Here is a 56,770-nt window from a genome sequence, read left to right on the forward strand (position 1 = left end):
GCCTGGACCGGCAGGCTCGTCAGCGCCAGCCGCCCGATCACCAGGCCCAGCAGGATGTAGCTCAGCCACTGCAGCACAGGGTAGAACCCGGTGACGAAGAGGTCCGCCGCCAGGACGGCTGGTGTGCCGAACGCTTCCCAGGTGATGTTTCCGCTGATTTCCGACGGCGCCAGGGTTTCGACCAGCCAGCCGCGCAGCAGGTAGGCAAGCACGGGGGAAAGCAGCAGCCAGCTCCCCGCCCAGACGGCCAGACGGCGCAGCGGCATACCCAGGAACGGCAGTGCCAGCAGGAACAGTACGGCGTAATGGAACAGGATGACGGCGATGTTGGTTTCCAGGCCGCCCAGCACCAGGCCCACCAGGGCAATGATGAGCGCGCGGACGGCAATTCCCCGCCGGTCCCCGCCCAGGGCCCGGGCTTCGCGGGGTTCACTGCCGCCGGTCAGCAGCGCCAGTCCAACGCCGGCGACCACCGCGAACAACGCCGAGGAGCGGCCGGAGAACACCAGTCCGGTGAGGGTGGGTTCGCCGGTTTCCTGGTGGTAGAGCGGCAGCGCATGCGTGGCGATCATGCCCAGAAGGGCAATCCCGCGGGCAGCGTCGATGCCGGTCAGGCGGCGTTGGATCATGCACAGCATCGTCTCACAGCCTGCCGGGGCCGAACCTCCCCGTCCGGGACCGCGGACGTACCCCGCCCAGCGCTCCGTTCCCCGCAGCAGGTTGTCCCATTGCCTCCCGTAACGGGTAACGTTTTACCCATGGAATCAGACAACCGCACGCTTCCCTTCGGCACCCTCGTCACCGCCATGGTGACCCCGTTCACCGAGGACGGTGAAGTGGACTTCGATGCCACTGCCTACCTCGCGAACAAGCTCGTCGAAGATGGCTGCGACGGCCTGGTGGTTTCCGGCACCACGGGTGAGACCTCCACCCTGGAGGACAGCGAGAAGGAAGACCTGTTCCGCGTAGTGGCCGAGACGGTGGGTGGCCGGGCAAAGGTGATCGCCGGAACCGGCACCAATCACACCTCCCACTCCGTGGAGATGGCCCGCCGGGCAGAGCGTGCCGGTGCCGACGCCCAGCTTGTGGTTACCCCGTATTACAACAAGCCCACGCAGGCAGGCGTGATCGCGCACTACGATGCCGTCACCGCAGCCACTGACCTGCCCGTCATGCTCTACGACATCCCCGGCCGCGCCGGCATTGCCCTGAGCACCTCCACCATCTTCCGCCTGGCCGAGAACCCCCGGATCCTGGCGCTGAAGGACGCAAAGGGAGACTTCGCTGCGATCACGCGGGTGCTCGCCAACACCACGCTGGATGTCTACGCCGGCGACGACGGACTGACCCTGCCATGGATGGCCGCGGGCGCCGTCGGCGTCGTCAGCGTCTCCGCCCACGTTGCCACCGCACAGTTCCGTGCCCTGGTCGACGCCGCCGCGGCCGGGGACTTCGCCACCGCCCGCCGCATCCACTTCGAACTGGACCCGGTGATCCGCGCCGTGATGACCCACATCCCCGGCGCCGTGTCGGCGAAGCAGATCCTGGCCATGCAGAAGGTTCTTCCCTCCGCCGCCGTCCGCCTGCCGCTGGTGGCTCCGGACGCCGTCGAGATGGAAACCATCCTGACCGACCTGGCCGAAGCCGGCATGGACTTCTCCCGGACCGAGGCCTAAGCAACCATGAGCGAAACTGCCGGAACCGGCTTGTTGACCCCTCCGCCGCTGGAAGAAGGAACGCTCCGCATCGTCGCCCTCGGCGGGCTGGGGGAAATCGGCCGCAACATGGCCGTCTTCGAGATCGACGGCAAGCTGCTGGTCGTGGACTGCGGCGTCCTCTTCCCCGAGGAGACCCAGCCGGGCGTCGACCTCATCCTGCCGGACTTCTCCTACATCGAGGACCGCCTGGACGACGTCGTCGGCGTGGTACTCACCCATGGCCACGAGGACCACATCGGTGCCGTGCCCTACCTGCTGCGGCTCAAGAACGACATCCCGCTGATCGGCTCGCAGCTGACGCTGGCACTGGTGGAGGCAAAGCTGCAGGAACACCGCATCAAGCCGTTCTCCCTGACCGTCACCGAGGGGCAGATTGAACAGCTCGGCCCGTTCGAATGCGAATTCGTGGCCGTCAACCACTCCATCCCCGACGCGCTGGCCGTGTTCATCCGGACCGCCGCCGGCACGGTGCTGCACACCGGCGACTTCAAGATGGACCAGCTGCCCCTGGACGGCCGGATCACGGACCTGCGCGCCTTCGCCCGGCTGGGCGAAGAAGGCGTTGACCTGTTTATGGCCGACTCCACCAACGCCGACGTCCCGGGCTTCACCACCGCGGAACGCGAAATCGGCCCGGTGCTGCAGGAACTGTTCGGCAAGGTGGACAAGCGCATCATCGTCGCTTCGTTCTCCTCGCACATCCACCGGGTGCAGCAGGTCCTCGACGCCGCCGCCGCGCACAACCGCTTCGTCTGCTTTGTCGGCCGGTCCATGGTGCGCAACATGGCCATCGCCGAGAAGCTCGGCTACCTGCACGTGCCCGAAGGCATCCTCGTGGACCTGAAGAACGTCGACGAGCTGCCGGACAACAAGGTGGTGCTGATGTCCACCGGATCCCAGGGCGAGCCCATGGCAGCCCTGTCCCGGATGGCCAACGGCGACCACCGCATCCGCGTCGGCAAGGGAGACACAGTCATCCTCGCCTCGTCCCTGATCCCGGGCAACGAAAACGCCGTGTTCCGCGTGATCAACGGGCTGCTGCGCCTGGGCGCCGACGTCGTCCACAAGGGCAACGCGAAAATCCACGTCTCCGGCCACGCGGCGGCCGGGGAACTGCTGTACTGCTACAACATCCTGCGGCCGAAAAACGCCATGCCGGTGCACGGCGAGACCCGGCACCTCATCGCCAACGGCCGCCTGGCGGCCGCCACCGGCGTCCCGGAGCAGAACATCATCCTGGCCGACGACGGCACGGTGGTGGACCTGCGCGACGGCAAGGCCCGCATAGTCGGGGAAGTGGAGTGCGGATTCGTCTACGTGGACGGCTCCAGCGTCGGCGCGATTACCGACACCGACCTGAAGGACCGGCGGATCCTGAGCGAAGAAGGCTTCATTTCCATCATTTCCGTGGTGAACCGCAGCACCGGCACCATTGTCTCCGGTCCCGAGATCCATGCGCGCGGCTTCGCCGAAGGGGATGCGGTGTTTGACGAGATCATCCCCAAGATCAGTGCGGCACTGGAAGAAGCGGTCCGCTCCAACTCCGACCACACCACGTACCAGCTGCAGCAGGTGGTCCGCCGGGTGGTGGGCACCTGGGTCAACCGGCGGCTGAGGCGCCGTCCCATGATCGTTCCGGTGGTGGTCGAGGCCTAGGTCCGGCCGTGGTAGGGGCCGGAAAAGTAGTCCCCGGGGCGGTCCCCGCCGCGTAAATCCGGGGGATCGGGGGACGCATCGGGTAGCGTGGCTCGTATGGCGACTCGTACTTCCCCTGCCGCACGCAGCGGTGCCTCCGGCCGGACTCCGGCCCGGAACTCCGGCGGCAGCTCCAGCAAGACATCAGGCAAGTCCGGCGCGCGCGGCGGATCCGGAGGCCGGGGAACCTCCGTGTCGCAGCAGGCGCCCCCGGACCAGCTGCCCCTGCCGCTGCGCGCGGTGGAGAGCGCCTGGATGGGTATTTCCCGCCTCGCGGGAGCCGGCGTCCGCAAGCTCGGCACCGACGTTTCCCCGGAGCGGGAAGTCCGCCGTGACGGCACCGGTTTCTTCCTGATCCTCCTCGCCCTCGCGGTTGCCACCGTGGAGTGGTGGGCCCTGCGCGGTCCCGTTGCCGACGTTATCCATGCCGGCGCGGCAGGCACCTTCGGCTGGATGGCGGTGGTCCTGCCCTTCATGCTCACCACCGGCGCCGTCCGCCTGTTCCGCTACCCGGAGCGCCACCGGGCCAACAGCAGGATCAGCATCGGCCTGGTAATCATGCTGTTTGCCGGCGCCGGGATCACCCACATTGCCGGTGGGTCACCGGCGTTGTCGGACGGCTTCGACCGGCTCTGGGCCTCCGGCGGCATTGTCGGCTTCCTGGTTGCAGGTCCGCTGTCCGCAGCACTCACCACCTGGCCGGTCCTGGCTCTCCTGTCCTTCCTGGTGTTCGTGAGTGTCCTGATCACCACCGCCACGCCGTTCCGCCACATTCCGCTGCGCCTTCGCGCGATGTACGAACACCTGATGGGCCAGGACCTCGCCCCCGACGATCCCGAAGCGCACGACCAGAGCTACCTCTACGGCGCACCGAAGCCGGAAAAGGTCCGGAAGCCGCGCAAGAGCCGCCGCGAGAAGGAAGCCGAGGCAGCCGCCGCGCAGGAGGGCTTTGCCGGCGACGAAGCCTTCGAACGCGCCCTGCTGCAGGACGAGGAAGATGAGGCAGCCGCCGCTGCCGCGGCTGCGCCGGCCGTACCTCCGGGAGTCCGGCGCCCCACGCAGTCCGAACTGGCCACGCAGAAGATCCGCCGCAACCAGGGCCTGCCGGTCGACGGCGGCACGGACTCCGCCGAGCCGCCCACCGAGGCCATCAGCACGGTCCCCGGCGCCACCGAGGTCCTGAACCTGGCCGCGGTGCCGCCGGTTGCCCCCGTGCCGTCCCGGCCGGTCCAGCCGGTACCCCCGGCCACTCCCATCCCGCAGCGCACCGAGCAGCTGCAGCTCTCCGGCGACATCACCTATACGCTGCCGCCGTCGGACTTCCTGCCCCCGGGACCGCCGGCAAAGGAGCGCTCCGAAGCCAACGACGCCGTCGTCGCCGCCCTGACGCACACGCTCGAGCAGTTCAACGTGGACGCCAAGGTCACCGGGTTCTCCCGCGGACCGACGGTCACCCGCTACGAGATCGAACTCGGCGAAGGCACCAAGGTGGAACGCGTCACGGCGCTGTCCAAGAACATTGCCTACGCCGTGGCCAGCTCCGACGTACGCATCCTGTCGCCCATCCCGGGCAAGTCCGCCATCGGCATCGAGATCCCGAACGCGGACAAGGAAGTTGTGGCCCTGGGCGACGTCCTGCGGTCCAACTCCGCACGGAAGACCGAGCACCCCATGGTGATGGGCGTCGGCAAGGACGTCGAGGGCGGCTTCGTCGTGGCCAACCTGGCCAAGATGCCCCACCTGCTGGTGGCCGGCGCCACCGGCGCGGGCAAGTCCTCCTTCGTGAACTCGATGATCACCTCCATCCTGATGCGCTCCACACCGGACGAGGTGCGCATGGTGATGGTGGACCCCAAGCGCGTGGAACTGACCGCGTATGAAGGCGTTCCGCACCTGATCACCCCAATCATCACCAACCCGAAGAAGGCCGCGGAGGCACTGCAGTGGGTGGTCCGCGAAATGGACACCCGCTACGACGACCTCGCAAACTTCGGCTTCAAGCACATCGACGACTTCAACAAGGCCGTCCGCAACGGCAAGGTGGTGCCCCCGGCCGGCTCCAAGCGGGTCATCCGGGCCTACCCGTACCTGCTCGTGATCGTGGACGAGCTCGCCGACCTGATGATGGTCGCCCCGCGGGACGTCGAAGACTCCATCGTGCGCATCACGCAGCTGGCCCGCGCCGCCGGCATCCACCTGGTGCTGGCCACCCAGCGGCCCTCCGTGGACGTGGTCACCGGCCTGATCAAGGCCAACGTTCCCTCCCGCATGGCCTTCGCCACCTCCTCGGTAACCGACTCCCGCGTGGTCCTGGACCAGCCCGGTGCCGAGAAGCTCCTGGGCCAGGGCGATGCCCTGTTCCTGCCGATGGGATCCAACAAACCCATCCGTGTGCAGGGGGCCTGGGTTACTGAGTCCGAGATCCACCGGGTCGTGGAGCATGTGAAGGGCCAGCTGCAGGCCGTCTACCGCGAAGACGTTGCGGTCACAGCACCGAAGAAGCAGATCGACGACGACATCGGAGACGACCTCGATGTCCTGCTCCAGGCAACCGAACTGGTGGTGACCACGCAGTTCGGGTCCACCTCCATGCTCCAGCGCAAGCTGCGCGTGGGCTTCGCGAAGGCCGGCCGGCTCATGGACCTGCTGGAATCCCGCGGCGTGGTGGGACCCTCCGAAGGGTCCAAGGCGCGCGACGTGCTCGTGAAGCCGGATGACCTGGCTGCCACCCTCGCTGCCATCAGCGGAGGCGACGCCCCGGCTCCGTCAGGAGGCGCCGGGGCCGCCGCGCTGGCGGACAACGCGAATGCCAACCACGGCTTCGACCCCACCGGACCGGTGGACCTGGTGGCCGCGGATCTGGACAGCCGTCCCCAGGTGGAGGATTACCACGATGACGCGGAGGATCCCGACGGATCCGAAGACGCGTGGAATCTCACGGGCCGGTGAATCTTCGCTACGCTGAAGGCGTGAGCAATTCTCCTACCGAGCGGGTTCCTACCCTCAATATCGCCAATGCCCTGACCGTGGCGCGGATCCTGATGGTTCCGCTCTTTGTCTGGTTCCTTGCGTCCGACGACGGCCGTGACGGTTTGTTCCGCTGGCTCGCCGTGGCCACATTCGCCGTCGCCATCTATACCGACAAGCTCGACGGCGATATTGCCCGCAGCCGGGGGCTGATTACCGACTTCGGCAAGATCGCCGATCCGATCGCGGACAAGCTGCTCATCGGGTCTGCCCTGGTGATGCTGTCGCTGCTGGGCGAGCTGTGGTGGTGGGTCACCATCGTGATCCTCGTCCGTGAACTCGGCATCACCCTGATGCGCTTCGTGGTGATCCGGTACGGCGTTATGGCCGCCTCGCGCGGCGGCAAGCTCAAGACCGTGGTCCAGACCTTTGCCATCTTCGTGTTCCTGCTTCCGCTGACCGCCTGGCTGGGTGCCTGGGCCTGGTGGATCGGCGCCGTCTTTATGGCCGCTGCGCTCGTGATCACCGTCGTCACCGGCGTCGACTACGTCCTGCAGGCCGTGAAGCTGCGCCGCGTCGGCAAGCGTGCATGAGCTCTGCGCCGGCTGCCGTCCTCGCTGAAGAGGTCCTTGCCGCTGCCCGCCGGGCGGGGCAGACCGTAGCCACCGCCGAGTCGCTCACCGCCGGCATGCTCTGCGCCGAACTCGGGTCCGTCCCGGGCGCGTCGTCGGTTTTGCAGGGGGGAGTGGTTGCGTACCAAAATGGAGTCAAGCTTTCCGTCCTCGGGGTCCCGGCGGAGCTCCTGGCCGAAGCCGGATCCGTCGACGGGAGGGTTGCCGAGCAGATGGCAGCCGGCGCGCGGCGTGTGCTTGGCGCCGACGTCGGGGTGTCCACAACCGGCGCCGCCGGGCCGCAGGCCCACGACGGCAAACCGGTGGGGACTGTGTTCGTGGGGATCGCTACCGCCGAAGGGACCTCCTCCCGGGAGTTCCGGTTTACGGGCGACCGCACGGCCATCCGGTCGGCGGCGTGCAGTGAAGCACTCTCCATGCTGGCGGCCGCGTTGAAAGTCCGTTAGCGCAGCAGCCGAACAGGATCGCCGCGCGGCGGGAACAAAACCTGCAGGGTGTCAGTTGTTATCATCAGGAACCGCCAAGGTTCCTTTATTACGATCTTTGGACAGTCTGCGGCACCGCCGCAGTCCGTACTCACAGGGAGCAGGACGATACACATGGTTAAGCAACCCGTATCCGTGAACGGCGTGATCCGCTGGCGGGATGTAGGGTTGGCGGAAGACGCACACCGGGAGCCTAAGGAGCGCAAGATGGTAGTTCTTCGTCACGAGATTGGTGATGTTCTCCGCGACGTGCGCCAGCGCCAGGGCCGGACCCTGCGCGAGGTGTCGCACAGCGCCCGTGTTTCTCTCGGCTACCTCAGCGAGGTTGAGCGCGGACAGAAGGAAGCCTCTTCGGAACTTCTGTCGTCAATCTGCACGGCCCTCGATGTGCCCCTGTCCCTGATGCTTCGAGAGGTCAGCGACCGGGTGGCAAACGCTGAAGGCGTTGCCATTCCAGATACCGTACCGACGGAGTTTTCCCGGGAGTTCGCCCGCGAATTCCCCGAAGACCTGGCACGGGACCTGGCCCGCACATCCTAGAACCGCACATAGCAGCGCGGTCGCGGTGCCGAACGGAATCGGCCAGTGACAGCGTTGCCCCATAGACATACCCCTGATCCTGCAATATCAGGGTGAACAGAGGAAACCCCCGCAGGCGCGGTGCCTGCGGGGGTTTGTTCTGCCCGGCTCAGTCCCGGCCGGTCGCCCTCAGTCCGGCCGGGTTTCCTCGGAACCGGGTAGCTCTTCCACTTCCCCGGCCGGCCGGACGGAGGCATTGAGTTTGTGCAGCAGCCCGACCAGTGTCTGCAGCTCTTCCGGTTCCCAGCCTGCCCAGGTCTGCCGGGAGCGTTCCTTGCGTGCGGCGGCGGTGCCCTCCAGACGGGCGGTGCCTACTGCCGTGAGATTGATCGGCTGTGCACGTCCGTCCACCGGGTCCGTGTGCTTTTCCACCAGCCCCAGTGCCTGCAGCATCCCGATCTGCCGGCTCAGCGAGGGCTTGCCCACGCCTACCGCTGCGGCGAGGTCCGTCAGGCGCATTGCACCCTGCTGATGGAGCAGAACCATCAGGCCGTATGCGGAGGGTTCCATATCGGGGTGGACCTCCCGGGCGATCCGGTGGGAGCTGGCCCGGGCCCGGCGCCACAGCACGCTGAGTTCCTGTTCCAGGTCTTCGATGGCCGTGTCCTTATCCGGGGGCGGCGCCGGTGTCGGCATCGGGGGCGCGCCGCCGGCGGGGGCGGCGCCGTCGGGGGCGGCCCCGTCAGGGGCGGCGGACGGAGCAGGGTCTGGGGAAGTGCCGCCCGCGGGGACGCCGGCGGGACCGGATGTCTCGGTCATCCTCCATTGTAGGTTCGCGGTGCTGCCCCGGCATCGGGGGACGCCGGTTTTTCGTTCCGCCGCCCGGTTCGCCGCCCGGTTGCTTGCGTGAGAGGATTATTTGGTGCGTATCAGTGATTTCTGGCGGCTTATGGATGATGAGTTCGGTGCGGCCTATTCGCGGGTCCTGGCTGCGGATCTGGTCCTTGGCCAGCTCGGCGGCGTCACCGCTTCGCAGGCCCTGGACAAGGGCGTGGAGCCAAAATCCGTCTGGCTGGCGGTGTGCGACATCCAGGATGTCCCCGCGGAACGCCGGCTGGGCCGGGACGTCAAGCCCAAGGCTGACTAGGGTCCGGCGGACCCGGACGAACGGACACGCCGGGGTTCACTGTTCGAATATTTGTTCGGATAAAGATATGCTCCTACACAGGGGCCGGTCCTAGCCGATGCGGCCCGGGGATATCCACAAGACAACTAGTTATGCGTTCCGGTCAGCCGTTTTGTCAGTGCCGCCGGATAGGGTCGTAGATAAGAAATGACGACCGGCCTACGGGCCGCCCACAACCACAACACGAGGTGAAGAATGGCTGCTCCAGCCGACCGCGCAAAAGCCCTAGAGGCAGCGCTGGCCCAGATTGACAAGCAATACGGCAAGGGCTCGATCATGCGCCTGGGTGATGAAGTACGCGCCCCCGCCGAGACCATTTCCACCAGCTCCGTCGCGTTGGATGTGGCGCTGGGCATCGGCGGCCTGCCGCGCGGACGCGTGGTGGAGATCTACGGACCGGAATCCTCCGGTAAGACCACCCTGGCGCTCCACGTCGTCGCCAATGCGCAGAAGAACGGCGGCATCGCTGCGTTCATCGACGCCGAGCACGCCCTGGATCCCATCTACGCGGCCAAGCTCGGCGTGGATACGGACTCCCTGCTGGTTTCACAGCCGGACACCGGTGAGCAGGCCCTGGAAATCATGGACATGCTGATCGGATCCGGGTCGGTCGACGTCGTCGTCATTGACTCCGTTGCCGCACTTGTTCCGCGTGCCGAAATCGAAGGCGACATGGGCGACAGCCACGTCGGCCTGCAGGCCCGCCTGATGAGCCAGGCCCTGCGAAAGATCGCCGGACGCCTGAGCCACACGAACACCACCGCCATCTTCATCAACCAGCTGCGTGAAAAGATCGGCGTCTTCTTCGGCAGCCCGGAGACCACCACCGGCGGCAAGGCACTGAAGTTCTACGCTTCGGTCCGCATCGACGTCCGCCGCATTGAGACGCTGAAGGAAGGCACCAACCCGGTTGGTAACCGCACGCGTGCCAAGATCGTCAAGAACAAGATGGCTCCGCCCTTCAAGCAGGCCGAGTTCGACATCATGTACGGCGTCGGCATTTCACGCGAGGGCGGACTGATTGACATGGGCGTGGAACACGGCCTGGTCAAGAAGTCCGGTGCCTGGTTCACCTATGACGGTGACCAGCTGGGCCAGGGCAAGGAGAACTCCCGTAACTTCCTGAAGGACAATCCCGATCTTGCGGACGAGCTGGAACGCCGTATCCGCGAAAAGCTCGGAATCGGTGTTCCTGCCGCTGAAGAGCCGGCAGCACCCAAGCTGAAGGCAGTCGGAAAGGACTCCTAGGCACTCCGCCTCCCGGGCCGCGGCTGACCGCAGCCCGGGAGGCGTTTCCGTGACAGCCCTCCCGGCACACCGGTACGGGGACAGGCACCCCGGAACACAACGCCCTGGAGCGGATACGTATGGATACCTCCCAGCAAGAGACCCTCGCCGAGCTGAAACGCCGGCTCGCCGATATCGCCGCGGGAACAGCGGACGCTGAAGCCGCCGACTCGGGGACGGATGCGCGCAGCGCCCGCAAGGAACGCGCCGCCGCGGGAGAGGCAGGGGACGGCACCGGTGCCGCCAGGCCGTCCCGCCGCAGGAGGACGGCCGCCAAGACACCCGACGCCTTCAAAGAGGACGGGTTCGGCGAGGAAGCGCCCGCCGACGAGCCGTGGGCGGAAGCGGCCGTAGGCGAGGAGACGTCCGGCCGGAAACGGGGCGGAAAAAAACCCGGCAGGCAGTGGGGCCGGCAGGGTTCGGACCGGGAAGAGCCGGATCCGCAGAGCCCGGACCAGGAGCCTGAGCCGCTGTCGCCCGAGGAAGCCTATGCGGAGGCGAAGGCTATCGTCCTGCGTCAGCTCACAGCGTCTCCCAAGAGCCGCCGACAGCTCGAAACCAAGCTTGCGGAGCGGGAGATTCCGCCCGACGCCGCGGCTGCGGTCCTTGACCGTTTCGAGGAAGTACAGCTCGTGGATGATGCCGAGTTTGCCCGGCTGTGGGTCCGCAGCCGGTCGCAGAGCAAGTCACTGGCCCGCGGAGCCCTTCGCCGGGAGCTGACGGAAAAGGGTATTGCGCCTGACCTCGCCGACGAGGCCCTGGAGCAGCTGAGCGCCGACGACGAGCTGGAAGCCGCCCGCTCCCTGGCCCGGAAAAAGCTCCAGGCATCTGCCGACCTATCCGACCGCAGCGTCCGGGACAAACAAACCCGCAGGCTGGTGGGGATGCTCGCCCGGAAGGGCTATTCGCCGTCACTGGGCTTTCGGGTGGCGGCCGAAGTGATCAGCGAAGTGCGGGACACCCGGAGCGATTCGGTCTAGCCAGCCGCCGTAACCGGCGGCATGCGCTGCCCTTTTGCCATGGTGTCAATTCGACGCGCCCTATCGTATGCTGTGCCAACTATGTTAAAGATGAGGTTGGCGGGGCCCATGATGCATCCAGCAGGTCGATTCTCTCCGCTGCGTCTCCGATCGGCTTCGCTGTCTGCTCTCGTCCTCACCGGTGTACTTGCTTCAGCCGTACTCACGGCGGCGCCGGGCTCGGCGGCCGATCCCTACCCTTCCTGGGAGGACATCCAGCAGGCCAAGTCCTCTGAAACGGCCAAGGCGGCTGAAGCAGACAAGCTGGAGGGGCTGATCTCGGATCTGCGCGAGGAAGCCGGAACCTTGGGTGACGCCGCAGTGGAGGCCGCGAACCGCTACAACGCGGCCAGCGATGCTCTTGCCGCCAGCGACAAAGAGCTTGCATCACTTGCCGCCCAGCGGGAAGAGGCTGCGGAGCACTCGACGGAGCTGAAGCGCCAGGTCGCCGGGCTCGCAGCACAGACGTATAAGTCCGGCGGTGCAGCCATGACGCTGGTGCTCCTGGATACGGAGGCCTCGGCGGATGCGCTCCACGGCGCGGACCTCATGGACAGGGTCTCGTCTCGGGCCGGCACCCTGTATGCCGAGGCCGTGGCTTCGGAAAAAGTGGCTGCGGGATTCGGTGACCAGGAACAGGAAGCCAGGGACGCGCATGCCGAACTGGCGGCTGAGGCGGAGGAGGCCCTGCAGGAGGGCAGAGCCTCAGCTGCTGCGGCAGACAAGGCTATACAGGACGAAGAGGCTCGGAAATCCGTCCTGCTCGCACAACTGGCGGATCTGCACGGCAGCACCGCCGCGGCGGAGGAAGCCCGGCTGCGTGGAATAGCCGCCGAAAAGGCGTTCAAGGACCAGCAGGCCGCAGCGGAACGGGCGGCTGCAGAAGAGCCCGTACCGGCAGGTCAGCAGCCGGCGGGTTCGCCCGCCGGAAACGCACCATCGACCGGAACCGAACCGCCGCAAGCGGCACCCCCGGCTCCGGCACCTGTTCCAGCACCGGCACCGGCACCGGCACCGGCCCCGGCCCCGGCACCCGCTCCGGCCCCCGCACCTGCTCCGGTTCCGCCGATCTCGCCGGCACCGGCCCGGCCGGTCGATGATCCCGCCGGCGCACAGAACTACGCCTCGGGACGCATGGGGGCCTACGGCTGGGATGCCAACGAGTTCCGCTGCCTGGTGGTCCTCTGGAACCACGAATCCGGCTGGCTGACCAGCGCAGACAACCCCTACAGCGACGCGTACGGCATTCCGCAGTCCCTTCCGGGAAGCAACATGTCCAGCCACGGTTCCGACTGGCAGACCAATTACCGGACCCAGATCAACTGGGGGCTGGACTACGTCAGATCCCGCTACGGGACGCCCTGTGACGCCTACGGCTTCTGGCAGCGGAACAACTGGTACTAGAACGCACGGAAATTCCGCGATCCGGACCGCGTCAGTAGAGCCGTTACCGTTTTGAGACTTTTCCCGAACTCGGATATCGTTCTGCGCTTGTGAGCTCACCTAACTTCTCCCGACGCGACCTAACCCGCATCCGACGAGCCCGGCGACGCAGCCGGCGGCTTCGCCTGGGCGCCGCAACAGCTCTCGGTTCGCTTGCCGCGGCGGGAGTATGCGGAGCGTCGCTGGGCACTGCCGGAGCCAACCTGCGTGCCACTGCCGGCATCCAGCTGGTGAACCTTGCCGATCCACTCCTTGCCGGATATGACTCCGCTGCAGACCCGGCAGTTTCATCGGCGGACGGGCCGGATATCGACGCGGCGGCGGAGCCGCTGGCAGAGCCCGGGACGGAGGAGTCCGAGGTGCAGGCAGCAGCGAAGGATACCGGGACAGCCGCCGAGGCAGCGGCGAAGGGTGCCGATGCAGCCGCCGCAGCCGCTGACGTGGCCGCTGCTGCTGCCGCCCGGAAGCAGGCTGAGGCTGAGGCTGCCGCGCAGCAGGCCGCGGAGGAAGCTGCGGCCCGGGCAGCAGTTCCCGTGGACGACCCGGCTGCGGCCAAGGCCTACGCCGCTGCGGCCCTGCCCGCCCGCGGTTGGGAAGCAGCCCAGCTCACCTGTCTGGACAAGCTCTGGACCAAGGAATCGGAATGGCTGACCAGCGCCGTCAATCCCGACAGCGGCGCGTACGGAATTGCGCAGTCGCTGCCTGCCGAGAAGATGGCGGTTGCCGGGGACGACTGGAAGGTCAGCTATTCGACGCAGATCAACTGGGGCCTGGACTACATCGCCTCCCGCTACGGCAGCCCCTGCACTGCACTCAATTTCCACTACGCCAATAACTGGTACTAAAAAGACCGCCGCGGGGCATACCGGCGGGCCCGGCGGATGGACGTACCCTAAGAGTGTGAGTTTGACTGCTTCCTCTCCTGCCCCCTCCGCCGCTGCCGCCCAGCCCCGCACCTACGAGGTCCGCACCTTCGGCTGCCAGATGAACGTGCATGATTCCGAGCGTATTTCCGGGCTGCTGGAAGGCGCCGGCTACACGCCGTCGGACGGCGGGCAGCCGGACCTGGTGGTGTTCAATACGTGCGCGGTCCGGGAAAACGCCGATAACAAGCTCTACGGCAACCTCGGACTGCTGGCCCCGGTGAAGGAAAAACGCCCCGGCATGCAGATCGCCGTGGGCGGCTGCCTGGCGCAGAAGGACCGTGACACCATCCTCCGCAAGGCGCCCTGGGTGGACGCCGTCTTCGGCACCCACAACATCGGCTCCCTGCCGGCCCTGCTGGAACGGGCACGGCACAATGCGAAGGCCGAGCTGGAGATCCTCGAATCCCTCGACGTCTTCCCCTCGACCCTGCCCACCAAACGCGACTCGGTGTACTCCGGCTGGGTTTCCATCTCCGTGGGCTGCAACAACACCTGCACCTTCTGCATCGTTCCCTCGCTGCGCGGCAAGGAACGCGACCGGCGCCCGGGGGAGATCCTGGCGGAAATCCGGGCACTGGTGGAAGACGGTGCCATCGAAGTAACCCTGCTGGGCCAGAACGTGAACTCCTACGGCGTGGAATTCGGTGACCGCGGCGCGTTCGCGAAGCTACTGCGCGCCTGCGGCGACATCGAGGGCCTGGAACGGGTCCGGTTCACCAGCCCGCACCCCGCCGCCTTCACCGACGACGTCACCGAAGCCATGGCCGAAACACCCAACGTGATGCCCCAGCTGCACATGCCGCTGCAGTCCGGTTCGGACAAGGTCCTCAAGGACATGCGCCGCTCCTACCGCTCGAAGAAGTTCCTGGGCATCCTGGACCGGGTGAGGGAACGGATGCCGCACGCAGCCATCTCCACCGACATCATCGTCGGCTTCCCGGGGGAGACCGAGGAAGACTTCGCCGCCACCCTCGACGTCGTCGAGCGGGCCCGTTTCGCGACCGCCTTTACGTTCCAGTACTCGAAGCGGCCCGGCACTCCGGCCGCGGAGCTCGCGGACCAGCTGCCCAAGGCCGTGGTGCAGGAACGCTACGAACGCCTCACCGCGCTGCAGGACCGCATCGCCGCGGAAGAAAACGCCAAGCAGGTCGGCACCACCGTCGAAGTGATGGTCACCGCGGCCTCGGGCCGGAAGTCCGGGGAAACCGGGCGTCTCTCCGGGCGTGCACGGGACCAGCGGCTGGTGCACTTCTCGGTGCCCGACGGCGCTCCCGTACCCCGTCCGGGCGACCTCGTGACCGTGCCGGTCACGGCCGCCGCCGCCTTCCACCTGATTTCAGATCCGGCCGGTCCGGCGGATTACTCCCTGCGCCGTTCCCGCGCCGGCGAGGCCTGGGACCGGTCGCAGGCCGAATCCTGTGGTGTGCCCGCCGGACCCGCGGGTGCCCGTACCGGCGTGTCCCTGGGTATGCCCGCGCTGCCGCCGCGTTCCTGACCGCTGCCCGGTGAAGCCAACCCAAACCGTCTACGGAAACCTTTCAATGCCTAACATGACTACTCCTGCGCCATCCGCCGCTGAACGCCCGGTAATCGCCGTCGTCGGACCCACCGGTTCCGGCAAGTCCGACCTCGGCGTCGCCCTGGCGCTGGAACTGGGCGGCGAGGTGATCAACGCCGACTCCATGCAGTTCTACCGGGGCATGGACATCGGCACCGCGAAAATCACCGTCGCTGAACGCCGCGGCGTGCCCCACCACCTGCTGGACATTCTGGACGTCACCGACGAAGCCAGCGTCTCCGCGTTCCAAAGCTCCGCGCGGACGCTTGTTGACGAGATCCGAGGGCGGGGCAGCTTCCCCATCCTCGTGGGCGGCTCCGGCCTGTACGTCCGCGCCGCACTCGACGTCCTGGAATTCCCCGGCACCGATCCCGCCATCCGTGCCCGCCTCGAAGCCGAACTCGCGGCACGGGGCCTGCCCGCCCTGCAGGCCCGGCTGCAGGACGCGGACCCGGTCTCCGCCGGACGGATCTCAGACGCCCGGCGCGTGGTGCGGGCACTGGAAGTCATCGAACTGACGGGACGCCGCTTCAGTTCCTTTATGCCCGCGCGCCAGTACGTCACGCCTGCCGTGCAGATCGGGCTGAGCGTGGAGCGGCCGGTCCTGCACCAGCGGCTGGCCCGCCGCGTGGACACCATGGTGGAGCAGGGGCTGCTGGAAGAGGTCCGGCGGCTGGAGCCCGCGGGGCTGCGGACCGGACGGACCGCCTCCCGTGCCCTCGGCTACGCCCAGTTCCTGGCCGTCCTGGACGGAAAGTCCTCCGTGGCGGAAGCAGCCGAGGCGACGGTGGTGGCCACCCGCCAGTTTGCCCGCCGCCAGCTGACCTGGTTCCGGGCCGATCCCCGGATCACCTGGCTGGAGCACAACGACCCGGATCTTCCCGCCCGGGCCGCGGCGGCCGTCCGTCAGGCATTCCCGGCCAGTATCCTTGATAGGTGACCAACACTTCTGCTGCTTCCGCCGCGTCCCTGTCCGCCTCCGGCCTGCCCGTTTCCCTTGCCGGGCTGCCCTTCGCGAAGGGGCACGGCACCGGCAACGACTTTGTGCTGGTGGCCGATCCCCACGGCGCCCATGAGCTGGCCGCAGCAGACGTGGCCGCGCTCTGCGACCGGCACCGCGGCGTGGGCGGAGACGGCTTTATCCGCGCCGTCCGGTCGGAGCACGTTCCCGAAGGCCGGGTGCTGCTGGAAGGTGCTCCCGAAGCACAGTGGTTCATGGACTACCGGAACTCGGACGGCAGCGTCTCGGAAATGTGCGGCAACGGCGTGCGCGTTTTCGTGCACTTCCTGCTGGAAGAAGGCCTGGCGGAGCTGGCGGAGGGCGGGAGCCTGACGATCGGCACCCGGGCCGGACTCAAGACCGTGACCCGCACTGCGGGCGGCTATGCAGTGGATATGGGTCCCTGGGAGTTCATTTACCCCGACCACGCGGCTGCCAAGTCCATGGACACCGTGGTCAATGCGGACGGCCTGGAAGTGCCCCGCCCCGGCCTGTCGGTCAGCATGGGCAACCCGCACACCGTCGTTGCCCTCGCCGAGCTGTCCGAACTCGCCGTGACCAACCTGACGCAGGCCCCGTCCGTGCAGCCCGAGCCCGAAAACGGAACCAACGTGGAGTTCGTGGTTCCGGCAGAGCCGCTCGTCGAGGACGGCGTGGGGCTGGTGACCATGCGCGTACACGAGCGCGGAGTGGGGGAGACCCTTTCCTGCGGCACCGGCGCCTGCGCTGCCGCCGTCGCCACCCGGTTCTGGGCGGGAGCCGGAGCGCCGGATGACTGGGCCGTAACGGTCCCGGGCGGCGTCGTCGGCGTCCGTTTCCTCACCGGACCGGACGGCCGCGAACATGTTGAGCTGAGCGGCCCGGCCGTGCTGGTGGCACGCGGAACCCTGCTTTAGGCGCTGCGTTCCACTTTCAGGACCCGGAAGGACTTGGCCGTGCTGTGGCGGGAAACCGCGAACCCGGCGGGCAGGGTCTCGGCGAGCCAGCGCTGCAGCGAGTCCGAGCCCAGGTTCTTCTGCACCACCAGCCAGGCGGTTCCGCCCGGCGCCAGGCGGGGCAGCCAGAGCAGCAGCAGGGCATGCAGCTCGTCCTTCCCGATCCGGATGGGCGGGTTGGACCAGATGGTGTCGAAGCGCAGTTCAGGATCTACATCCGCGGGCAGGGCGGCGATGATATTTTCACAGCCCAGTGCCGCTGCGTTGTCCCGGGTCAGCCCGAGGCTGCGCTCATTGACGTCGACGGCGTAGACCCGCGCGGCAGGGGATTTCAATGCCAGGGTCAGCGCGATGGGACCCCAGCCGCAGCCGATGTCCAGAAGGTTGCCCGTTGCCGGCGGCGCCGGGACCTCCTCTAGAAGGACGGCTGTGCCCTTGTCGATCCCGTCCGGGCTGAAGATTCCGCCGGCGCTCTGGAGTGTCCGTTCGGCCCCGTTGAGGCTCACGCGCAGGGGCCTGCGGACCTCGGGTCCGGACGGTGTGGAGGAGAAGTAGTGGTCTGAACCCATAACAGTCCAGATTAGTCGGTCGAGGGGCAGGACAAGGAATTTACGGGCAGCCGGACGGGTTGTATAACACGGTGGGCAGAGCAGGCATCCATTGCGCAGAAGGTTGCGTACCTAATAGTTTGTCGGTGCACTGGCCTACCATAGAAGCAAGTCCCACTAAGGAGATTATGACCATCAACAACTCCCGCGCCATGGATTCTGCGGACAGCTCCACGCCGGAACTGAGCCCTTCGGACATCCAAGGGGTCATCGACAGGATCCTCGCCAAGGACAGCGCGGTGGAAACCAAGTCCGCCGCTGCCGGTGATTCTCCGCGCGGGCGCGCCCTGGCACTGTCCGACAGCGACGCCGAGCACTCGTCCCACGACGGTGAGCAGCAGGATCTGGCCGAACGCCGCGCACTGCGCCGCGTCGCAGGCCTCTCCACCGAACTCGAGGACGTCACCGAGGTTGAATACCGCCAGCTGCGGCTGGAGCGGGTTGTCCTCGCAGGCCTGTGGAGCGAAGGCACCGCAGCCGACGCCGAAAACTCCCTGAAGGAACTCGCCGCACTGGCGGAAACCGCAGGATCGGAAGTCCTCGACGGAATCATCCAGCGCCGGCCGAAGCCGGATCCGGGCACGTTCCTGGGCTCCGGCAAGGCGCAGGAACTCAAAGAGATCGTGATGGCCACCGGTGCCGATACGGTCATCGTCGACAGTGAGCTGGCCCCGTCCCAGCGACGCGGGCTGGAAGACATCGTCAAGGTCAAGGTCATTGACCGGACGGCACTGATCCTGGACATCTTTGCCCAGCATGCGAAGTCCCGCGAGGGCAAGGCCCAGGTGGAACTGGCCCAGCTGGAATACCTGCTGCCGCGCCTGCGCGGCTGGGGCGAATCCATGTCCCGCCAAGCAGGCGGCCAGGTCGGCAGCGCCAGCGCCGGCATGGGCTCGCGCGGCCCCGGCGAAACCAAGATTGAACTGGACCGCCGGAAGATCCGCACCCGGATGGCCAAGCTGCGCCGCGAAATCGCCGCCATGAAGCCGGCACGCGAAACCAAGCGGGCCAACCGTCACCGCAACTCGGTGCCCTCAGTAGCCATTGCCGGCTACACCAACGCCGGCAAGTCCTCGCTGCTGAACCGGCTCACCGACGCCGGGGTGCTGGTGGAGAACGCGCTGTTCGCCACCCTGGACCCCACCATCCGCAAGGCCCAGACCGAAGACGGCATCGGTTACACGCTGGCAGACACGGTCGGCTTCGTCCGGTCGCTGCCCACCCAGCTGGTTGAAGCCTTCCGCTCAACGCTGGAGGAAGTGGCCGACGCCGATCTCATCCTGCACGTGGTCGATGCCTCGCACCCGGATCCGGAGGGCCAGATCGCGGCCGTCCGCACCGTCCTGAGCGAGGTTGATGCGCGCAAGATTCCGGAGATCATCGTGCTGAACAAGGCCGACGCCGCGGATCCGTTCGTGCTCGAACGGCTCCGTCAGCGCGAGTCCCGGCACGTCGTGGTGTCCGCCCGCACCGGCGAAGGCATCCCCGAGCTGCTGCAGGCGATCTCCGAGGGCATTCCTCGTCCCGGCGTGGACCTGGAACTGCTGGTGCCTTACGAGCGGGGCGACGTCGTTTCCCGGCTCCACCAGCAGGACGCGGAAATCCTGGCACTGGAGCACGGCGAGGCCGGCACCCGGCTGCACGTCAGGGTTCGTGAAGGGCTGGCAGCGGAGCTGGAGCCGTTCGTGGCCCATGGGTAGGAAGGGCACACAGGGGCCTGCGCAGGTCCTCGAACTGCTTGATACAGCGGTTTCTGCCATGGGCGGGCAAAACCGCCCGGGCCAGCATGAGATGGCCCGGCAGGTGGCTGAGGCCATCGAGTCCGGCGACCACTTGCTGGTCCAGGCCGGAACCGGCACAGGCAAGTCCCTGGCCTATCTGGTGCCGCTGATTGCGCATGCCCTGGAGAGCGACAAGCCTGCACTGGTCTCCACCGCCACCCTCGCCCTGCAGTCCCAGATTGTGGGACGTGACCTCCCGCGCCTGCTGAAGACCCTCGAGCCGAAGCTTCCGCGGGAGGTTGATGTTGCCCTGCTCAAGGGCCGCAGCAACTACGTCTGCCTGCACAAGACCGGCGGCGGCTTCCCGGAAGAAGACGAAGCCGGGACGCTGTTCCTGCTGGGCGACGAGCAGGCCGTTTCGCACCCGGCACCGACCGCCGGACCGAGCTCCGCCCTGGGGCGCGACGTCGTCCGGCTGCAGGAATGGGCACAGGAGACGGAAACCGGAGACCGCGACGAGCTGCTGCCGGGCGTCAGCGACAAGGCCTGGCGCCAGGTGTCCGTCACCTCGATGGAGTGTCTGGGCGCCCAGAAGTGCCCGGTTGCCGAGCTGTGCTTCAGCGAACGTGCCCGGGCCAAGGCCGCCGAAGCGGATCTGGTGATCACCAACCACGCCATGCTGGCGATCAGCGCCTTCGAAGGCCTCGCGGTCCTGCCCGACTATGACGTGGTGGTGATCGACGAGGCCCATGAACTGCAGGACCGGGTCACCGGCGCCGTCACCGGGCAGCTCTCAGGGACCATCATCTCCGCAGCGGTTTCCGCCGCACGCAAGCACACTTCCGCGACCATGGAGCCCCTGGCCGCTGCCGGACGGGCCTTCGACCTGGTGTTCGCACCGGTCCCCTCGGGCCTGCTGGCGGCAGGACTGTCCGAAGACCAGGAACTGGTGCTCGGACAGGTGCGGGAAGCCTGCCGTACTGCCCTGTCCGATTCCAAGCCCGAAGGCTCCGACTCCGTTGACGGCGGCCGCCAGATGGCACGCTCCCGGCTGATGGCGGTCCTGGAACTGTGCGAACGCATCCTGGACGCAGTGAATTCAGGGGAGGTGCTCTGGGCCTCGCGTGCCAGCACCTTCTCTCCCGGGGCCGGTTACACCGCGCCGGAAGAAGATGCCGCGCCCACCATCAACGTCGCGCCGCTGTCCGTAGCCGGGCGGCTGCGCGAAGGCCTGTTTGACGGGCACACCGTGGTGCTGACCTCGGCCACCCTGGCCATCGGCGCGGAATTCGGTCCCGTCGCCGGAGCCCTGGGACTGCTGGGCACCGGTGCGCCGAAATGGACCGGCACCGACGTCGGAAGCCCCTTTGACTATCCCCGGCAGGGCGTCCTGTACGTGGCGAAGGACCTGCCGAAACCCGGACGCGGTACGTCTGAAGAGCAGCTGGATGAACTGGAGGCGCTGATCAAGGCCTCGGGCGGCGGCGCTTTGGGGTTGTTCTCCTCCCGCCGGGCGGCGGAGGAAGCCGCCGATGTCCTGCGGTCACGGGTGGACTTCCCGATCCTCTGCCAGGGGGAATCCACCATGTCCGCCCTGGTCCAGCAGTTTGCCGACGACGACGCGACCTGCCTGTTCGGAACCATGTCGCTGTGGCAGGGCGTGGACGTTCCGGGAGCGTCATGCCGGCTGGTGATCATTGACCGGATTCCGTTCCCGCGCCCCGACGATCCCCTGATGACCGCCCGGACCCGGGCGGTCGCGAAGGCCGGCGGAAACGGCTTCATGAGCGTCTCAGCCACCCATGCCGCCGTCCGGCTGGCCCAGGGAGCCGGCCGGCTGATCCGCGCCTCCGGTGACAGGGGAGTCGTGGCCATCCTGGACTCACGCCTCGCCACCGCCCGCTACGGCAGTTTCCTGCGCGCGGCCCTGCCGCCCTTCTGGTCAACCACCGACCGTTCCGTGGTGCTCCAGGCCTTGCAGCGGCTCGCGGCGGAACCGGCGGGCTCGAAGAAGTAGCCGCTGCCCCGGCAGGATGGAAACCCGGGCAGGGCAGGAACGCAGAACAAAAAAGCAGCGCCGCCGGCAGGAAGTTGCCGGCGGCGCTGCTTTTTGTTTGCTTCGTACGGGCTGTCCCAGAGCGTCTAGAGCGAACGCATGACCGATACGACCTTGCCCATGATGGTGGCTTCGTCGCCGAGGATCGGCTCGTAGCGGGTGTTCTGAGGCAGCAGCCAGGTGTGTCCGTTGCGCTGCCGGAAGGTTTTCACCGTGGCTTCATCCTCGAGCAGGGCCGCAACAATGTCACCGTTTTCAGCGGTGGGCTGACGCCGCACAACCACCCAGTCGCCGTCGCAGATGGCCGCATCCACCATGGAGTCGCCGGCGACGCGGAGCATAAAGAGGTCGCCGTGCCCGACGAGCTGGCGCGGAAGGGGAACCATCTCTTCGACCTGCTGGTCCGCGAGGATGGGACCGCCGGCGGCGATCCGTCCGACCAGCGGAACCATGGCCGTGTCAATTGCGGTGGTGAGGTCGGAGACGCTCTTTGCTGCGGCCTTGCCGCTTCCCTCAGCGGCGCCGTTCGCCTCCGCAGGCGCCCGCGTGGTGCCTGCCTCTGCCGCACCGGCGTTGCTTCGGCGTGCGGGGGCATCGCGGAGCAGGAGCGGGACGAGGATTTCCATTGCGCGGGGGCGCTTGGGATCCCGGCGGATATACCCCAGCTTCTCCAGCTGGCTCAGCTGGTGGGTGACGCTGGAAAGGCTGGCGAGACCGACAATGTCACCGATTTCCCGCATGGACGGCGGGTATCCGTTGGCGTTCACCGAACGCTGAATCGTCTCCAGGATCTTGGTCTGACGGGCGGTCAGCCCCTTGGTGCGGCCTGCCGGCGACGGCGCGGCAGGGGAGGGGGTGCTGCCATTGGTAACACGGGCCACGTCGGCTTCCCTTCACAATCGGCCCGTGGACGCGGGCCGGATGGTTCTAGCGGTATATCAGGTGTGTTCTGCGGTGATTCTTCGTGCGGAGGTCTTTTTCGTGCGGGGTTCGGCTGTTTATGCGCCGGGCTGTTTTGTCAGTGGCGGATGGTTAGTTGGTTCCAGCCGCTTCCAACAGGTTCAACGCTAGGGGAGCGCAAAGGAATTTTCAAACATATATTCGAGCGAGTCTCGACAATGTTCGTAGATAAGTGCTAGAAATGTTCGAGTACAACTTAGAACATACGTTCGAGTACGGCCCACCGACACCTCGGCGGGCCAACCAGATGTTCGAATGCAGTTTCGATCCAGGGTGTTTTTCCGGTGCTAGTGCGGGAAGGTCCGGGACCGGCACAGCAGCACTTCGGACCGGAAAGGTATTGACATGTCAGTACACGTACTTCCCTTTACCACCATCACGCCGGCCCGGAGCGTTGCGCCCGAGGCGGCTGCCCGGGAATCCGCACGGCTGCGCCTCACCCGCCGCGGCAGGCTGGTCCTGGTGGGCGTGCCCCTGATGCTCGCGGCCGCTGCCCTGCTGGCCTTCATCGGGTTCTTCACAGCCCCGGCCATGGCGTCCGGAGGCTCGCCCGAAGAGACCCGCGCCATCCAGGTGAGTGTTTCCGCCGGAGACTCCCTGTGGTCGCTGGCCACCGAATTCGCTCCGGAACAGGATCCCCGCACCGTCGTCGCCGACATTGTGGAACTCAACAACCTGGCCGATACCACTGTCCCCGCCGGACGCCAGCTGTACGTCCCGGTCTCGCGGTAACCGGTTCCGCCCTCAGGGCAACCTCAGTGCACCGTCCCGGTGGAAGGTCCTAAGCTGTAGTGGTGAACGAACAGCTGGAAAACCTGAACCGACTTCCCCTGCGCGATGATCTGCGCGGCCTGACCCCGTACGGCGCTCCGCAGCTGGATGTGCCGGTCCTGCTGAACGTCAACGAAAATACCCATGGACTGCCCGGGCATGTGCGCCGGGCAATCATGGCCGAAATCGAATCGGTAGTCGGCGGCCTGAACCGGTATCCGGACCGCGAATTCACCCAGCTGCGAGAAAACCTGGCCAAATATCTTGGGCACGGACTGGCGGCGGAGAATATCTGGGCCGGCAACGGCTCCAATGAGGTCCTGCAGCAGATCCTTCAGGCCTTCGGCGGACCCGGCCGGACAGCCATGAGCTTTCCTCCCACGTACTCCATGTACCCGCTGCTCTCCAGCGGCACCGGCACTACCTACGTCACCGGCACGAGGGAATCCGACTTCTCCCTCAGCGCGGACTCGGCAGCGGAGCAGATCCGGGCACAGGCACCCAACATCGTGATCCTCTGCACGCCCAACAATCCGACCGGAACCGCACTCGGGCTGGACGTCATTGAAGCGGCCTACGAGGCAGGCGAAGCCTCCAACGCCGTCGTTATTGTCGACGAGGCGTACGCGGAGTTCTCCCACGCGGACACCCCCAGCGCCCTGCAGCTGCTCCCCGGACGGGAGCGGCTGATCATCTCCCGCACCATGTCCAAGGCCTTTGCCCTGGCGGGCGCCCGCATCGGCTACTTCGCGGCGGCACCCCAGATCGCCGACGCCCTGCGCCTGGTCCGGCTGCCCTACCACCTGTCGGCAATCACGCAGGCGACTGCGAATGCCGCCCTCACCCATGCCGACGCGCTGCTCTCCAACGTCGAGGACATCAAGGGCCAGCGGGACCGGATCGTAGCGGAACTGCGCGGACTCGGGCTGGAACCGGCACCGTCGGATTCCAACTTCGTCCTGTTCGGCGGACTGGAAAACCCCCGCGCCGTGTGGGAAGGGCTGCTCGAAGCAGGGGTCCTGGTCCGGGACGTCGGCATCAAAGGCCACCTGCGCGTCACGGCAGGCACCGAGGCCGAAACCACCGCGTTCCTGGACACGCTGCGGCAACTGCTGCCGGCCTGAGCCGCCCGCCGAAGGGACACTCCGGGCTGCGCAGGCCGGAACCCGGCCGCGCACCCTCCATGTCCCTCGATGGCGGCGGTTTCGGGGAGTCGGCGCGTTCGGGACTAAACTGATGACCTGCCGGGGCTTTGCCTATTGCCCCGACCCCGATCTTCGTGAAGGAACCCCATGACTGTGGAGACCGCCACCGGACGCACCGCCCGCCTAGAGCGGACCACCAGCGAATCGTCCGTCATTGTCGAGCTGGACCTGGACGGCACCGGCCGCGCCGACATCAGCACCTCGGTGCCGTTCTATGACCACATGCTGACGGCGCTGGCCAAGCACTCCCTGATGGACCTCACGGTGCGGGCCACCGGCGACACACATATCGACGTCCACCACACCGTGGAGGACATTGCGATCAGCATCGGCGAGGCGCTGAAGACCGCGCTCGGCACCAAGGCCGGCATCCGGCGGTTCGGTGAAGCCACCGTGCCGCTGGACGAGGCGCTGGCCAACGCCGTGGTCGATATTTCCGGGCGGCCGTACCTGGTGCACTCCGGGGAGCCTGCCGGCCAGGAATACCACCTGATCGGCGGACACTTCACCGGGTCGCTGACCCGCCACGTGTTTGAGGCCATCACCCTGCACGCCCAGATCTGCCTGCACATGCGGGTCCTCGGCGGCCGCGATCCGCACCACATCGTCGAGGCCCAGTTCAAGGCCTTCGCCCGCGCCCTGCGTGCGGCCATCGAATCCGATCCGCGCGTCGAGGGCATCCCCTCCACGAAGGGAGCACTGTGAGTCCCCGCAACGTCACCGTCCTGGACTACGGTTCGGGCAACATCCGCTCCGCCGTCCGTGCCCTGGAGCACGCCGGCGCGAACGTTACGCTCAGCGCCAAACCCGACGACGTGCTGAACGCCGACGGACTCGTGGTGCCCGGGGTCGGAGCATTTGCCGCCGTGATGCAGGGACTAAAGGACGTGGACGCGATCCGCATGATCGGACGCCGCGTGGCCGGCGGGCGCCCGGTCCTGGGCATCTGCGTGGGCCTGCAGGTCCTCTTCGATGAAGGCGTCGAACACGGCGTCCGGACTCCGGGCATGGGGGAGTGGCCCGGCGTCGTCGAGCGCCTTGCCGCCGACGTCGTCCCGCACATGGGCTGGAACACCGTAGCCCCGCCGGAAGGCTCGGCCCTGTTCGAAGGCATCGAGGACCAGCGGTTCTACTTTGTGCACAGCTACGGCGTGCAGAAGTGGGACTTCGATGTCACGCAGCCGGCCATGCGCCCGCCGCAGGTCACCTGGGCGGACCACGGCGGACCGTTCATCGCCGCGGTGGAGAACGGTGCGCTGTCGGCCACCCAGTTCCATCCGGAAAAGTCCGGCGACGCCGGTGCGGCGCTGCTGAACAACTGGCTCAAGACCCTGGGCTAGGCACCGATATGTGGAGCGTTATCCTTATGGGCCTGGCCGGACTGCTGATCGGCGGAGCGGTGTCCTTCCGCAGCCAGGGCATGTCCAAAATCATCGTTATCAGTTTCTGGGTCCTGGCCGGAATGGCCCTGCTGGGTGCCTACCTGCTGACCCTCGACCTCTCCTGACCCCACCACCGAAAGCCGTCACATGCCCTTCAGCGAAACCCCCGTCCTTGAACTCCTGCCTGCCGTGGATGTCGCGGACGGCAAAGCCGTGCGCCTCGTGCAGGGCGAAGCGGGCAGCGAGACCAGCTACGGCGATCCGCTGGATGCGGCCCTGGCCTGGCAGAACGACGGCGCCGAATGGGTCCACCTCGTGGACCTCGACGCCGCCTTCGGACGGGGCTCCAATCTTGACCTGCTCAGCCGCGTGGTGAAGGCAATGGATATCAAGGTGGAACTCTCCGGCGGCATCCGCGACGACGAGTCCCTGGAGAAGGCCCTGGAACTGGGGGCCACCCGGGTCAATCTCGGCACGGCCGCCCTGGAGAACCCGGGATGGACCGCCAGCGCCATTGCCCGCTACGGCCACGCGATCGCCGTCGGCCTCGACGTCCGCGGCACCACCCTCGCCGCCCGCGGCTGGACCCAGGAAGGCGGAGACCTCTGGGAGGTCCTGGCCCGGCTCGAAGAAGCCGGCTGCGCGCGTTACGTGGTTACCGACGTCACGAAGGACGGCACGCTCCGGGGACCCAATCTGGACCTGCTCCGCGAGGTGCTCAAGCGCACCGACCGTCCCGTCGTCGCGTCCGGCGGCATCTCGAGCCTCGATGACCTGGCAGCGCTGCGGGAACTGGTTCCGCTCGGCCTGGAGGGCACCATCGTGGGCAAGGCACTCTACGCCGGCGCGTTCACGCTGCCGCAGGCCTTCGACGTCGCCGGGCACCCGGAACGCTGAGCATGGCCGCACGTGAACTGCCCGGCCACATCGCTGCCGCCCTGGCCGGGGCGGGCGGTCCCGCCGACTCCGCGGGACGGGCCTGGTCCGGACGCGATCTCGCCGGCGAGGGAAATCCGCTGCATAACTTCGACGCCGACAACGGCGAGGCCGACGCCGGTTACACGGCAGCCCTGTCGAAGCTGATTGCCGGGACCGGCAGCGAAGCAGACGTCGTCGCAGCGCTCGCCACCGCCCGCGTTTTCGTACCGATCGTTGCGGTGCTCGGCGAGGAAGCCGAATCGGACCACGGCCTGACCGCGGACAAGCAGGCAGACATGGCGCTGGTATCGCTGACCGCTCCGGACGGACGCAAGGCGCTGCCCGTGTTCACCTCGGTGGCCGCCCTGGAACGCTGGCATTCCGAAGCCCGGCCGGTGGCGGTCTATGCCAACCGTGCAGCACTGTCCGCCGTGGCCGAAGACGCCCAGCTGCTGGTCATTGACCCCGGTGCCGATTTCACCTTTGTGGTGCGGCGTCCGGCCATGTGGGCGCTCGCCCAGCAGCAGGAGTGGACGCCCTCCTACGCCGACGCCGGACTGGCGGCCATGGCCGAAGCCGCCGCCGCGCCGGACCCCCGGATCAGAGCGGTTCTCCTGCAGCAGGGACCCGGCACTGCGTCGCGGACCGCCGGCGGTGCGCCGGTGGCAGGAGGCGGGGCCGGTCCCGAGCTTAGAATGGTGCTTCAGCTTGCGCCCGGACTGGATCCGCAGGACATCGCCGCCCTGGCGGCCGGCCTGCAGCAGCGCCTGACTGCCAACCCCGAGTTTGTTGAGCGCGTGGATTCACTGGATCTGAAAATAACGCGCTGACCCGTCCGGCGTAGCCCGCCAGAAGAGAACCGCCGTGAATTTTGGCCTGTACCGCGAAATGCTGCGGATAGCCCCCATCCGCCGTGTCCTGCTGATCGGGATGATCGCCCGATTCCCGCATTCCGCCGCCGGCGTCCTGCTGACCCTGCACGTGGTCAACACCATGGACCGGGGCTACGCGGCCGCAGGTGCGGTCGCTGCCGTCGTCACCATCGGCATCGCGGTGGGTGCCCCCTGGCGGGGCCGCCGTGTGGACACTGTGGGCCTGAGGCGCGCACTGATTCCCTCGGTCATTGCCGAAGCGGTTATCTGGAGCATTGCTCCGCATGCCAGTTTCGAGTGGCTGCTGGTGCTGGCGCTGATCGGCGGCGTGTTCACCCTTCCGGTTTTCAGCGTCGTGCGGCAGTCGCTCGGTGTCCTGGCCACCGGTGAGCAGCGTCGCACGGCCTTCGCGCTGGATTCCATCGCCACGGAGCTCATTTTCATGATGGGTCCTGCCCTGGGCGCGGTCATCGCAACGCGTTCGTCGGTCGTCGGACTTACCGCAGTGGGGGTGTCCTCCGCAGTAGCGGGGGTGCTGCTGATGTGGTTCAACCCGCCGACCAGGTCCGCGGAACCCCGGAACGCCGTGACCGCAGCGGATGAGCAGGACGCTGCGGCGGCCGCCGCCGTCGCCGTGACCCCGGCAAACGTGCAGGAAGCACCGATGGAACTGACCGGGGCTGGCCTGCCGGACGGGCCGCAGAATCTTTTCGGCAGGCTGCGGAACGGCCTCGCGGGGAACTTCGGCTGGTTCACTCCGAGCGTGGCGGTGGTGTTTGCCGTTTCCGTGGGCGCCGGGCTGCTGCTGTCGAGTACCGACGTCGGCATTGTGGCGCTGGTGGAAACCGGCGGAAACCCGTCCGAGGTCGGCATCGTGTTTGTCGCATGGTGCGCGGCCTCCGCTATCGGCGGGATTCTCTACGGAGCCATGAACCGCCGGATCTCGCCGATGCTGCTCCTGCTGACCATGGCCGTCCTGACCATGCCGATGGCCTTCGCCACCGGAACGCTCAGCCTTGCGCTGCTTTGCATTCCCGCGGGCCTGCTCTGCGCGCCCGTGCTGTCCTCGGCATCCGAGCGGGTGGCTGACCTCGTGTCAGAGGAACGGCGGGGCGAAGCCATGGGCTGGTACGGCTCGTCGATGACTGCCGGAACGGCCCTTGGCGCTCCTGTGGCAGGTCTGGCCATCGACGTCATCGGCCCCTGGTCCGGCTTCCTGATGGCCGGCGGCGCTGCCTCCCTGCTGGTCCTGCTGACGCTGACGGTCCGGCGCTTCGTGCGGCGCCCCGTCCGCGCTGCGTAAAAAGGAAAGCCCGAAGAGCCTGTCCGCGGATATCCGCGGTCCGGCGCATCGGCCGGGGTCAGGCTCTTCGGGCCTATAAAGGGAGAAAGCAGGGGAGGGGCGGCGATGCCTAGCTGACGGGACCGGTGAACTTCTCGCCCGGGCCCTTGCCCGGAGCGTCCTGGAGAATCGAAGCTTCGCGGAAGGCCAGCTGCAGCGAACGGAGCCCGTCGCGCAACGGCCCGGCATGCTGGCTGCCGATCTCCGGGGCGGCCGCGGTGACAAAACCGGCGAGGGCGGTGATCAGCTTGCGGGCCTCATCCAGGTCCTTGAGCTCTTCGGCGTCGTCGCCTTCGGCCAGGCCGCACTTCACGGCTGCCGCGCTCATCAGGTGGACGGCCGCCGTCGTAATGACCTCGATGGCCGGCACCTCGGCGATGTCGCGCATCTGCTCGACAACTTCCTGCTGCGCTGCAGCGGCAGATTCGGACTCTGCTGACGTTCCCGGGAAGGAGTGGCGGGTTGCTTCCCCTGCCGGATTGCTCTGTGGGGTACTCATACTGGTAAGCTTGTCACAGACCGACTGGTTGTCGTTACTTTCAATGCCCTTCACGGGCGGGATGAAAATCACACTTTCCTCCTGGAAGCTTCGTCACCGGTATGCAAGCGGAGAACCCTCCCACCCGCGTCAGCCTGACCGCCCTTGTAGGCGGCAGAGTTGCCGGGTTCAGGTCGGCCCCGGACGGGCTGCAGTTTTTACTGCGGTTTATTCCGGGAGCTAACTGCCTTCGAACTGGCTTCGACGGCGGCTACTGCCGACCCTCTCAGGGCCTTCGATTGCGCTTGCAATTGGAGGCCTTCTTCATTTGCAGGCGGTAGCCGTTTTTGAACTACACAGGAGCTGCAACATTAGCGAGCCAAGAATCAATGATCGAATCCGCGTCCCCGAGGTGCGGCTGGTAGGTCCGGCAGGCGAACAGGTCGGAGTGGTCCGGATTGAGGACGCGCTTCGTCTGGCTGCCGAGTCTGACCTGGATCTTGTTGAGGTAGCACCGCAGGCCAAGCCTCCGGTGTGCAAACTAATGGACTTCGGCAAGTACAAGTACGAAGCCGCCGTCAAGGCACGCGAAGCCCGGAAGAACCAGACGAACACCGTTCTGAAGGAAATCCGCTTCCGCCTGAAGATCGACACCCACGACTACGAAACCAAGCGCGGACACGCCATGCGCTTCCTGGCCGCCGGTGACAAGGTCAAGGCCATGATCCAGTTCCGTGGACGTGAACAGCAGCGCCCGGAAATGGGTATGAAGCTGCTGAACAAGTTCGCTGAGGATGTCGCTGAAGTAGGTGTGGTTGAGTCCACTCCGCGGATCGACGGCCGCAACATGGTGATGGTCATTGGTCCGGTGAAGAACAAGGCCGAGGCCAAGGCCGAAGCCCGCCGCGCAACGCAGCGGGCCGATGCCAAGGCTGCGAACGAGGCAGTGAAGAACGGCGAGGCTCCGCCGCGCGTGGATACTTCTTCCGAGAAGGCTCCCATGACGCAGAGCCTTGCGGACCTGCTCCCGGACGGACTGCGTCTGGGTTCCTCCGCTGAAGCTGCCGACAAGGCACGCGCAGAGCAGGAACAGGCTGAAAAGGAACAGGCCGCTAAGCGGGCCAGGGCTGCAGCTGCCGAAAAGGCTGCAACCGAGGCACGCCGTGTGGCAGCAGCCAGCAGGCCGGCCGCAGCGCCTGCCCCTGCAGCTGCCGCTCCGGCCCAGCCCGCCGAGGCAGCCAAGCCGGCAGAAGCTGCGAAGCCTGCCGCAGCGCCGAAGCCTGCAGCGGTGCCGAAGCCGACCGCTGCAAAGCCTGCGCCCAAGCCGGCAGCCCGGCCCAAGCCTGCAGCAGCACCGAAGCCTGCCGGCAAGCCGTCCTCCTCGCGGGGGACCACCGGCCAGAACAAGCCCGGAACTGCAGAGTAGTTTTACTGCTCTGCGCCTCGTTCCGGCGTCCAGTAAAAAGCCCTGGCACCCGCAAGGTGTCCGAAGCCCCGCGGGCCTGCCCGCGGAAACCTAAAGGAGATCGGTAGACATGCCGAAGATGAAGACCCACAGTGGCGCCAAGAAGCGCTTCAAGCTGACCGGTACCGGCAAGCTCAAGCGCCAGCAGGCTAACCGCCGCCACTACCTGGAGCACAAGCCCTCCACGCTGACCCGCCGCCTTGCCAACGACAAGATCGTGTCACCGGCGGACGCCAAGGTCATCAAGAAGATGCTCGGCATCTAACTAATCCCCGACGGCTGTCCCACAAGGGCCGGCCTCACCCCATCAAAGCTTTCCCCGCTCCTGGGCCATCCAGGCGCAGTGACTTACCAAGTCGGGGAGATTTACCAAAAGGAGTACGCACGTGGCACGTGTGAAGCGGGCGCTTAACGCCCACAAGAAGCGTCGGGTTATTCTCGAGCGCGCCAAGGGTTACCGCGGACAGCGTTCGCGCCTGGTCCGTAAGGCCAAAGAGCAGCTGCTGCACTCGTTTGTGTACAGCTACGGCGACCGCCGCAAGCGTAAGGGCGACTTCCGCCGCCTGTGGATCCAGCGCATCAACGCTGCTTCCCGCGCCAACGGCCTGACCTACAACCGCCTGATCCAGGGCCTGAAGCTGGCCGAGATCCAGGTTGACCGCCGCATGCTGGCTGAGCTGGCCGTCAATGACGCCAATGCCTTCGCCGCACTGGTCCAGCTCGCCAAGGACGCACTGCCGTCCGACACCTCCGCTCCGGCCGTCGAGGCTGCTCCGGTTGCCAAGGCCGCTGCTGCCCCCGCCGCCGAGAAGCCGGCTGCTGCCGTTGCCACCGCTCAGGGCGGATTCAAGGCTTCCGAGGGCGACGCCCCGGAAGGCTTCGTCATCAAGGGCAACCTGGGTTCGGGCAAGTACCACGTCCCGGGTTCGACCTGGTACGAGCAGACCGTTGCCGAATACTGGTTCAACTCCGTTGAAGCTGCCAAGGCTGCAGGCCTGGAGCCTGCTGGCGGAGAATCCCGCCAGAAGTTCCAGGGCTAAGTCGGTTTCCTCAAACCGATGAACCTTGAAGGGCGCCCGCAGGCACCGCTTATGTCCAACCCCCGAGCTGATCGGGTCCGCGATGTAGCGAAGCTTGCCGGGCGCTCTTCGCGCTTAAAAACCGGCCGCTTCCTGGCCGAAGGGCCGCAGGCCGTACGGGAGGCGCTCTCCGCGCACCGTGCGGCGGCGGCCGACGGCGCTCCCGCCGTCGTCCACGAGGTCTATGCCACCGAGGCGTGCCTGGACCGGCTTCCCGAACTGGCTGATCTGGCCCGCGGCGTGACGCTTCGCCTGGCCACCGACGAAGTCCTTGCCGCGATGGCCGACACCGTTTCGCCGCAGGGCATCGTGGCGGTCTGCAACGTGTCCACCGCGACGCTGGAGGACGTTCTGGCCTCCGGGGCCAGGCTCATTGCCGTGCTGTGCGAGGTGCGGGATCCGGGCAACGCCGGCACCGTGCTGCGGGCTGCTGATTCCGCCGGGGCGGACGCCGTGGTGCTCACCGCGTCCAGCGTCGATATCTACAACCCCAAAGCGGTGCGTTCCACCGCAGGATCTCTCTTCCATCTGCCCGTGGTGACCGGCGCAGATTTCGCCGCCGTCATGGACGCCGTTCATGCCGCCGGCATCACCGTCCTCGCCGCCGACGGCTACGGCAACGTGAATCTGGACCGGCTCCAGGACCTCAGTGCGGTGCGCCGCTTTGACGGCGCGGAGGGAACCGGGGCCGGCGACGACGACGCCCTGCCGCAGCTCGAACAGCCCACGGCCTGGCTCTTCGGCAATGAAGCCCAGGGCCTGTCGGATACCGAGCTGGCTGCAGCCGACCACCGCGTAGCGGTTCCGCTCTACGGCCGCGCCGAGAGCCTGAACGTCGGCACGGCAGCTACGGTCTGCCTCTACGCGTCCGCCCGCGCCCAGAACGGATAGCCCAGGCACTTGCCCATGGCGGTCTCCGCTGATGCGGCTGCAGGCTCGTCCGGGAGTACCCGGCGGGCGGAGCAAGGAGCTACCCATCGACTACTGATGCGGGCGCTGCTGCCATGTAGCGTATTTACAGGGGCACCTTTCGGACAGCCGAACAACTAAGCGAACGCCATCAGAGAAACGGGTCCTCCATATGTCTGCCAGCGGTGGAAATAAGGCGATTGTCGCGGCCCTGAGCGCCAACCTGGCCATTGCGGTCATGAAGTTCATCGCCTTCGCCCTCACTCGTTCGTCCTCCATGCTCGCGGAGGCTATCCACTCGCTTGCCGACTCCGGCAACCAGGCCCTGCTGCTCGTGGGCGGTAAGCGTGCACGGCGCCAGGCGAGCCCCGAGCACCCCTTCGGCTACGGCCGTGAACGCTACGTTTACGCGTTCATCGTCTCCATCGTCCTCTTCAGCGTCGGCGGCCTGTTCGCCCTCTACGAGGCCTACCACAAGTGGCAGGATCCGCACCCGATCGAAGGCCGCTGGTGGTGGGTACCGCTGGCAGTGCTCGTCGGCGCGATCATTGCCGAAGCCTTCTCTTTCCGCACGGCCATCCGGGAATCGAACCACACGCGCGGCAAGCAGAGCTGGAAGCAGTTCGTGCGTACAGCCAAGGCACCGGAACTCCCGGTTGTTTTGCTCGAAGACCTGGGCGCGCTCCTCGGCCTGATCTTCGCCCTGTTCGGTGTGAGCATGACCCTGCTGACCCACAACGGCATCTGGGACGCACTGGGCACGGGCATGATCGGCGTCCTGCTGGTCGTTATTGCCGTAATCCTGGGCATGGAGACAAAGTCCCTGCTGCTCGGTGAGTCTGCAACAAAGGAAGACGTCCGCCGAATCGAAGCGGCCCTGCAGGAAGATCCCGATACCCGGATCATCCACCTCAAGACCCTGCACCTGGGTCCGGAGGAACTGCTCGTGGCCGCGAAGATCACCATGGCCAGGAGTGATACCGGCCAGGAAATCGCCGACGGCATCAACGCTGCGGAAGCACGGATCCGTGCCGCGGTACCGATCGCAACCGCTATTTACCTGGAGCCTGACGTATTTACTTCGAAGAACGCTCAGGACGCCGGTCAAGGAACCCGCTGATCAGCGCAATAGCCAAACCAAGCAGGGCGAGTACCGCTCCCACCACGGCGGGGGAGCGGTACCCCCAGCCCCAGGCGATCACGACGCCGCCCAGCAGGGCACCCAGCGCATTGGCCAGGTTCAGGGCCGCATGGTTCAGTGACGATGCCAACGACTCGGCACCGGGCGAAACATCCAGCAGCCGAGTCTGCAGCGGCGGCGTCAGCATTGACCCGATCAGCCCCACCAGGAAGACCAGCACCATCGCAGTCGCAGCGAACTGCACCGCCCACGCGTAGGCCAGCAGGATTACCACCGTGCCGCCCAGGATCGCGTAGATGCTGCCCATGACATTGATATCCGCCAGGCGTCCGCCGGCCACGTTGCCGATCACCTGGCCCACGCCGTAGAGCCCGACGACGACGGGCAGGACGTTCTCGGAGATGCCTGCCACCTCGGTCATGGTGGGCGCAATGTAGGAGTACACGGCGAAGAATCCGCCGAAGCCGACGGTTCCCACCAACAGGGCCAGCCAGACCTGGGCCCGTCCGAGGGCGCTGAGCTCAGCCTTGATGCTGGCGCCGGCCAATGTGGGCTGGTACGGAACGAAACGGGCCACCATGGCGACCGTCAGGAGTCCGATAGCCGCCACCAGGACGAACATCCACCGCCACCCGGCCTGCTGGCCCAGCCACGTGGCAAAAGGCACACCCACCACGTTCGCGATACTCAGGCCCAGCATGACCATGGAAATGGCCCAGGCACGGCGCGTAGGAGCCACCAGTGACGCAGCAATGACGGCTGCCACACCGAAGAAGGCACCGTGCGGCAGGCCGGACAGGAACCGGGTGAAGAGCAGCCAGGAATAATCTGCGGCAAAGAACGAAGACAGGTTGCTCAGGGCGAAGAAGAGCATCAGGCCCAGGACCAGCATTTTCCGCGGTACCCTGGCGCCGAGGGCGGCGAGCACGGGTGCTCCCACCACCACGCCGAGGGCATAGGCCGAAATAACGTGGCCGCCCGCGGGAACGGAAATGTCGAGATCGTCCACCATTTCCTGCAGCAGGCCCATGATGCTGAACTCGGTGGTGCCGATGGCAAAGCCGCCCACGGCCAGGGCAGCGATGGCCTTGGCAACTGTGGTGTGGCGGGTGCCGGGTGTGCGCCGGCCGGACATTGAAAGGGGCGCGGTGGTGCTCCGGGACATGTTCGCTTTCAAAAGTGGGGGAAGCGGCTGTGCCGCTGCGGACGGCGTTCACGGTCAGCGAGCAGGAGATGCTCCTGCCGGACGCCGGGACGGCTTCGTCCCTTCCAGCCTAGTGCACCGCCGCGCACCCGGAAGGTCCCCCTGCTGCGTGCACATATTCGCTGAACCTGCTCGATTCCTGCTGCCGGGTGCGCGCAGCCGGTAGAACGGCGCACTGGTGCCGGCGGTGTTGGCCTGCCACCATAAACGCGTGCAGAGCTACGGAATTCCCGCGGGACTGGTGTCCCGCCTGCGGGAAGCAGGGTGCGTGTACGCCGAAGAAGAAGCGGTCCTGCTCCTGTCCGGCGCTCCCGGGGCAGCGGTGCTGGATCTCATGGTGGCCCGGCGGCTGGCCGGACAGCCGTTGGAGCAGGTTCTTGGCTGGGCGTCTTTCGGAGGTCTTCGGGTAGGGCTGCGGCCGGGGGTCTTTGTTCCACGGCGGCGCACCGAGTTCCTCGCCGAGCAGGCAGTCCATGTGCTTGCAGGACGGAGTACCGCCCTGGTGGTGGAGTTGTGCTGCGGCTCGGGGGCGGTCGCAATGGTGGTCTCGGCGGCCGTGCCGGACTGCCGGGTATACGCCGTCGACCTTCATCCGGACGCCGTCGAATGCGCGCGCAGCAATCTGCCGCAGGCCGCCGTTCTGCAGGGAGACCTCTTTCTCGCGCTGCCTCAGGAGCTGCGCGGGAGGGTCGATCTCGTTGTTGCCAACGCTCCCTACGTCCCCACCGGTGCGCTGGCCACGCTGCCGCGCGAAGCGCGGAACTACGAGCCTGCCGCCACCTTCGACGGCGGCCGGAACGGACTCGACACGGTGGGACGGATCATCAGCGAAGCTCCGCAGTGGCTCGGATTCCGGGGGAAGGTCCTGCTCGAGTGCAGCGAGGAACAGGCAGGTGCAGTGGGCGGGCTGCTTGCCGCCGCAGGACTGTCCCCGGAGATACTCCGGAATGAGGAAACCGATGCCACGGTTGCCGTGGGCAGTGCACCGCCCCGGAGGATGAAGGGCATCAGGCAAACCGGTTAAGCTCGGTGGATGCATTCACAAGAGAACTCCAGCCAGGCCGGTACAGCAGCTCCCCGCTCATCGCCCGGCGTGCAGGTGGTGGGCGCCGCAATCCTGGATTCCCTGGCCCGGCCCTCGAAGCTCCTGGCGGCGCGCCGAAGCGCTCCCGAGGCGCTCGCCGGACTATGGGAATTCCCGGGCGGAAAGGTGAAACCCGGGGAAGGCTGCACAAAGGCGCTCCACCGGGAACTGGCAGAGGAGCTCGGGATCCGGGTCGAACTGGGTGCCGAAGTCCCCGGCCCCTCGGAGCAGGGCTGGCCGCTCAACCGCACCGCCGCAATGCGCGTGTGGCTGGCAGAAGTCACGGACGGGACACCTGAGCCGCTGGAAGACCATGACGAGCTTCGTTGGGTGGACCTCACCGAAAACGCACTGATGGAACTGCCCTGGATTCCGGCTGACCTGCCGATCGTCACCGCGCTTCAGCAAACGGTCGCTGCCGGGCTCTAGAACAGTGCCTCCTGGCTGACAGCCGGCGCGGCGTCCGGCCTTCCCGCGCCGGGAACCGTTTCCCCTGCCGGCCGCAGGAACCGGGCGCCGCCGGTGAAGCCGTACTTGGCTTTGAAGAACCGGATCCGCCCGGCCAGCCAGTCCCGGTATTCCTTGGATGCGTAGGTGCCTTTTCCGTAAAGCCGGGCGTACTTGCCGGAGAGCTCCGGGTAGTGCCGGGCCAGGAACTCCAGATACCACTCCCGTGCCCCGGGACGCAGGTGCAGGGCACCCGCAGTGACTCCCGTGGCCCCGGCTGCTGCAAGCGCCGAGAAGAGGGTGTCCAGGGATTCGTCGCCGTCGGTAAGCCACGGCAGGATGGGCATGGCCATGACCGAGCACGGCAGGCCGGCGTCCCGGAGGCGGCTGATCAGCTCCAGCCGGGCACGGGGTGTGGGCGTTCCCGGCTCTGCCCGCTTCGCCAGTTCCGGGTCCACCAGCGCCAGCGAAATGCCCATCCCGATCTCGGTCTGCGCGGAGGCTTCCTTCAGGAGCGGGATGTCCCGTGCCAGCAGGGTGCCCTTCGTCAGGATGGAGAAGGGGGTGCCGCTGTCCGCCAGCGCACGGATGATGCCGGGCATCAGCTTGTAGCGGCCCTCGGCACGCTGGTAGGGATCGGTGTTGGTGCCCATGGCCACATGGTGGTGCTGCCAGGAGGGCCGTGCGAGTTCCCGCCGCAGGACCTCGGCAGCGTTGACCTTGACCACGAGCTGGCTGTCGAAGTCGGCGCCGCTGTCCATATCCAGGTAGGTGTGGGTTTTGCGGGCGAAGCAGTAAACACAGGCATGGCTGCAGCCGCGGTACGGATTGACAGTCCATTCAAACGGCATGTTCGAGCCGCCGCCCACCTTGTTCAGGACCGATTTGGCGAGGACCTCGTGGAACGTCACACCGGCAAAGTCCGGGGTGCGTACGGAGCGGACCAGGCCCTGCAGCGGAATCAACGGATCCGTGGTGCCGGGCACCGCCGGAAGGGGCAGTGCCGAAGCGGTTGCCGTGGCGCCTGGAGCGTCCGTGCCCGGCGGTGTTGCCCGGGAAGCTGTGCCGCAACCGGCGCGGCTATCGTCGCCCTGGGCGGGCGGTGCATTGAGTTCCTGACCTTGCCACCTCATTCCCTCATTAGAACATATGTTCGAATGCAGGGGTAGCTCTATCTGCTGCGGGACCGGCGGCGAGGCCGGCCGGGACCGGCACCGCGGGCGCGCCGCCGCGGCCTTCCGGGACGGTAGCCGCCGTCGCGCAGTCCTGCCAGTCGTTCAAACGGATTGGCCGACGCCGGATCCCCGGCGAAGGCCTGGGAGAGGGCCGAAGCGGCGAAGTACGCAGGGAGGAAGAACGGACCCAGGAGCGCGTACTGCGAGCTGTGGCGGATCTCGTGGCGCAGCAGCGGGCTGTCCGGCGCGTGGATGCGGCGGGCCGAGGAGGAACGGTAGAGGACCACGTTGCCGACGGTGAACGCGGCCGCACGGGGGAGGGGCAGCGGATAGCCGCCGGCGAGGGTGATCTGCTGCGGCCCCGGGGTAATGCTGCACCCGGTCGCACGCGCCAGCAGCACACCCGCAGGGGTGGAGAGATTCAGCAGGTTGATCCAGCGGCGGATGGAAACGGCACGCGGGCGGAGAACGATCGGTACGGACGGCATGGCACCTCCCTGCGGCAGTATGACGGCCCTGCTGGGCTCGTCTACTAGACTTGCAATGATAAGCCAGAACCCAACTAGGGCCGGAAACAGGTAAGCACAGTACATGTCTAACTCCACACCGGGGACCGGTTCCCCAGATACTTCCCCTGAGGGCGCCCTGCCCGAGCCGCCGAATCCGCTGGATGAAGCAGCTATTGCCGCCGCCGTCGAGCAGGCGCTCGCCGCCATTGCCGCTGCCGCGGACCTGAGTGAACTCAAGGAGGTCCGGATTGCCGTCACCGGCGAGAAGTCGCCGCTGAGCGGAGCGAACCGGACCATCGGCAAGCTCCCCAAGGACCAGAAGGCCGCCGCCGGCAAGCTCGTGGGCCCCGCCCGCGGCCGGATCAACTCCGCGCTCGCCGCCCGTACCGTTGAGCTCGAAGCCGAGCGGGACGCCCGGATCCTTGTTGAAGAGGCCGTGGACGTCACTGCAGCTCCCCGCCGCCGGCACATCGGCGGCCGGCATCCCATCTCCACCCTGCAGGACCGGGTGGCGGACGTGTTCGTCGGGATGGGCTGGGAAATCGCAGAGGGCCCCGAGGTGGAATCCGAGTGGTTCAACTTCGACGCGTTGAACTTCAAGCCGGACCACCCCGCCCGCGAAATGCAGGACACCTTCTTCGTGGAGCCGCCCGAGGCGCACCTGGTTATGCGGACGCACACCTCTCCGGTCCAGGTCCGTTCCATGCTCGAACGCGACCTGCCGATCTACGTGCTGTGCCCCGGCAAGGTGTTCCGCACGGATGAGCTGGACGCCACGCACACCCCGGTCTTCCACCAGTTCGAGGGCCTGGCCATCGACAAGGGCCTGACCATGGCCGACCTGGTCGGCACCCTGGAGCACTTCACGCGTGTTCTTTTCGGCGATGAGGCGAAGGTCCGGCTCCGCCCGAACTACTTCCCCTTCACCGAGCCCAGCGCCGAGCTGGACATCTGGCACCCGGGCGCCAAGGGCGGCCCGCGCTGGATCGAGTGGGGCGGCTGCGGCATGGTCAACCCCAACGTGCTCCGCGCAGCCGGGATCGACCCCGAGGTCTATACAGGATTTGCCTTCGGCATGGGCATTGACCGTGCCCTCATGTTCCGCAACGAGGTTTCGGACATGCACGAAATGATCGAGGGCGACGTACGTTTCAGCGAACACTTCGGGATGGAGATCTAAGTGAGAATCCCACTTTCCTGGCTGCGCGAGTATGCCCAGGTTCCGGCGGACGCAACCGCCGAAGACGTCATGGAAGACCTCGTGAAGGTCGGCCTGGAGGAAGAGGACGTCCACCGTCCCACCGACGAGCTGCAGGGCCCCATTGTGGTGGGCCAGGTGCTTAGCATGGAGCCCGAGCCGCAGAAGAACGGCAAGACGATTAACTGGTGCTCGGTCCGCGTGGTGCCGGAAGGTGCCGAGCAGACCCTCACCGGTGACGGCATCGACCCCTCCGGCGTGCAGGGCATCGTCTGCGGCGCGCACAACTTCAAGGTGGGGGACAAGGTTGTTGTCACCCTGCCCGGCGCCGTACTGCCCGGAGACTTCCGGATCAGCCCGCGCAAGACCTACGGCCACGTGTCGGCGGGCATGATTGCCTCCGTGCGTGAACTCGGCATCGGCGAGGACCACGACGGCATCCTGGTGCTCTCCACCCTGGGGCTGGACCCCGAGGTCGGTACCGACGCGATGGAACTGCTCGGCCTGTACGACCAGGCGGCGGAAATCAACGTCACTCCGGACCGCGGCTACGTCTTCTCCATCCGCGGCGCCGCCCGCGAGTACGCCCACGCCACCGGCACCAAGTTCACCGACCCGGCCGCAGCCGTCGTCGTTCCGCAGGCAGACGGCAACGGCTACCCGGTACGGCTCGACGACGCCGCTCCCATCTACGGCAAGCCCGGCTGCGACCGGTTCGTGGCCCGGACCGTCCGCGGCGTCGACACTTCCCGCCCCACCCCGCCGTGGATGTCCTCGCGCCTGCGCCTGGCCGGCATGCGGTCCATCTCGCTCGTGGTCGACATCTCCAACTACGTGATGCTCGAGCTCGGCCAGCCGCTGCACTTCTACGACCTGGATAAGCTCACCGGCGAGATTGTGGTCCGCCGCGCCGCCGAGGGCGAAACGCTGAAGACCCTGGACGAGAAGGAACGCCGGCTCTCCCCGGAGGACCTGCTGATCACTGACGGGTCCGGTGCCATCGGCATCGCTGGCGTGATGGGCGGGGCCGCCACCGAAGTTGCCGGCGGAACGCAGAACGTTCTGATCGAAGCCGCCCACTTCGAGGAAGTCAGCATTGCCCGCTCCCGCCGCCGGCATAAGCTGCCCTCCGAAGCATCCAAGCGCTTCGAACGCGGCGTGGACTGGAACGTAGCCGATGTCGCCGCACAGCGTGCAGTCGACCTGCTGGTGGAACTCGCCGGCGGCACCGCCGACGAGTCCATCACCGACGTCGGCACCGCCCCCGCGCCGCGGCGCATCGACCTGCCCGCACAGTTCCCGGCCCGGCTGATCGGCCTGGACTTCACCGAGTCGCAGATCACCGGCACGCTCGAGGACCTGGGTGCCGCCGTCGAAAAAACCGGCGACGGCTACCTGGTGACGCCCCCGAGCTGGCGCCCGGACCTGGAGACGCGTGAGGACCTCACCGAGGAAATCATCCGCCTGGTGGGCTACGACAAGATCCCGTCCACCCTGCCGGTGGCTCCGCCCGGACGCGGCCTGACCCGCCTCCAGCAGCAGCGCCGCCGCCTTCTGCAGTCCCTGGCCGCGGCCGGACTCACCGAGGTGCTGGCCTATCCGTTCGTGACCGAGGCGGACAACACCACCTTCGGGGCGCCGGAAGGTACGCGGCCTGCGCTCAAGCTGGCCAACCCGCTCAGCGCCGAATACGGTTACCTGCGCACCTCGGTGCTGCCCGGACTGTTCGAGGTTGCCAAGCGGAACATGTCCCGCGGCTTCCGGGATCTGGCCCTGTTCGAATCGGGCACGGTCTTCCTGCCCGGCGAGCACCTGGGCACCGAGAGCATCCCGCCGCTGGGTGCCAAGCCGTCCGACGACGTCCTGGATGAGCTGTACGCCGGAATTCCGGACCAGCCGCTGCACGTGGGTGTCCTGCTGGCCGGCCATGAATCCGCCCCCGGTGCCGGCAACACGCCGCGCGCCTGGGACTGGGCCGACGCCGTCGACTTCGCAAAGCTGATGGGCGACGTCCTGGGCGTGGAACTCGTGGTGGAACAGGGTACCCACCAGGCGTTCCACCCCGGCCGCACCGCACGGATTGCACTGCGCAGCGGCGAAACCGTGGGCTACGCCGGCGAACTGCACCCCAAGCTCCTGGCCGCACGGGACATGCCCGCCCGCACGGTGGCTGCGGAACTGAACGTGGATGCGGTTTTCGACGCCGCCCCCGACGTCATCGTCGCCCGTCCGATCTCCAGCTTCCCCATCTCCACGCAGGACGTGGCCCTGGTGGTGGCAGAGGATGTTCCCGCCGAGCAGGTCCGCGAGGCGCTGCGCGAGGGAGCCGGCGAGCTGCTTGAAGACGTAGCCCTGTTCGACGTCTACGCCGGCTCCGGTATTGAGCCCGGGCACAAGTCGCTCGCGTTCGCGCTGCGCTTCCGCGCCCCGGACCGGACGCTGACGGCAGACGAAGCCTCCGAGGCCCGTGCGGCCGCCGTCGCACTGGCGGCTGAGCGGTTCGGCGCCGTCCAGCGGTAGGTTTACCCCGCCAAGCAGCAGGTCCCGCCGGATGTTCCTCTCCGGCGGGACCTGCTGCGTTTAAGTCCTGCTTCGCCGGATCCCGGCGGGAACCGGACACGGCTGCCGCGCTCCGGACCGTTCGCTAAGCTGTGGCGATGACTCCGCGAACGGACTGGTACCTCTTCGATTACGGCATGGTGATTTCAACGGCTCCTGCTCCGGAGGACTGGAGGCTGCTGGAACAGGCCACCGGCCGCCGGGAGCTGGAGTCTGGCACGAGCCCGTATTGGGAACGGCGCGAAGACTTTGACGCCGGCCGGCTGACCCCGGCACAGTACTGGGGAAGCGTGCTTGGCCGGGATGCGGGGCCGGACGAGGTGGAGACCCTGGAGGGGATGGACGCAGCGCAGTGGGCGCATTTGAATCCCCGGACGCTGGAGGTCCTGGAAACGCTGCGCAGCTCGGGTGCCAACCTGGCCCTGCTCTCCAACATGCCGGACCGTATGTCTCGCAGGTATTCCGCCGAGTCGCCCTGGGTGAACCACTTCTCGAAGCTGTACTTCAGCGGACAGATGGGCCTGGTGAAGCCGGATCCGAGGATCTTCGACCGGGTGGCTGCCGATCTGGGGGCGACACCCGAGGGCATCGTCTTCATTGATGACAACCCGCAGAACATCTCTACGGCACGGGCCCTGGGATTCCAGACGGTGCTCCACACCGGCGGAACGGACCTGCGGGCAGAGCTGGCCCGGCTCGGCCGGTAGCAGCGGACCCGGCACTGCCCTTCCGGGGTTCTTCGGGCGTTAGCAGGGCTGTCTCGAGGCACCGAGGTCCAGAGGCTTCAGCATGGAGGTCAGACCGAGTTGCCGTGTCTCGGCGCAGAAATCCAGGGTCCCGACATATTCGACATGCAGAACGGCTTTGCCCGCATCGGTGAACGGCAGATACAGGCTGCACTCGTCATAGCGGACGCATTCCTCGTTGACGGCGAAGTCGAAACTGTCCACGAGTTCGGGAATCTGGTCGACGTCGTTCTTCAACGCCACCGACAAACCGCGGGAGTGGGCCAGCTCTGCAACAGCGCGGTTGTAAGCCAGCTGGTCCTCGGCCGTCAGCGGAAAACCGGTCTCGTTGACGTACCCGTCCAGGTTGTCCGGCTCAACAGCATCGAAACCCTTCGCAGCGCAGGTATCCATCCGTGCTGCCATGATCGGCAGGAGAACGTCCATCTGCCGGATGTCGAGCCACTCTTCGTCCGGCCAGCCGTCCAAGGGCTGCCCTCGGACGGCGACAGGAAACTCTCCTGCATCACTGCGGTATTCCTCCCGCGACCCGGCGGAGAAGTAACAGATCAGCCGTCGTCCATTCTGCTTCAAAGAGTCAATCTCTTCCGGGGTAGTGGTTTCAAAGTCCACGTCGAAAATGCCGGCCTCCACCGTGACATCGACGTCGCCGGACAGCTGCCACTGCCAGCTGTCCGTCGGCGAAGGACGCCACAGCGGCCCAGCGGACTCGGCCTGCACCTCGGTGGAGGGAGGTGTTGCAGGCGAAGAGGATGCTGCGGGAAACGTTGATCCGGAGGGCTGGGGCCCGGGGGAACCACTGGCCGCGCAGGCCTGGAGCATCAGGACGAGGATCAGAACCAGAACCAGGACCGGGCCCGGAACCGGGCTGGGAGGCGTTGATCCGAATCCGAGGCGGCTCCCGGCTTTCGGTGTGGAACGGCTCATGGGCTGGTCACGGGATGCCCGGCGAGGAGACAGTCGGAAACCGCTGTCGGCGGCCCCAGCCAGGGATTGGGTAAGGACCGGTCAGTTGCATAAACATGTCCGGCTCCGCGCCCGCCGGCGCTGTCCCGGATGGCATCGATCTGCTCCGGGGCGCATTCGTACACCAGATGCCAGAGCCGGTGCGGCGGTACGGTACGCGCCCACGCGGGGTGCTGAAAATCTGCATAGGACTCTGCGGTCCCTTCGAAGACAGCAGCGACGTCGAACAGATCCAAATGTTCCGGCGGCGGAAAAGTACCGGGGTTGGCTGCCAGGAAGGTGACTCCTGCGGCCCTGGCAGCGGCGGCATACTGGGCACAGCGGGCGAGGCTGGTATCTATAGCCGGCAGTTCATCGAGCATGATTCCATCCACCCGGTAGAGCCGTTGCCACTTTGCAATCTCCTTCCCGACTTCCGTCACAGACCGCCGCCCGTACCGGACGGAAACATATCCGAGGATCCTGATGCCCCGCAGCAGCGCGAGCGCGTTTGGATAATACTCGTCATTGTCCGGGCCGGGCCCGTTGTGGACGTTCACCACGACAAATGAAACCTCGGGCCGACGGGCTGCAAGCCAGGCCCATTCCCGCGGGGCTTCCGCCGGGTGGACGTACCAGGGCAGGGCAAACCGTGCAGCGCTCATGCGTAAGCCCGTGGATCTGAAACCCGTGCTAGGAGAACAGCGATACCTGCGACGAGGAACGCCACGGCCACCAGGACGCCGGCAAGGTTGCCCACCAGGATCCATACCATTGCCGACAGCGGAGCGGCGCCCGCGAAAACCACGCCCGCCGTCGGCAGTCCAAAGGCATTCAGGGTTGTGGATGTTGTCGCGAGGGAGCTGAAGACAGCAGCCGCGATAACAGTCGTCGCCACCTGCGTGTACCCGACCAGAAAGAGGACCACGAGCGTGGAAACGGACGCGGATATCAGGACGATGGCTGCGGACATACCCATCGTCACAATCCAGGCGTTGCGGGCCGCATGCCGCAGCAATGGTGTTCGCCGGGAGGACCACATGAGCCGTTGGCGCATCAGGACCAGTGCGGGATCCGTTGCTGCCGCGGCGACGACGGTGGCCACGATGAGGGCTGTTCCTTCCCAGGCCGGAAGCCGTGTCAAGGCGACAGAGAGTGCCGCGGCAAGGCATGCCGCCTGGAACGCCGGCGCGGCGGCAGAACGCCAATCGGCACTGCCCAGGATGACGGGTTCGCTGAGCTTCCGCAGCTGAATGGCGAGAGCGAGGGTGACCGCCGCAAGGACCAGTGCGGCGATGGTCAGGACAATAGCCTTTGCAGACCCATGGCCCAGCACGAGGGTGAGGGTGACAGCGGCGCAGGCAAACGCCAGAACAGTCATCAGGTACCACGATCGTCCAAGGATGACGAGCATCGAAACGATGCAGGAGTACCAGCACCACGCCATGATGAGGAAGGCCAGGGAGGCATCGTGCGCGGGAAGCAGCAGCAGGACAACCATGAAGCAGGCCAAAGCTGCTGTCACCAGGATGGTCGCCCCTGATCCGTGGGCAATGCCTCGTTTGAGCTGACCGGAATTAGCATGTGCCCACACGATGCCGGAGACTGATTGGCCGACGACCCACGCGCTGATGCCGGCGGTGAGGACTTCCGTGGTGCTCCCCGTCATGACGGTGGCGGTCATCCCGCCGAGGACCGCACCCATGATCAGGACGACCGCGCGGCGGACGGCTTCAAGCAGTGCATCCCTGCTCAGCCAGCGCTCCGGTTCCAGCGGAAGGTGGACGGAGTTGCGGACCTGAACGAGGGATTGGGCATACGCGAAAACATCCGGTGCACCATGCCGTTTGGCAACCGTGCGGTCGCTCAGGCCGGAAGCTTCCAGCCGTGCAGTGATGTCGAACGTATCGACAGCATCGAGAGCCAGCGGATCAGTGTTGCCTCCGCTGTCGGGCAGGGGTTCACCCGACGACGGCATGATGACGCTGTCGGAGCTCATGCCAGCAGCCTGAATTGACGGCCCGTCAGGACCGGGGCAGGAACCCGGGCAGCATGTTTCCCATGCACGCGCTTGGCTGCGTGTTGGGGGGTCTGCTTCAACAACCGGCCGTCGCGGGCAGCCAGATAAGCTTCCCGGTAGCGGTGAAGGCACCGCTCCAAGGTGAACTCGGCAAGCGCCCGCCGTCTTGCCGCAGTGCCCATGGCGAACCTCAGCTGGCTGTCGGAAAGCAGCGCGACGCAGGCCTCCGCGAAGGCAACATGGTCCCGGGCCGCAACCAGCATCCCGGTCGTCTGGTGCTCATCCAGACATTCAGCCACGCCTCCGACGTCAGTGTTTACGGTCGCACGCCCACACATCATCGCTTCCAGCAGGGTGAACGGCAGGCCTTCGGAAACGCTGGACAGCGCGACTAAATGGCCGGCCTCTATCGCAGGGCGGCTGCCCTGGCTGGGCCCTTCCCAACGGACCGCGTCATTGATCCCCAGACTGAGGGCCAGGGCCACCAGACGCGCCTTGTAGGAGACATTTTCGGGGGGCGTGGGACCGAAGATTCGCAGCTGCGCATCAGGCACCCGTGCGCGGACCAGCGCAAATGCGGAGATGAGTGTCTCCAGGTCCTTAAGGGGATCGATGCGTCCAACGAAACTTATTGTCGGCACCTCCGGTTCCGTGGTCACCATCCGAAACTTCGCGGGGTCGACACCGTTGGTAATGGTATGGATGCGTTCGGGGGCAGCCCCGAGCCTCCGTTCCCACCGGGCGTTGAACTGGTTGACGGGAAGGACCATGTGCGCGTGGAGGTGAACCACTTGGCAGAGCCGCCGAAGGAACGCGGTCACGGCGCGCCGCACCGGCCACGTCATTTTGGCAGCGTAGAGCGCCAGATAGCGCTCACGCAGGTAGACGCCGTGCTCGGTCAGCAGGATCGGGGTGCCATGCCGCCAGGACTGCGCCAGGGCAAGCAGGGAGGAGGGGCCGTTACTGGAGGCGTGGATGACGTCCGCCTTTGCGAAGCGGTTATCCACGAGGGCCAGTGCCCGGTCCACGATACCCGCAGCCATGACGGCATCGGCGACGGAAATCTGGCGTTCTCCTGCGCTCACGGCTTGGCGGGACCACGCCCCGAGAATGGCGGCCACGGAGCCCCGGGTGGCCAGCGCATGTGACAACCCTATGCGGTCGCTTATGTCGACAAGCTGGCGCAGCGCGTTCGTCGTCCGCTCCACGGCATCGTCGACGTCGGGACCGAGAGCGGCGTCCCACAACTGGGCGAGGGCGGCCTGCGTGGAGTCAATCGAACTACGGCGGCGGGGGCCGGCACGGAGCGGAGCTGCGGGAGGTCCCCAGACGGGAATCACTCGAACCTTCCGCACATTGGGCGGCAGCTCCCACACGATTTTGGCGCCGCTTCCGCTTAGCGCAACGACGTCAAAGTCGTGTTCTGAAAGTCCGACGATCAGTTGGTCGCACCAGGTGCTCACTCCACCGGTGACAACCGGATAGGTTCCCTCAGTGATAAGAACGATCCTCATCGTCCTGTGCGTCCGGTTCCACTGGATGGCTGAGGCAACATAACGGCTCCTCCCGGGACAGCACAAATGCAGTCGACAAAAATATCAGCACCGGCTAGGCCTTCTGGCTTTGATCATCCAGGCGCGAAGCGGACTTACAGTAGACCGGGTCCTCGCCGGCTGGACACGGGTATCCACTACGTGTTTAGTACGTGCAGTGCCCGAAGCCGGCAGACCGCTGGTAGCAGTTCAGCGGCGTTAGGGGACCAGTAGTACCTTCCCCGTGGTCCTGCGCCCCTCAAGGTCCGTGTGCGCCCGGGACGCTTCCTCCAGCGGATAGGTCTGTCCGATCCGTACGTCCAGCTTCCCCGCCAGGACCGCGTCAAACAGCTCGCGGACCCGCCACTGCCGTTCCTCGGGCGTGAGCAGGTGGTGCGCCACGGTAGGCCGGGTCAGGAACAGCGAGCCGGAGGAGTTCAGCCGCTGGATGTCGAACGGCGGGACCTGCCCGGAGGCGGCGCCGAAGAGCACCATCATGCCCCGGGTGCGCAGGCTCGCCAGCGAGCCGTCGAAGGTTGCCTGCCCGACGCCGTCGTACACCACGTCCACACCCTGTCCGCCCGTGAGGGCACGGACCTGGTCCGCGAACCCGTCATAGTGCAGCACATGGTCGGCCCCGGCTCCGCGGGCAAGCTGCTCCTTTTCCTCGGTGGACACGGTGGTGATCACCGTTGCGCCCTTGGCCTTGAGCAGCTGGATCAGCAGCAGTCCCACGCCGCCGGCCCCGGCATGCACCAGCGCGGTCTGCCCTTCCTGCACGGGAAAAGTGGAGTTGCACAGGTAATGCGCGGTAATACCCTGGAGCAGAAGTGCGGCCGCGGTGTCGTCCCGGATTCCGGCAGGCACCGGCAGCGCCACATCTGCATCCAACAGCATGTACTCGGCGTAGGCGCCGCGGCCCTCCGCGGTGGCTACCCGGTCGCCCTCGCGGAAGCCCGACTCAAGTCCGGCGGACACCACGGTTCCGGCGGCTTCGGAACCGGGTGTGAAGGGATATGACATCGGATAAACGCCGCCGCGCTGATAGGTGTCGATGAAGTTCACGCCCGCCGCCGCTACTTTGACCAGGATCTCGCGGGGTCCGGGCTGGGGAAGGGCAACGTCTTCATAGCGCAGGATTTCCGGTCCGCCGGGCTGCGGGACGACAATGGCTTTGTGCATGGCATGGCCTCTTCTGCTTCGCTGTTCGGTGCCGGGCTGCAGCGCCGCCCGATGTGGGTCCAATCATAGGGCCTGCATAAATATTGGAAGCAGTGCATAAGTGTGCTGTAGGGTGGGGGCATGACGATTTCCGTAGCAGTCTCGGGCGCCAGCGGCTATGCCGGCGGTGAAGTGCTGCGCCTGCTGGCCGGCCATCCGGAAGTATCCATTGGTGCCATTACGGCCCACAGCAACGCAGGCAGCCGGCTGGGGGAGCTGCAGCCGCACCTGCATTCCCTCGCCGACCGGGTGCTGGCGGACACCACTGTCGAAACCCTGGCCGGACACGACGTTGTGTTCCTGGCCCTGCCGCACGGTGCCAGCGCAGGGATCGCGGCACAGCTGGATCCCGGCACCCTGGTCATCGACGCCGGCGCGGACCACCGGCTCGAGGATCCCCTCGCGTGGGAGAAGTTCTACGGTTCTGAGCATGCCGGCACCTGGCCGTACGGGCTGCCCGAACTGCCCGGCCACCGTGAACGCCTCAAAGGCGCCCGCCGGATTGCCGTGCCCGGCTGCTACCCCACAAGCTCCCTCCTGGCGCTGACTCCCGGATTTTCCGCCGGGCTGCTGGAGCCGGAGGACGTCGTCATCGTTTCGGCTTCCGGCACTTCCGGTGCCGGCAAGGCCGCCAAGCCGCACCTGCTGGGCTCGGAGGTCCTGGGCGGCATGAGCCCGTACGGAGTGGGCGGCAGCCACCGGCATACCCCGGAAATCGAACAGGGCCTGTCCGCCGCCGCCGGCGAGTCCGTGGCCGTGTCCTTCACGCCCACGCTTGCTCCGATGGCCCGCGGAATCCTCACCACCGCCACCGCGAAGGTCCGCCCCGGCGTCGACCCGGCAGACCTGCGCGCGGCGTGGGAATCTGCGTATGCCTCGGAGCACTTTGTCCGGGTGCTGCCGGAAGGGCAGTGGCCCGCCACCAAGATGGTGGTCGGCTCCAACTACGCCGTGATGCAGCTGGCCTACGATCCCCATGCGAACCGGGTGATTGTCAGCTGCGTGATCGACAACCTCAACAAGGGAACTGCCGGCGGCGCCGTGCAGTCCATGAACATTGCCCTCGGCCTGGATGAAACCGCGGGACTGACACAGCAGGGGGTGGCACCGTAATGAGTGCCGAATCAACGACCGGATCGACTACCGCCAGCGCCACCGGAACCACCGGAACCACCGGAATCACCGCTCCGGCGGGCTTCCGCGCCGCCGGCGTGGCCGCCGGCCTGAAGGATTCCGGCGGACGCGACGTCGCCCTGGTGGTCAACGACGGTCCGTCGAAGGCCGCCGCCGCCGTCTTTACCCGGAACCGGATCACGGCCGCCCCTGTGCTGTGGTCCCGGCAGGCGGTGTCCGACGGACGGGCCGACGCCGTCATCCTGAACTCCGGCGGAGCCAACGCCTGCACCGGCCCCGAAGGGTTCCGGAACGCCCACACCACCGCCGAACAGACCGCGGAACTCCTGGGACTCAGCGCCGCCGACGTGCTGGTCTGCTCCACCGGCCTGATCGGCCTCCAGCTGCCCATGGACAAGCTGCTCTCCGGTATCCGGGACGCTGTCGACGCACTGTCCGATGACGCCGGTGCTGACGCAGCGCACGCCATCATGACCACCGACACCGTGGCCAAGCAGGCGCTCTTCACCGGCACGGACGGCTCCGGCCGGACCTACCGGATCGGCGGGATGGCCAAGGGCGCCGGAATGCTTGCCCCCGGGCTGGCCACGATGCTGGTGGTCCTGACCACCGACGCGGACCTGCCGGCACCTGCCCTGGACTCGGCGCTGCGGGCCGCGACGGCCGTGACCTTCGACCGGACCGATTCGGACGGCTGCATGTCCACGAACGACACCGTGATCCTGATGGCTTCCGGCGCCTCGGGTGCCGGGCCCGAAACAGTGGACTTCGCCAGCGGACTCACCGAGGTCTGCCTCTCGCTGGCGCAGCAGCTCATCACGGATGCCGAAGGTGCCAGCCACGACATTGCGATCACCACGGTCAACGCCGCGACGGTCGCTGATGCGGAAACGGCTGCACGCGCCGTCGCCCGCTCCAACCTGTTCAAGACCGCCATTTTCGGCAATGACCCGAACTGGGGCAGGGTGCTGTCCGCGGTCGGCACCACCGACGCGGCGTTCGAACCGGACCGGATTGACGTCACGATCAACGGGGTGCAGGTCTGCCGGAACGGCGGGATCGGTGATCCCCGGGAAAACGTGGACCTGGCACCGCGCGCAGTGAACGTGGAAATCGATCTGCACGCCGGCACGGAAAGCGCCACCATCTGGACGAACGATCTCACCACGGATTACGTCCACGAGAATTCTGCGTACAGCAGCTGACCGGGGGACAGTCATGATCACACCAGCAGCGGCCGGCGAACGGCTGCGGGCGCAGGACAAAGCGGAAACGCTGATCGAGGCGCTGCCCTGGATCCAGCGCTTCGCCGGCACCACCATGGTCATCAAGTACGGCGGCAATGCCATGGTCAATGAAGACCTTCGGCGCGCGTTTGCCGATGACATCGTGTTTCTCCATCACGCTGGCGTACACCCGGTGGTGGTCCACGGCGGCGGTCCGCAGATCAGCGCCATGCTTGACCGGCTCGGTATTGCTTCAGAATTCCGCGGCGGGCTGCGGGTGACTACTCCCGAGGCGATGGACGCCGTGCGTATGGTCCTGACCGGCCAGGTGGGCCGCGAGCTCGTGGGGCTCGTTAACGCGCACGGTCCCTACGCCGTGGGCCTGTCCGGCGAGGACGGCGGCCTGCTGGAGGCCGTGCGGACCGGCGCCGTGGTGGACGGCGTGGAAGTGGACCTGGGCCTGGTCGGGGAAGTAGTGGGGGTCAACCCCGGTGCGATCCTGGACATCATTGCCGCCGGACGGATCCCGGTGATCAGCACGGTGGCACCTGAGGTGAACGCCGACGGCGGCACCACCGGACAGGTGCTCAACGTCAACGCGGATACGGCCGCCTCCGCCCTGGCAGTAGCCCTGGGCGCGTCGCGGCTGGTGGTGCTTACGGACGTGGAAGGCCTCTACGGGGCATGGCCGGATAAATCCTCGCTGATCTCCTCGCTGACCACCGCGGAACTGCGGACCATGCTGCCCGGCCTTGAATCTGGCATGATCCCCAAGATGCAGGCGTGCCTGGCCGCCGTCGAAGGGGGAGTGGACCGTGCCGCGGTCGTCGACGGCCGGATGGCGCACTCCATGCTGCTGGAAATCTTTACCGAAGCCGGGATCGGCACCCAGGTAGTACCGGAGGAACAGCCATGAGTAACCAGGAACCCCAGGGCACGCCGCCCGGCGCCGCAGCAGGGGCCCAGCAGGCCTGGCTGGACCGCTACGACTCGTCCCTGATGGGCGTCTTCGGCGCTCCGCAGCGGGCGCTCGTGAGCGGCAGCGGCTGCTACGTGGAGGACGCCGACGGAAAGCAGTACCTCGATTTGCTGGGCGGCATTGCGGTCAACTCGCTGGGCCACGCACATCCGGCGCTCGTAGCGGCGGTGTCCGATCAGCTCGCCACCCTCGGCCATGTCTCCAACTTTTTCACCAGCCCAGTGCAGGTGCAGCTCGCCGAACGCCTGCTTTCGCTCGCCGGCGCCCCGCAGGGGTCGAAGGTGTTCTTCGCGAACTCCGGTGCCGAGGCCAACGAGGCTGCTTTCAAGCTGGCCCGGCGGAATTCCGATCCCGCTGCCGGCCGTACCCGCATCCTGGCACTCGAGGGAGCGTTCCATGGCCGGACCATGGGAGCGCTGGCGCTCACGGCCAAGCCTGCCTACCGGGAGCCGTTCGAGCCGCTGCCCGCCGGCGTGGAGCACCTTCCGTTCGGTGACGTCGATGCGCTGCTGGCGGCCGTCGACGAAACCGTGGCCGCCGTCTTCCTGGAACCCATCCAGGGCGAGGCCGGTGTGCGGCCCCTGCCCGAGGGCTACCTCCGCGCCGCCCGCGATGCCACCCGCGCTGCGGGAGCACTGCTGGTCATTGACGAAGTGCAGACCGGGATTGGCCGCACGGGCAAATGGTTCGCTTCCGAAGGCGTTCTTCCGGACGCCATGACCCTGGCCAAGGGGCTGGGCGGCGGATTCCCGGTCGGTGCGCTGCTGACCTTCGGTGAAACGGCGTCCACCCTGCTGGCCGCCGGGATGCACGGCACAACCTTCGGCGGCAATCCCGTTGCCGCCGCTGCGGCCCTGGCCACCCTCTCGGTGCTGGAATCCTCCGAAGTGCTGGCCAATGTGCGTACCACCGGGGAATACCTGCGCCGGGAACTGGCGGCCATGGAGTCCGTGGCCGAGGTGCGGGGCGAAGGCTTCCTCATCGGCATCGACCTCGACGACGACGTTGCTCCGGCAGCGGTCGCGGCTGCACTGGACGCCGGCTTCATCATCAACAGCACCGGCCCGGCAACGCTGCGGCTGGCTCCTCCGCTGATCCTCACCGCAGAACAGGCCGGGAGCTTCCTGGATGCACTGCCGGGCATCCTGGGTGCGGCCCGGGCCTCATCAGCAGCACCCGCTTTCTCCAGCACAACCACTGAAGGAAAACCATGACCCGTCATTTCCTGGTCGACACCGACCTCACGCAGGCGGAGCAGGCCGAAGTCCTGGATCTGGCCGATGCCCTGAAGAAGGACCGCTACAAACACCAGCCGTTCGCCGGCGAATCGACCGGCCGCAAGACCGTCGCGGTCATTTTCGACAAGACCTCCACCCGGACCCGGGTGTCCTTTGCCGCCGGCATTTCGGACCTGGGCGGCGTCCCGCTGATCATCGGTGCGGGGGAGTCCCAGCTGGGACACAAGGAGAGCGTCGCGGACACCACCAAGGTGCTCGAACGCATGGTCTCCACCATTGTCTGGCGGACCTACGCGCAGTCCGGCCTGGAGGAAATGGCAGCGAACTCCTCGGTGCCGGTCATCAACGCACTGTCCGACGACTACCACCCCTGCCAGCTCCTCGCGGATCTTATGACCATCCGCGAGCACAAGGGCACGCTCGCCGGCCTCACCCTCGCCTACCTCGGCGACTGCGCCAACAACATGGCCAACTCCTACCTGCTCGCCGGCGTCACCGCAGGCATGCACGTCCGGGTTGCCGGCCCGCTGGGCTACCTCCCTGAGCCGCGGATAGTGGACGCCGCTGCCGCCCGGGCCGAAGAGACCGGCGGCTCCGTCACCATCACGACCGACGCCGTCGAAGCCCTGGCCGGGGCCGACGTCGTCGCCACCGATACCTGGGTGTCCATGGGGCAGGAAGCCGAAAAGGCCGCCCGGCAGGAGCTGTTCCGCAGCTACGCCGTGGACGCCGACGCCATGGCGTCGGCCGCGGACGACGCCGTCGTCCTTCACTGCCTGCCCGCCTACCGCGGCTACGAAATCTCCGCCGACGTGCTTGACGGACCGCAGTCCGTGGTGTGGGACGAAGCCGAGAACCGCCTGCACGCCCAGAAAGCCCTGATGGTCTGGCTCATGGCGCAGTCCGGCCTCACCGGGATTCCGGAGGCCCGGTCATGACCATGCCGGCGACAAAGACCGCCCGCCAGGCGCGCATCCGCACCCTGCTGACCGGCCTGTCCATCCGTTCCCAGGCAGAACTTGCCGCACTGCTGGCCGACGACGGCGTGCAGGTGACGCAGGCGACGCTCTCCCGCGACCTGGTGGAACTGGGAGCGGTGCGCATGCGCGGCAAGGACGGTGCCCTGGTGTACGCCGTTCCGTCCGAGGGTGGGGAGCGGGCGCCCAAATCAGGCGTCACCCAGGAAGTCCTCGACGCCCGGCTGGCCCGGCTCTGCGGAGAACTGCTGGTCACCGCCGAAGCTTCGGCGAATATCGTGGTGCTGCGGACTCCGCCCGGAGCCGCGAATTTCCTGGCGCTGGCGATCGACCATTCCATCCTGCCGTCCGTGCTGGGCACCATTGCCGGTGACGACACCGTCATGATGGTGACGCGGGACCCCGAGGGCGGGCCAGACCTGGCCGCCCGCTTCCTGCGCATCGCCGACGAAGCCAGCAACAACGGCTCCGCGCCCGAGAGCCGGATCCTGTAACCGAAGGTCCGCTGAGCAGCGGACCTTCCACCAACTTTCATCCTGAACCAACCAGCGGCCCGTAAGGGCCGCAACCAATGCAAGAGGAGCAAAACCTGTGAGCGAACGTATTGTTCTGGCCTATTCCGGTGGCCTGGATACGTCAGTGGCCATCGGCTGGATTGCCGAGGCAACCGGCGCTGAAGTCATCGCCGTAGCCGTGGACGTAGGGCAGGGCGGCGAGTCCCTGGAAACCATCCGCCAGCGGGCCCTGGACTGCGGCGCCGTCGAAGCCTACGTGGCGGACGCCCGCGAGGAATTCGCCACCGAGTACTGCATGCCCGCGCTGAAGGCCAACGCCCTCTACATGGATGCCTACCCGCTGGTCTCGGCACTTTCCCGCCCCGTGATCGTCAAGCACCTGGTGGCTGCTGCCCGCCAGTTCGGCGCCACCACCGTCTCCCACGGCTGCACCGGCAAGGGCAACGACCAGGTGCGCTTCGAAGTCGGCATCCAGACCCTGGGCCCGGACCTGAAGTGCATTGCACCGGTCCGCGACCTGGCCCTCACCCGCGACAAGGCCATTGCCTTCGCGGAGGAGAAGAACCTGCCGATCGCCACCACCAAGAAGAACCCGTTCTCCATCGACGCCAACGTCTGGGGACGTGCCGTGGAGACCGGTTTCCTGGAAGACATCTGGAACGGCCCCACCCCGGACGTCTACGAGTACACCTCCGATCCGGCGTCCGCTCCGGCTCCGGATGAAGTTGTCATCACGTTCAAGGAAGGCGTGCCGGTAGCCATTGACGGCAAGCCGGTCACTCCGCTGCAGGCCATCGAGGAAATGAACCGCCGCGCCGGCGCCCAGGGCATCGGCCGGATCGACATCGTCGAAGACCGCCTCGTGGGCATCAAGAGCCGCGAAATCTATGAAGCTCCCGGTGCCATGGCCCTGATGGCAGCACACCGCGAGCTGGAAAACGTCACGGTCGAGCGCGAGCAGGCCCGCTTCAAGAAGACGGTCGGCCAGCGCTGGACCGAGCTGGTCTACGACGGCCAGTGGTTCTCCCCGCTGAAGCAGTCCTTGGACGCCTTCATCGGCGACACCCAGAAGTACGTTTCCGGCGACATCCGCATGACCCTCGACGCCGGCCGTCCGGTAGTGACCGGCCGCCGCTCCGAGTCATCCCTGTATGACTTCAACCTGGCCACCTACGACACCGGTGACAGCTTCGACCAGTCCATGGCCCGCGGCTTCATCGAGCTGTTCGGGATGTCCTCCAAGGTGGCCTCCGGCCGCGACCAGCGCCTAGCAGAAGGTAAGTAAGCACATGAGCCACGGCAAGTCGCCAGAAGAAGCAGCGGGCGCCGGGTCCTCCGGTTCAACCGTCCAGGGTGCCCTGTGGGGCGGCCGGTTCGCCGGCGGCCCGGCAGACGCCCTTGCGGAGCTGAGCAAGTCCACCCACTTCGACTGGCGGCTTGCCGGCTATGACATTGCAGGCTCCCGGGCGCATGCCCGGGTACTGCACAAGGCCGGCCTGCTCGACGACGCCGAGTTGGAGGGCATGCTCGTCGCCCTGGACCAGCTTGACGACGACGTAAAGTCCGGCGCGTACCAGCCTGCGCCGTCGGATGAGGATGTGCACGGCTCGCTGGAACGCGGACTGATCGAACGGGCAGGCACCCAGCTGGGCGGCAAGCTTCGGGCGGGCCGGTCCCGCAATGACCAGATCGCCACCCTCGGCCGGATGTACCTGCGGGACCACGCCCGCATCATCGGCGCCGGCGTGCTGTCGGTGATCGATGCCCTGGTGGGCCAGGCGCAG

55 protein-coding genes (2 of these 55 only partly in view) are annotated in these 56,770 nt (G+C 66.9%); 42 read left to right on the forward strand and 13 right to left on the reverse strand.

Annotation, left to right across the window (positions count from 1 at the left end; all coding sequences use genetic code 11):
• Window positions 1-629: the 5' portion of a DUF1624 domain-containing protein gene (locus tag N2K95_RS05605; RefSeq protein ID WP_260653274.1), read on the reverse strand. 559 nt of this gene lie to the left of the window's left edge; the window shows 629 of its 1,188 coding nt (coding positions 1-629); its start codon is at window positions 627-629; the stop codon falls past the left edge of the window.
• Window positions 630-758: 129 nt separating this feature from the next.
• On the opposite strand from N2K95_RS05605, the gene dapA reads away from it, so the two are divergent.
• The 6 genes from dapA (at window position 759) to N2K95_RS05635 (ending at window position 8,037) form a co-directional block, all read left to right on the forward strand.
• Window positions 759-1,676 (forward strand): 4-hydroxy-tetrahydrodipicolinate synthase, encoded by a 918-nt coding sequence (gene dapA, locus N2K95_RS05610; RefSeq protein ID WP_260653275.1) that lies wholly within the window; start codon window positions 759-761, stop codon window positions 1,674-1,676.
• Between the two features lie 6 nt (window positions 1,677-1,682).
• On the forward strand, window positions 1,683-3,374 hold the full coding sequence (locus N2K95_RS05615; protein WP_255793463.1) for a ribonuclease J: 1,692 nt from the start codon (window positions 1,683-1,685) through the stop codon (window positions 3,372-3,374).
• A gap of 96 nt (window positions 3,375-3,470) precedes the next feature.
• Window positions 3,471-6,362, forward strand: coding sequence for an FtsK/SpoIIIE family DNA translocase (locus tag N2K95_RS05620; RefSeq protein WP_260653276.1), 2,892 nt, complete (start codon window positions 3,471-3,473; stop codon window positions 6,360-6,362).
• A 92-nt stretch (window positions 6,363-6,454) separates the two neighbouring features.
• Window positions 6,455-6,973: a CDP-alcohol phosphatidyltransferase family protein gene (locus N2K95_RS05625; protein WP_260653741.1), complete on the forward strand. Its 519-nt coding sequence runs from the start codon at window positions 6,455-6,457 to the stop codon at window positions 6,971-6,973.
• On the forward strand, window positions 6,970-7,458 hold the full coding sequence (locus N2K95_RS05630; protein ID WP_260653277.1) for a CinA family protein: 489 nt from the start codon (window positions 6,970-6,972) through the stop codon (window positions 7,456-7,458). The genes N2K95_RS05625 and N2K95_RS05630 overlap by 4 nt, the downstream gene beginning before the upstream one ends.
• A gap of 153 nt (window positions 7,459-7,611) precedes the next feature.
• Window positions 7,612-8,037: a helix-turn-helix domain-containing protein gene (locus N2K95_RS05635; RefSeq protein WP_304659435.1), complete on the forward strand. Its 426-nt coding sequence runs from the start codon at window positions 7,612-7,614 to the stop codon at window positions 8,035-8,037.
• Between the two features lie 168 nt (window positions 8,038-8,205).
• Here N2K95_RS05635 and N2K95_RS05640 read toward each other — a convergent pair whose 3' ends face one another.
• Complete coding sequence (locus N2K95_RS05640) at window positions 8,206-8,835, reverse strand: MarR family winged helix-turn-helix transcriptional regulator (RefSeq protein WP_260653278.1); 630 nt, start codon at window positions 8,833-8,835, stop codon at window positions 8,206-8,208.
• A gap of 103 nt (window positions 8,836-8,938) precedes the next feature.
• On the opposite strand from N2K95_RS05640, the gene N2K95_RS05645 reads away from it, so the two are divergent.
• The 8 genes from N2K95_RS05645 to dapF all read left to right on the forward strand — a co-directional run bounded on the left by N2K95_RS05645 (window position 8,939) and on the right by dapF (window position 17,331).
• Window positions 8,939-9,163 carry a DUF3046 domain-containing protein gene (locus N2K95_RS05645; protein ID WP_260653279.1) on the forward strand — a complete coding sequence of 75 codons (225 nt, stop codon included), beginning with the start codon at window positions 8,939-8,941 and terminating at the stop codon, window positions 9,161-9,163.
• A gap of 234 nt (window positions 9,164-9,397) precedes the next feature.
• Window positions 9,398-10,450, forward strand: coding sequence for a recombinase RecA (recA, locus tag N2K95_RS05650; protein ID WP_227924507.1), 1,053 nt, complete (start codon window positions 9,398-9,400; stop codon window positions 10,448-10,450).
• Window positions 10,451-10,569: 119 nt separating this feature from the next.
• Entirely contained in the window at window positions 10,570-11,469 is a 900-nt protein-coding gene (locus tag N2K95_RS16265) for a regulatory protein RecX (RefSeq protein ID WP_313771186.1), read from the forward strand.
• 108 nt (window positions 11,470-11,577) lie between these two features.
• Window positions 11,578-12,912, forward strand: a complete 1,335-nt coding sequence (locus N2K95_RS05660) for an aggregation-promoting factor C-terminal-like domain-containing protein (protein WP_260653280.1) — start codon at window positions 11,578-11,580, stop codon at window positions 12,910-12,912.
• Between the two features lie 89 nt (window positions 12,913-13,001).
• Window positions 13,002-13,796: an aggregation-promoting factor C-terminal-like domain-containing protein gene (locus N2K95_RS05665; RefSeq protein WP_260653281.1), complete on the forward strand. Its 795-nt coding sequence runs from the start codon at window positions 13,002-13,004 to the stop codon at window positions 13,794-13,796.
• 55 nt (window positions 13,797-13,851) lie between these two features.
• Complete coding sequence (miaB, locus tag N2K95_RS05670) at window positions 13,852-15,372, forward strand: tRNA (N6-isopentenyl adenosine(37)-C2)-methylthiotransferase MiaB (RefSeq protein WP_407080121.1); 1,521 nt, start codon at window positions 13,852-13,854, stop codon at window positions 15,370-15,372.
• A gap of 55 nt (window positions 15,373-15,427) precedes the next feature.
• Window positions 15,428-16,375 (forward strand): tRNA (adenosine(37)-N6)-dimethylallyltransferase MiaA, encoded by a 948-nt coding sequence (miaA, locus tag N2K95_RS05675; protein ID WP_260653282.1) that lies wholly within the window; start codon window positions 15,428-15,430, stop codon window positions 16,373-16,375.
• Entirely contained in the window at window positions 16,372-17,331 is a 960-nt protein-coding gene (gene dapF, locus N2K95_RS05680) for a diaminopimelate epimerase (RefSeq protein WP_260653283.1), read from the forward strand. The genes miaA and dapF overlap by 4 nt, the downstream gene beginning before the upstream one ends.
• Here dapF and N2K95_RS05685 read toward each other — a convergent pair.
• A complete protein-coding gene (locus N2K95_RS05685; protein ID WP_260653284.1) occupies window positions 17,328-17,939 on the reverse strand; it encodes a class I SAM-dependent methyltransferase in 612 nt (203 codons plus the stop codon). The two genes, dapF and N2K95_RS05685, sit on opposite strands and share 4 nt — an antisense overlap.
• 167 nt (window positions 17,940-18,106) lie before the next feature.
• Between N2K95_RS05685 and hflX the strand changes: the two genes are divergently transcribed.
• Window positions 18,107-19,678 carry a GTPase HflX gene (gene hflX / locus N2K95_RS05690; protein WP_260653285.1) on the forward strand — a complete coding sequence of 524 codons (1,572 nt, stop codon included), beginning with the start codon at window positions 18,107-18,109 and terminating at the stop codon, window positions 19,676-19,678.
• Window positions 19,671-21,716 (forward strand): ATP-dependent DNA helicase, encoded by a 2,046-nt coding sequence (locus N2K95_RS05695; protein ID WP_260653287.1) that lies wholly within the window; start codon window positions 19,671-19,673, stop codon window positions 21,714-21,716. The genes hflX and N2K95_RS05695 overlap by 8 nt, the downstream gene beginning before the upstream one ends.
• A 125-nt stretch (window positions 21,717-21,841) precedes the next feature.
• Here the strand turns inward: N2K95_RS05695 and lexA are convergent, their stop codons facing one another.
• The gene (lexA, locus tag N2K95_RS05700) at window positions 21,842-22,636 is read right to left on the reverse strand and encodes a transcriptional repressor LexA (protein WP_407080122.1); all 795 of its coding nucleotides are present in this window, start codon (window positions 22,634-22,636) and stop codon (window positions 21,842-21,844) included.
• Between the two features lie 424 nt (window positions 22,637-23,060).
• Between lexA and N2K95_RS05705 the strand changes: the two genes are divergently transcribed.
• From N2K95_RS05705 to N2K95_RS05740, 8 genes are all read left to right on the forward strand, one after another.
• Window positions 23,061-23,447 (forward strand): LysM peptidoglycan-binding domain-containing protein, encoded by a 387-nt coding sequence (locus tag N2K95_RS05705; RefSeq protein ID WP_255793478.1) that lies wholly within the window; start codon window positions 23,061-23,063, stop codon window positions 23,445-23,447.
• Between the two features lie 62 nt (window positions 23,448-23,509).
• Window positions 23,510-24,610 carry a histidinol-phosphate transaminase gene (locus tag N2K95_RS05710; protein WP_260653288.1) on the forward strand — a complete coding sequence of 367 codons (1,101 nt, stop codon included), beginning with the start codon at window positions 23,510-23,512 and terminating at the stop codon, window positions 24,608-24,610.
• 168 nt (window positions 24,611-24,778) lie between these two features.
• Window positions 24,779-25,396 carry an imidazoleglycerol-phosphate dehydratase HisB gene (hisB, locus tag N2K95_RS05715; protein WP_255793480.1) on the forward strand — a complete coding sequence of 206 codons (618 nt, stop codon included), beginning with the start codon at window positions 24,779-24,781 and terminating at the stop codon, window positions 25,394-25,396.
• Complete coding sequence (gene hisH, locus N2K95_RS05720; RefSeq protein WP_260653289.1) at window positions 25,393-26,031, forward strand: imidazole glycerol phosphate synthase subunit HisH; 639 nt, start codon at window positions 25,393-25,395, stop codon at window positions 26,029-26,031. The genes hisB and hisH overlap by 4 nt, the downstream gene beginning before the upstream one ends.
• A gap of 8 nt (window positions 26,032-26,039) precedes the next feature.
• Entirely contained in the window at window positions 26,040-26,198 is a 159-nt protein-coding gene (locus N2K95_RS05725; protein WP_227924525.1) for a hypothetical protein, read from the forward strand.
• Between the two features lie 22 nt (window positions 26,199-26,220).
• Window positions 26,221-26,970 carry a bifunctional 1-(5-phosphoribosyl)-5-((5-phosphoribosylamino)methylideneamino)imidazole-4-carboxamide isomerase/phosphoribosylanthranilate isomerase PriA gene (priA, locus tag N2K95_RS05730; protein WP_260653290.1) on the forward strand — a complete coding sequence of 250 codons (750 nt, stop codon included), beginning with the start codon at window positions 26,221-26,223 and terminating at the stop codon, window positions 26,968-26,970.
• 2 nt (window positions 26,971-26,972) lie between these two features.
• Window positions 26,973-27,821, forward strand: coding sequence for an SseB family protein (locus N2K95_RS05735; RefSeq protein WP_260653291.1), 849 nt, complete (start codon window positions 26,973-26,975; stop codon window positions 27,819-27,821).
• Between the two features lie 34 nt (window positions 27,822-27,855).
• A complete protein-coding gene (locus tag N2K95_RS05740; RefSeq protein ID WP_260653292.1) occupies window positions 27,856-29,166 on the forward strand; it encodes an MFS transporter in 1,311 nt (436 codons plus the stop codon).
• Between the two features lie 109 nt (window positions 29,167-29,275).
• Here the strand turns inward: N2K95_RS05740 and N2K95_RS05745 are convergent, their stop codons facing one another.
• Window positions 29,276-29,704 carry a DUF1844 domain-containing protein gene (locus tag N2K95_RS05745; RefSeq protein ID WP_255793485.1) on the reverse strand — a complete coding sequence of 143 codons (429 nt, stop codon included), beginning with the start codon at window positions 29,702-29,704 and terminating at the stop codon, window positions 29,276-29,278.
• Window positions 29,705-30,095: 391 nt separating this feature from the next.
• Here N2K95_RS05745 and infC point away from each other — a divergent pair, with 391 nt between their 5' ends.
• The 5 genes from infC to N2K95_RS05770 all read left to right on the forward strand — a co-directional run bounded on the left by infC (window position 30,096) and on the right by N2K95_RS05770 (window position 34,256).
• Window positions 30,096-31,109, forward strand: a complete 1,014-nt coding sequence (gene infC, locus N2K95_RS05750) for a translation initiation factor IF-3 (RefSeq protein ID WP_260653293.1) — start codon at window positions 30,096-30,098, stop codon at window positions 31,107-31,109.
• Between the two features lie 109 nt (window positions 31,110-31,218).
• Window positions 31,219-31,413, forward strand: a complete 195-nt coding sequence (gene rpmI, locus N2K95_RS05755; RefSeq protein WP_230026300.1) for a 50S ribosomal protein L35 — start codon at window positions 31,219-31,221, stop codon at window positions 31,411-31,413.
• 121 nt (window positions 31,414-31,534) lie between these two features.
• Complete coding sequence (rplT, locus tag N2K95_RS05760) at window positions 31,535-32,188, forward strand: 50S ribosomal protein L20, sunset domain variant (RefSeq protein ID WP_255793486.1); 654 nt, start codon at window positions 31,535-31,537, stop codon at window positions 32,186-32,188.
• A gap of 18 nt (window positions 32,189-32,206) precedes the next feature.
• On the forward strand, window positions 32,207-33,118 hold the full coding sequence (locus tag N2K95_RS05765; RefSeq protein WP_260653294.1) for a TrmH family RNA methyltransferase: 912 nt from the start codon (window positions 32,207-32,209) through the stop codon (window positions 33,116-33,118).
• Window positions 33,119-33,308: 190 nt separating this feature from the next.
• A complete protein-coding gene (locus N2K95_RS05770; protein ID WP_260653295.1) occupies window positions 33,309-34,256 on the forward strand; it encodes a cation diffusion facilitator family transporter in 948 nt (315 codons plus the stop codon).
• Here N2K95_RS05770 and N2K95_RS05775 read toward each other — a convergent pair.
• Window positions 34,213-35,442, reverse strand: coding sequence for an MFS transporter (locus N2K95_RS05775; RefSeq protein ID WP_407080123.1), 1,230 nt, complete (start codon window positions 35,440-35,442; stop codon window positions 34,213-34,215). The two genes, N2K95_RS05770 and N2K95_RS05775, sit on opposite strands and share 44 nt — an antisense overlap.
• A gap of 250 nt (window positions 35,443-35,692) precedes the next feature.
• On the opposite strand from N2K95_RS05775, the gene N2K95_RS05780 reads away from it, so the two are divergent.
• On the forward strand, window positions 35,693-36,505 hold the full coding sequence (locus tag N2K95_RS05780; RefSeq protein ID WP_260653296.1) for a putative protein N(5)-glutamine methyltransferase: 813 nt from the start codon (window positions 35,693-35,695) through the stop codon (window positions 36,503-36,505).
• 9 nt (window positions 36,506-36,514) lie between these two features.
• Window positions 36,515-36,994 carry a (deoxy)nucleoside triphosphate pyrophosphohydrolase gene (locus N2K95_RS05785; RefSeq protein ID WP_260653297.1) on the forward strand — a complete coding sequence of 160 codons (480 nt, stop codon included), beginning with the start codon at window positions 36,515-36,517 and terminating at the stop codon, window positions 36,992-36,994.
• Here N2K95_RS05785 and N2K95_RS05790 read toward each other — a convergent pair.
• Window positions 36,991-38,145 (reverse strand): Rv2578c family radical SAM protein, encoded by a 1,155-nt coding sequence (locus tag N2K95_RS05790; RefSeq protein ID WP_260653298.1) that lies wholly within the window; start codon window positions 38,143-38,145, stop codon window positions 36,991-36,993. The genes N2K95_RS05785 and N2K95_RS05790 overlap by 4 nt on opposite strands.
• 38 nt (window positions 38,146-38,183) lie before the next feature.
• A complete protein-coding gene (locus tag N2K95_RS05795) occupies window positions 38,184-38,675 on the reverse strand; it encodes a hypothetical protein (RefSeq protein WP_260653299.1) in 492 nt (163 codons plus the stop codon).
• 103 nt (window positions 38,676-38,778) lie between these two features.
• Here N2K95_RS05795 and pheS point away from each other — a divergent pair, with 103 nt between their 5' ends.
• The 3 genes from pheS (at window position 38,779) to N2K95_RS05810 (ending at window position 43,160) form a co-directional block, all read left to right on the forward strand.
• Entirely contained in the window at window positions 38,779-39,876 is a 1,098-nt protein-coding gene (pheS, locus tag N2K95_RS05800; RefSeq protein ID WP_255793494.1) for a phenylalanine--tRNA ligase subunit alpha, read from the forward strand.
• Window positions 39,877-42,414, forward strand: a complete 2,538-nt coding sequence (gene pheT / locus N2K95_RS05805; protein WP_260653300.1) for a phenylalanine--tRNA ligase subunit beta — start codon at window positions 39,877-39,879, stop codon at window positions 42,412-42,414.
• A gap of 137 nt (window positions 42,415-42,551) precedes the next feature.
• Complete coding sequence (locus N2K95_RS05810; RefSeq protein WP_260653301.1) at window positions 42,552-43,160, forward strand: HAD family hydrolase; 609 nt, start codon at window positions 42,552-42,554, stop codon at window positions 43,158-43,160.
• 39 nt (window positions 43,161-43,199) lie between these two features.
• Here the strand turns inward: N2K95_RS05810 and N2K95_RS05815 are convergent, their stop codons facing one another.
• The 5 genes from N2K95_RS05815 to N2K95_RS05835 form a co-directional block, all read right to left on the reverse strand.
• Window positions 43,200-44,126: an endo alpha-1,4 polygalactosaminidase gene (locus N2K95_RS05815; protein WP_260653302.1), complete on the reverse strand. Its 927-nt coding sequence runs from the start codon at window positions 44,124-44,126 to the stop codon at window positions 43,200-43,202.
• Entirely contained in the window at window positions 44,123-44,809 is a 687-nt protein-coding gene (locus N2K95_RS05820) for a spherulation-specific family 4 protein (protein ID WP_260653303.1), read from the reverse strand. Before N2K95_RS05820 ends, N2K95_RS05815 begins: the two co-directional genes overlap by 4 nt.
• On the reverse strand, window positions 44,806-46,143 hold the full coding sequence (locus tag N2K95_RS05825) for a hypothetical protein (protein ID WP_260653304.1): 1,338 nt from the start codon (window positions 46,141-46,143) through the stop codon (window positions 44,806-44,808). Before N2K95_RS05825 ends, N2K95_RS05820 begins: the two co-directional genes overlap by 4 nt.
• Complete coding sequence (gene pelF / locus N2K95_RS05830; RefSeq protein ID WP_260653305.1) at window positions 46,140-47,678, reverse strand: GT4 family glycosyltransferase PelF; 1,539 nt, start codon at window positions 47,676-47,678, stop codon at window positions 46,140-46,142. Before pelF ends, N2K95_RS05825 begins: the two co-directional genes overlap by 4 nt.
• Before the next feature lie 237 nt (window positions 47,679-47,915).
• The gene (locus tag N2K95_RS05835) at window positions 47,916-48,878 is read right to left on the reverse strand and encodes a quinone oxidoreductase family protein (protein ID WP_260653306.1); all 963 of its coding nucleotides are present in this window, start codon (window positions 48,876-48,878) and stop codon (window positions 47,916-47,918) included.
• A 120-nt stretch (window positions 48,879-48,998) separates the two neighbouring features.
• Between N2K95_RS05835 and argC the strand changes: the two genes are divergently transcribed.
• From argC to argH, 8 genes are all read left to right on the forward strand, one after another.
• Window positions 48,999-50,030, forward strand: a complete 1,032-nt coding sequence (gene argC / locus N2K95_RS05840; RefSeq protein WP_260653307.1) for an N-acetyl-gamma-glutamyl-phosphate reductase — start codon at window positions 48,999-49,001, stop codon at window positions 50,028-50,030.
• Window positions 50,030-51,256 (forward strand): bifunctional glutamate N-acetyltransferase/amino-acid acetyltransferase ArgJ, encoded by a 1,227-nt coding sequence (gene argJ / locus N2K95_RS05845; RefSeq protein ID WP_260653309.1) that lies wholly within the window; start codon window positions 50,030-50,032, stop codon window positions 51,254-51,256. Before argC ends, argJ begins: the two co-directional genes overlap by 1 nt.
• 13 nt (window positions 51,257-51,269) lie before the next feature.
• A complete protein-coding gene (gene argB / locus N2K95_RS05850) occupies window positions 51,270-52,193 on the forward strand; it encodes an acetylglutamate kinase (protein WP_260653310.1) in 924 nt (307 codons plus the stop codon).
• Window positions 52,190-53,470, forward strand: a complete 1,281-nt coding sequence (locus N2K95_RS05855; RefSeq protein ID WP_260653311.1) for an acetylornithine transaminase — start codon at window positions 52,190-52,192, stop codon at window positions 53,468-53,470. The genes argB and N2K95_RS05855 overlap by 4 nt, the downstream gene beginning before the upstream one ends.
• A complete protein-coding gene (gene argF / locus N2K95_RS05860; protein ID WP_260653312.1) occupies window positions 53,467-54,432 on the forward strand; it encodes an ornithine carbamoyltransferase in 966 nt (321 codons plus the stop codon). Before N2K95_RS05855 ends, argF begins: the two co-directional genes overlap by 4 nt.
• Complete coding sequence (locus N2K95_RS05865; RefSeq protein WP_255793504.1) at window positions 54,429-54,965, forward strand: arginine repressor; 537 nt, start codon at window positions 54,429-54,431, stop codon at window positions 54,963-54,965. The genes argF and N2K95_RS05865 overlap by 4 nt, the downstream gene beginning before the upstream one ends.
• Before the next feature lie 97 nt (window positions 54,966-55,062).
• Window positions 55,063-56,271, forward strand: coding sequence for an argininosuccinate synthase (locus N2K95_RS05870; protein ID WP_255793505.1), 1,209 nt, complete (start codon window positions 55,063-55,065; stop codon window positions 56,269-56,271).
• Between the two features lie 4 nt (window positions 56,272-56,275).
• A protein-coding gene (argH, locus tag N2K95_RS05875) for an argininosuccinate lyase (protein ID WP_260653313.1) crosses the window boundary here: on the forward strand, window positions 56,276-56,770 show its start. It continues 963 nt past the right edge of the window; only the first 495 of its 1,458 coding nucleotides appear in the window; it begins with the start codon at window positions 56,276-56,278; its stop codon lies off the right edge, out of view.

The organism is Arthrobacter zhaoxinii (assembly GCF_025244925.1).
In the GTDB taxonomy this organism is placed as follows: Bacteria; Actinomycetota; Actinomycetes; order Actinomycetales; family Micrococcaceae; genus Arthrobacter_B; species Arthrobacter_B zhaoxinii.

Coding starts and splice junctions, on each gene's coding strand:
- N2K95_RS05795 (WP_260653299.1), bottom strand. CDS start 38,675: ATGCCGTCCGTACCGATCGTTCTCCGCCCGCGTGCCGTTTCCATCCGC.
- N2K95_RS05775 (WP_407080123.1), bottom strand. CDS start 35,442: ATGTCCCGGAGCACCACCGCGCCCCTTTCAATGTCCGGCCGGCGCACA.
- N2K95_RS16265 (WP_313771186.1), top strand. CDS start 10,570: ATGGATACCTCCCAGCAAGAGACCCTCGCCGAGCTGAAACGCCGGCTC.
- N2K95_RS05705 (WP_255793478.1), top strand. CDS start 23,061: ATGTCAGTACACGTACTTCCCTTTACCACCATCACGCCGGCCCGGAGC.
- N2K95_RS05835 (WP_260653306.1), bottom strand. CDS start 48,878: ATGCACAAAGCCATTGTCGTCCCGCAGCCCGGCGGACCGGAAATCCTG.
- N2K95_RS05865 (WP_255793504.1), top strand. CDS start 54,429: ATGACCATGCCGGCGACAAAGACCGCCCGCCAGGCGCGCATCCGCACC.
- N2K95_RS05790 (WP_260653298.1), bottom strand. CDS start 38,145: ATGAGGTGGCAAGGTCAGGAACTCAATGCACCGCCCGCCCAGGGCGAC.
- N2K95_RS05640 (WP_260653278.1), bottom strand. CDS start 8,835: ATGACCGAGACATCCGGTCCCGCCGGCGTCCCCGCGGGCGGCACTTCC.
- N2K95_RS05695 (WP_260653287.1), top strand. CDS start 19,671: ATGGGTAGGAAGGGCACACAGGGGCCTGCGCAGGTCCTCGAACTGCTT.
- N2K95_RS05685 (WP_260653284.1), bottom strand. CDS start 17,939: ATGGGTTCAGACCACTACTTCTCCTCCACACCGTCCGGACCCGAGGTC.
- N2K95_RS05825 (WP_260653304.1), bottom strand. CDS start 46,143: ATGAGCTCCGACAGCGTCATCATGCCGTCGTCGGGTGAACCCCTGCCC.
- N2K95_RS05745 (WP_255793485.1), bottom strand. CDS start 29,704: ATGAGTACCCCACAGAGCAATCCGGCAGGGGAAGCAACCCGCCACTCC.
- N2K95_RS05765 (WP_260653294.1), top strand. CDS start 32,207: ATGAACCTTGAAGGGCGCCCGCAGGCACCGCTTATGTCCAACCCCCGA.
- N2K95_RS05815 (WP_260653302.1), bottom strand. CDS start 44,126: ATGAGCCGTTCCACACCGAAAGCCGGGAGCCGCCTCGGATTCGGATCA.
- recA (WP_227924507.1), top strand. CDS start 9,398: ATGGCTGCTCCAGCCGACCGCGCAAAAGCCCTAGAGGCAGCGCTGGCC.
- pheS (WP_255793494.1), top strand. CDS start 38,779: ATGTCTAACTCCACACCGGGGACCGGTTCCCCAGATACTTCCCCTGAG.
- N2K95_RS05620 (WP_260653276.1), top strand. CDS start 3,471: ATGGCGACTCGTACTTCCCCTGCCGCACGCAGCGGTGCCTCCGGCCGG.
- N2K95_RS05630 (WP_260653277.1), top strand. CDS start 6,970: ATGAGCTCTGCGCCGGCTGCCGTCCTCGCTGAAGAGGTCCTTGCCGCT.
- hflX (WP_260653285.1), top strand. CDS start 18,107: ATGACCATCAACAACTCCCGCGCCATGGATTCTGCGGACAGCTCCACG.
- dapA (WP_260653275.1), top strand. CDS start 759: ATGGAATCAGACAACCGCACGCTTCCCTTCGGCACCCTCGTCACCGCC.
- N2K95_RS05855 (WP_260653311.1), top strand. CDS start 52,190: ATGAGTAACCAGGAACCCCAGGGCACGCCGCCCGGCGCCGCAGCAGGG.
- N2K95_RS05660 (WP_260653280.1), top strand. CDS start 11,578: ATGATGCATCCAGCAGGTCGATTCTCTCCGCTGCGTCTCCGATCGGCT.
- argJ (WP_260653309.1), top strand. CDS start 50,030: ATGAGTGCCGAATCAACGACCGGATCGACTACCGCCAGCGCCACCGGA.
- hisB (WP_255793480.1), top strand. CDS start 24,779: ATGACTGTGGAGACCGCCACCGGACGCACCGCCCGCCTAGAGCGGACC.
- argC (WP_260653307.1), top strand. CDS start 48,999: ATGACGATTTCCGTAGCAGTCTCGGGCGCCAGCGGCTATGCCGGCGGT.
- N2K95_RS05820 (WP_260653303.1), bottom strand. CDS start 44,809: ATGAGCGCTGCACGGTTTGCCCTGCCCTGGTACGTCCACCCGGCGGAA.
- priA (WP_260653290.1), top strand. CDS start 26,221: ATGCCCTTCAGCGAAACCCCCGTCCTTGAACTCCTGCCTGCCGTGGAT.
- N2K95_RS05615 (WP_255793463.1), top strand. CDS start 1,683: ATGAGCGAAACTGCCGGAACCGGCTTGTTGACCCCTCCGCCGCTGGAA.
- N2K95_RS05625 (WP_260653741.1), top strand. CDS start 6,455: ATGGTTCCGCTCTTTGTCTGGTTCCTTGCGTCCGACGACGGCCGTGAC.
- N2K95_RS05810 (WP_260653301.1), top strand. CDS start 42,552: ATGACTCCGCGAACGGACTGGTACCTCTTCGATTACGGCATGGTGATT.
- N2K95_RS05725 (WP_227924525.1), top strand. CDS start 26,040: ATGTGGAGCGTTATCCTTATGGGCCTGGCCGGACTGCTGATCGGCGGA.
- rpmI (WP_230026300.1), top strand. CDS start 31,219: ATGCCGAAGATGAAGACCCACAGTGGCGCCAAGAAGCGCTTCAAGCTG.
- argF (WP_260653312.1), top strand. CDS start 53,467: ATGACCCGTCATTTCCTGGTCGACACCGACCTCACGCAGGCGGAGCAG.
- argB (WP_260653310.1), top strand. CDS start 51,270: ATGATCACACCAGCAGCGGCCGGCGAACGGCTGCGGGCGCAGGACAAA.
- N2K95_RS05770 (WP_260653295.1), top strand. CDS start 33,309: ATGTCTGCCAGCGGTGGAAATAAGGCGATTGTCGCGGCCCTGAGCGCC.
- N2K95_RS05635 (WP_304659435.1), top strand. CDS start 7,612: ATGGTTAAGCAACCCGTATCCGTGAACGGCGTGATCCGCTGGCGGGAT.
- miaA (WP_260653282.1), top strand. CDS start 15,428: ATGACTACTCCTGCGCCATCCGCCGCTGAACGCCCGGTAATCGCCGTC.
- N2K95_RS05735 (WP_260653291.1), top strand. CDS start 26,973: ATGGCCGCACGTGAACTGCCCGGCCACATCGCTGCCGCCCTGGCCGGG.
- N2K95_RS05785 (WP_260653297.1), top strand. CDS start 36,515: ATGCATTCACAAGAGAACTCCAGCCAGGCCGGTACAGCAGCTCCCCGC.
- pelF (WP_260653305.1), bottom strand. CDS start 47,678: ATGAGGATCGTTCTTATCACTGAGGGAACCTATCCGGTTGTCACCGGT.